The organism is Kocuria aegyptia (assembly GCF_039530085.1).
Taxonomy (GTDB): Bacteria; Actinomycetota; Actinomycetes; order Actinomycetales; family Micrococcaceae; genus Kocuria; species Kocuria aegyptia.
On record NZ_BAAAOA010000010.1, the window covers coordinates 55,323 to 111,633 of the forward strand.

Sequence of the window (56,311 nt, forward strand, 5' to 3'; positions counted from 1 at the left end):
GCCCTCGACGGTCTGGCGCAGCTTGTTGGCGTCCCGGTAGGCCAGCAGGCCGGCGAGGAAGCGGTGCCCCTTGGAGTCGGGATCGGTGCGGGTGAGCAGCTCCGCCACGGCGTCGGCGTCGGTGGTGAAGCCGGACTTGATCTTCTTGGTCTTCGGCAGCCCCAGCTCCTCGAACATCACCTGCTGCAGCTGCTTGGTGGAGCCGAGGTTCACGGGCGCCTCGATCTGGGCGTGCGCCTCCTGCTGCGCCTGCTCGATCACCCGGGCGAAGTCGTCGAGCAGGACCTGGACCCCCTCGGGGTCCACGGCGATCCCGGCGAGCTCCATCCGCCCCAGCACCACGGCCAGGGGCAGCTCGAGGTCCGTGAGCAGGGCGGTCTGGTGCGTCTCCGCCAGCTTCTCCAGCAGGTGCTCGGAGAGCTGGGCGGTCGCCACCGCCAGCTCCGCCTCCCGCCGCAGCACCGCGGGGGCGGGCCAGGGCCCGGAGTCGAGCGCGAGCTGCTGCTGCCCCTCGGCGCCGGATTCGTCCGCGACCGGCGCCACCGCCAGGCCCAGGCGGTCCTCGAGCAGGGCGGGGAGCTCGTAGCTGCGCCGCGCCGGCTGCAGCAGGTAGGCCGAGAGCTGGGGGTCGTCCACGACCCCGGCCAGCGGCAGGCCGCGCACCGCGAGGGACTTCCAGACCTCCTTGAGCCCGTCCACGATCTTGGGCCGGTCCGCGTCGGCCAGCCAGCGGGCGAGCGCGGACTCCAGCGCGGAGTCCGCGTCCGCGAGGTCCAGGAACAGCGCGGACGGCTGGTGGCCGCCCCGGGCGAGGACCGCCCCGGAGAGCTCGCGGGCGCCCGGGAGCACGGGGTCGTCGTCGCGGTGCAGCGCGTGCAGCACCACGGGGCCCTGTCCGCCGGCCAGCCACCGCTCGAGCTCCTCGGCGGTGCCGGGACGCTCGACGTCCCCCAGGCCGAGGTCTGCCGGTGGGGCGGCCTCCTCCGCGGGGCGCCCGAACGCATCGAAGAGCCGGTTGCGCAGGCCGTCGCCGAACTCGAGGTCGTCGAAGACCTCCTGCACCGCCTGGGCGTCGGGCACGGGCAGACCGGCGTCGGCCAGGTCGAGCTCGATCCCGAGGTCGGTGATCAGGCGGTTGAGCCGCCGGTTGCGCTCGACCGCCGCGCGGTGCTCGCGCAGCGCCTCGCCCTTCTTGCCCTTGACGCGGTCCGCGTGCGCCAGGATCGTGTCGACGTCCCCGTAGGCGAGGATCCACTTGGCCGCGAAGCCGGCGCCCACACCGGGGATCCCCGGGAGGTTGTCGGCCTGTTCGCCGGTCAGGGCCGCGAGGTCCGGGTAGTGCTGGGGCGGCACCTTGTACTTGTCCACCACGGCGGCGGCGTCCATGTGCTTGAGGTCGGAGGGGGTGCGCCCGGGGTAGACCACGGTGACGTGCTCGTCGATCATCTGGAAGGCGTCCCGGTCCCCGGAGAAGACGAGCACCTCGTAGTCCTGCTCGGCGCCGCGGCGGGCGAGGGTGGCCAGGACGTCGTCGGCCTCGTGGCCCTCGGCCGTGACCACGGGCACGCCCAGGGCGTCGAGGATCCGGCGGATCTGCGGGATCTGCCCGTGGAACTCCTCCGGCGTCTCGTCGCGCCCGCCCTTGTACTCCTCGTACTCCTGGGAGCGCAGGGTGGGGCCCTCGAGGTCGAAGGAGACCACCAGGTGCGTGGGCTTCTGCTCCCGCACCAGCTTCACGAGCGTGTTCACGAAGCCGTAGACGGCCTCGGTGTGCCGGCCGTCGGAGGTCACGAACGCCGGCCCGCCGCCGTACTCGGCGGCGCGGGACAGCGCGAAGAACGCGCGGAAGGCCAGGGAGTGGCCGTCGACCAGCAGCAGCTTGCGGTCGGGCCGGGAGACCGGATGGGGGATCTCGACGTCGACGGGGTGGTCGGTGTCGGTCCCGACGGTCACCGTGCGCACGGCGGTCGCGGGGCTCGTGTCGGTCTGCGTCTGCTGCGTCGTTTCACTCACGGACCCATCCTAGGGCCCGGGCGGGAACCGGGGCGGGCGCTCCGCCGGGCCCGGGCGGGTCAGCCGGCGCGGCCGGCGGGCGCGCTCAGGCGACCTGGTTGATGATGGCCTCGGCGACCTCCCGCATGGACAGTCGCCGGTCCATCGAGGTCTTCTGGATCCAGCGGAACGCCTCGGGCTCGGTCAGCCCCATCTTGGTGGTCAACAGCGACTTGGCGCGCTCCACGAGCTTGCGGGTGGCGAACTGCTCCTTCATGTCCGTGACCTCGCGCTCGAGCGCGGCGATCTCCTCGGCCCGGGAGATCGCGATCTCGATCGCGGGCACGAGGTCGTCCACCGTGAACGGCTTGACCACGTAGGCCATGGCCCCCGCCTCCCGGGCCCGCTCGACGAGCTCCCGCTGGCTGAAGGCCGTGAGCAGGACCACCGGGGCGATCCGGTCCGAGGCGATCTGCTCCGCCGCGGTGATCCCGTCCAGGACGGGCATCTTCACGTCCATGAGCACGAGGTCGGGGCGGAGCTCGCGGGCGAGCTCGACCGCGCGCTGGCCGTTGTCGGCCTCCGCGACGATGTCGTAGCCGGCGTCCCGGAGCATCTCCACGATGTCCAGGCGGATCAGGGTCTCGTCCTCGGCGACGACCACCCGGCGGGCCGGGCGCAGGTCGTTGTCCCCCGCGTCCGCGGGCAGGTCGTCCTGGGCCTCGGGGGCCTCCGCCGGGGAGGGTTTCGGCTGCTCCGTCACGCTGACTCCTTGGCTGCTGGTGCGTCGTTGCCCGCGCCGCGCGGGCGGTGGGGCCCGCGGCGCCCGGCTGCCCGGCGCCGCGCGTTCGGTCCGATCAGCCCCAGCCTATAACTGTTGTAGAGTGGGCGAGCGCAGGATCCGCCCTGCCGAGGCGGCGCGGACCGCGACCGCGGGCCCAAGTGGCGGAATTGGCAGACGCGCCGCACTCAAAATGCGGTTCCACTGGAGTGTGGGTTCGAGTCCCACCTTGGGCACCAGCACCCCGGACCGGTGGTCCGGGGTTTCTCGTCCCTCCCCCGCGCCGTCAGTGCCCGGTGCCCCGCTCCCGCACCAAATTCGTGACCCGCGCCGTGGACAGCCGCCGGCCCCGGTCGTCGGTCATCACGACCTCGTGGACGGTCAGCGTGGCTCCCAGGTGCAGCGCCGTGCACGTTCCGGTGACCGTGCCGGAGGCGACGCCGCGCTGGTGGGTGGCGTTGACGTCGACGCCCACCGCGTACCGCCCCGGCCCGGCGTGCACGCTCGCCGCGGTGGAGGCCAGGGTCTCGGCGAGGACGCAGTGCGCTCCCCCGTGCAGGATCCCGCCCGGCTGGGTGTTCGGCTCGACCGGCATCGTGGCGACCGAGCGCCCGGGCGTGAGCTCCGTGAACCGGATGCCCATCGCCCGGGCGAGCCCGCCCATCCCGTGCCCGGGAAAGTGGGCGTGCAGCTCCTCGGGGACGCCGTGCTCGCGCAGGTCCCGGGAGTGCTCCTCGGGGGTCATGCCCGCGGGGCCGGTCAGCCCTCCCGCCACGGTCCCACGCGCTCGCGCCGCTGTTCCCCGCCGAGCAGCTCCCCGGCGTCCGCGACGTCGCCCACACGGTGCACCTTGACGAGGTTGGTGGTGCCGGCGACCCCGGGGGGCGAGCCGGCGCAGATCACGACGAGGTCGTCCCGGCCCGCGAGGCCCTGCTGCTGCAGGTGGAGGTCCACCTGACGGGTCATCTCGTCCGTGTGGTCCACCTTGGCCACCTGGATGGGCTGCACGCCCCACAGCAGGGACATCAGGGCGGTGACGAGGGGCTCCGGGGTGAAGGCCAGGATCGGGTGGGCCGGGCGCAGCCGGGACAGCCGGCGGGCGGAGTCCCCGGACTGGGTGAAGGTGCAGAGGTAGCTGACGTCGAGCTGCCGGGCGATGGTCACCGCCGCGCGGGTCACCGCGCCGCCGCGGGTGCGCGGCTCCGTGCCCAGGGCCGGGACGCGCTCGAGCGCCTGGGACTCGGTGGCCTCGATGATGCGGGCCATGGTCTCGATGGTCTCGATCGGGTACTTGCCCACCGAGGTCTCCCCGGAGAGCATGACCGCGTCCGCACCGTCGAGCACGGCGTTGGCGCAGTCGGAGGCCTCGGCCCGGGTGGGACGCGGGTTGTCGATCATCGACTCGAGCACCTGGGTGGCCACGATCACGGGCTTGGCCCAGCGCCGGGCGAGCTCGATGGCGCGCTTCTGCACGATCGGGACCTGCTCCAGGGGCAGCTCCACGCCGAGGTCGCCGCGGGCCACCATGATGCCGTCGAACGCGTCGATGATCTCGTGCAGGGAGTCCACCGCCTGCGGCTTCTCGATCTTGGCGATCACCGGCAGCCGCCGGCCCTCCTCGTCCATGATCTCGTGCACCCGCACGATGTCCTTGGCGTCGCGCACGAAGGACAGCGCGACCAGGTCGACGCCGCGGTGCAGGGCCCAGCGCAGGTCGTCCTCGTCCTTGTCGGACAGGGCCGGGACGTTCACGGCCACGCCGGGCAGGTTGATGCCCTTGTTGTTGGACACCGGCCCGCCCACGACCACCTCGGTGGTGACGGTGGTGTCGGAGACGGCCGTGGCGCGCAGGGCCACCCGGCCGTCGTCGATGAGCAGCGGGTCGCCCACGTTGACGTCGCCGGGCAGGCCCTTGTGCGTGGTGGAGCACAGCCGCGCGGTGCCCTCGACGTCGTCGATCGTGATCGAGAACTCGTCGCCGGGGAGCAGCTCGTGCGGGCCGTCCGCGAAGCGGCCGAGCCGGATCTTCGGCCCCTGGAGGTCCGCGAGGATCGCGACCGTCCGCCCGGCGTCCGCCGAGGCCCGCCGCAGGTTCTCGTAGGACGCGTCGTGCACGGAGTGGTCGCCGTGGCTCATGTTGAGCCGGGCCACGTTCATCCCGGACCGGATCGCCTGGGAGAGGTTCTCGTACGAGGAGATGGCCGGGCCGATCGTGGCCACGATCTTCGCTCGTCGCATGTGTGCCGCCTTGGGTCGAGGGGTGCCACCGGGGAGGACGTGCACAGCACTGCGGCCGGGGGCTCCGTCGCGCAGGACGCGACGCAGCTCCCGGCCGCACTGCCTGGATGCTCCGCCCCGGGGCGGGAGGTCGTCCCCAGCCTATCAACGCCGTCGCCGGTGTCGAGGCGACCGGGTCGCCACCCCGCCCCGGACGTGCGACGGCGCGGGCCGCTCCCTTCGCGGAAGGGGGCCGCCCGCGCCGTGGCGCCGTCCTACAGGCTGAGGTCGATGGCCCGGTCGGTCGGGGCCACCGGCTCCGGCAGGCGGGTCGAGCCCATGAGGAACCGTTCGACGGCGGCCGCGCAGGCGCGGCCCTCGGCGATCGCCCAGACCACCAGGGACTGGCCGCGGCCGGCGTCACCGCACGCGAACACGCCGTCCACGTTGGTCATGTACCGGTCGTCGCGGGCGAGGTTGGTCCGGCCGTCCAGCTCGGCGCCGATCTGCTCGGTGATGTCCTCCGACTCGTTGCCGGTGAAGCCCAGCGCCAGGAAGACCAGGTCGGCCGGGATCACCCGCTCGGTGCCGGCCTTCGGGGCGCGCCGCCCGTCGGGCAGGTACTCGGTCTCGGCGACCTTCAGGCCGGTGAGCTTCCCGTCCTCCCCCACGAACTCCACGGTGGAGGCCAGGTACGTGCGGTCCCCGCCCTCCTCGTGGGAGGTCGAGATCTCGAAGACCTTGGGCATCATGGGCCACGGGTCGGCGTCGGAGCGGTCCGCGGCCGGCTTGCGGCCGATCGCCAGGGACGTGATCGACGCCGCGCCCTGGCGGTTGGCGGTGCCGATGCAGTCGGAACCGGTGTCGCCGCCCCCCAGGACGATGACGTGCTTGCCCGCGGCGGAGATCTGGTCCTCGACCTCGTCGCCGGCCACCACGCGGTTGCCCTGCACCAGGTAGTCCATCGCGAAGTGGACGCCGTCGAGGTCGCGGCCCGGGATCTGCAGGTCCCGCGGGCGCGTGGCGCCGGTGGCGACCACCACGGCGTCGTAGCGGCGCTTGAGCTGGTCCCAGGTGATGTCCTTGCCGATCTCCACCCCTGGACGGAAGCGGGTGCCCTCGGCGCGCATCACGTCGAGGCGCCGGTCGAGGACCTCCTTCTCCATCTTGAAGTCGGGGATCCCGTAGCGCAGCAGGCCGCCGATCCGGTCGTCGCGCTCGTAGACCGCCACCGTGAACCCGGCCTGGGTCAGCTGCTGGGCCACCGCGAGGCCCCCGGGCCCGGAGCCCACGACCGCCACGGTCTTGCCGACCAGGCGCTGCGGGACGAACGGCTTGACGACGCCCTCGTCGAAGCCCATCTCGCCGATCGAGTACTCGATCTGCTTGATGGTCACCGCGGGCTGGTTGATGCCGAGCACGCACGAGGACTCGCACGGCGCCGGGCAGACCCGCCCGGTGAACTCCGGGAAGTTGTTGGTGGCGTGCATCCGCTCGACCGCCTCGGCGTCGAGGCCCCGCCACACGAGGTCGTTCCACTCGGGGATCAGGTTGCCGAGAGGGCAGCCCTCGTGGCAGAAGGGGATCCCGCAGTCCATGCACCGGCCTGCCTGCTTCTGCAGGACGCCCCGGTCCTGGGCCTCCTGGACCTCCTTCCAGTCCATGATCCGGACGGGCACCGGCCGCTTGGGGCGGTCGACGCGCTCGGTCACCTTCAGAAAACCGCGCGGATCAGCCACGGGTCGTCACCTCCAGGATCTTGTGCCAGGCCGTGTCGCCGTCGGGGTCCTGCCCCCGGGTCCGGGCCTCTTCGCGGATGCCCTGCACGGCGGCGTACTCCCGCGGCAGGACCTTGGTGAAGCGCCCGAGCGTGGCGACGGGGTCGGCGAGGAGCCGGTCCGCGAGCTCGGAGCCGGTCTCCTCGGCGTGCTTCGTGATGAGCGCCAGCACGGTCTCGGCGTCGGCCTCGTCCAGCGGCAGCAGCTGCAGCTCGCCGCTGTCGCGGGCCTGCTTGTTGACCGAGGTCGCGGCGAGGTCGATGACGTAGGCGACGCCGCCGGACATGCCGGCGCCGAAGTTGCGCCCGGTGCGGCCGAGCACCAGGGCGGTGCCGCCGGTCATGTACTCGCAGCCGTGGTCGCCGATGCCCTCGACCACCGCGGTGGCGCCCGAGTTGCGCACCAGGAACCGCTCGCCCACGGTGCCGCGCAGGAAGATCTCCCCGCTCGTGGCGCCGTAGCCGATCACGTTGCCCGCGATGACGTTCTCGGAGGCCTCGAACACCGCGTCCCGCTCGGGGCGCACGATGATCCGCCCGCCGGAGAGGCCCTTGCCGCTGTAGTCGTTGGCGTCGCCCTCGAGCCGCAGGGTGATGCCCTGCGGGAGGAACGCGCCGAGGGACTGCCCGGCCTGGCCGATGAGCGTCACGTCGATGGTGTCGTGCGCGAGGACGTCGGTGCCGAACGTCCGCGTCACCACGTGGCCGAGCATCGTGCCGACCGCGCGGTCCGTGTTGATGATGGGCTGCTGGATCCGCACGGGCTCCCGCTTCTCCAGGGCGGCCTCGGAGAGCCGGATGAGCTCGTTGTCGAAGTGCTTCTCCAGCTCGTGGTCCTGGCCGCGCATGTTGCGCACCGCCGCGCCCCGGTGCTCGAGCACCGTGGAGTGCAGGATCGGCGAGAGGTCGAGCCCGTGCGCCTTCCAGTGGTCGATCGCGTCCTTGGTCTCGAGGACCTCGGCGTGCCCGACGGCCTCCTCGAGCGAGCGGAAGCCGAGCTGGGCCAGGTACTCCCGGACCTCCTCGGCGATGAACTCGAAGAAGTTCACCACGTGCTCGGCCTTGCCGGTGAAGCGCCGGCGCAGCTCCGGGTTCTGGGTGGCCACGCCCACGGGGCAGGTGTCCAGGTGGCACTTGCGCATCATGATGCAGCCCTCGACGATCAGCGGGGCCGTGGCGAAACCGAACTCCTCCGCGCCGAGCAGCGCCGCGATGATCACGTCGCGGCCGGTCTTCATCTGCCCGTCGGCCTGGACGACCACGCGGTCCCGCAGGCCGTTGAGCATGAGCGTCTGCTGGGTCTCGGCGAGGCCGAGCTCCCACGGGGCGCCGGCGTGCTTGAGCGAGTTCAGCGGGGCCGCGCCCGTGCCGCCGTCGTGCCCCGAGACGAGCACCACGTCGGCCTTGGCCTTGGTGACGCCGGAGGCGACGGTGCCGATCCCGATCTCGGAGACCAGCTTGACGTGCACGCGGGCCTGCGGGTTGGAGCGCTTGAGGTCGTAGATCAGCTGCGCCAGGTCCTCGATCGAGTAGATGTCGTGGTGCGGCGGCGGCGAGATCAGGGACACGCCCGGGGTGGAGTGGCGCGTGCGGGCGATCCACGGGTACAGCTTCTGGGCCATGAGCTGGCCGCCCTCGCCGGGCTTGGCGCCCTGGGCCATCTTGATCTGGATGTCCTCGGCGTTGGTGAGGTACAGGCTCGTGACGCCGAAGCGGCCGGAGGCGACCTGCTTGATCGCCGAGCGCCGCTGCGGGTCGAGCAGCCGGTCGACGTCCTCCCCGCCCTCACCGGTGTTGGACTTGCCGCCGAGCTTGTTCATGGCGATCGCGAGGGTCTCGTGCGCCTCCTGGGAGATGGAGCCGTAGCTCATCGCCCCGGTCTGGAAGCGCTTGAGGATCGAGCTCACGGGCTCGACCTCCTCGAGCGGCACCGGCTTGCGGCCCGCGGAGAAGCCGAGCAGCCCGCGCAGGGTCAGCAGCTTCTTCGTCTGGTCGTCCACGAGCTTCGTGTAGGACTTGAAGATGTCGTAGCGGCCGGAGCGGGTGGCGTGCTGCAGCCGGAAGACGGTCTGGGGGTTGAACAGGTGCGGCGGGCCGTCCCGGCGCCAGTCGTACTCGCCGCCCGTCTCGAGGTCCCGGTAGGGCTCGGTCACGCCGTCCTCGGGGTAGGCCCGGCGGTGGCGGGAGGCGGTCTCCTCGGCGATGACGTCGAGGCCGATGCCGCCGATCTGGGTGTGGGTGCCGGTGAAGTAGTCGTCCACGAGCTCCCGCGACAGGCCGAGCGCCTCGAAGACCTGGGCGCCGCAGTAGGAGGAGACCGTGGAGATGCCCATCTTGGACATGATCTTCTGCACGCCCTTGCCCAGGGCCTTGATCAGGTTGTGCACCGCGTGCTCGGTGGTGATCCCGGTGAGGTCGCCCGAGCGCACCAGCTCCTCCGCGGACTCCATCGCCAGGTACGGGTTCACGGCCGATGCGCCGTAGCCGATGAGCAGCGCCACGTGGTGGACCTCGCGCACGTCGCCCGCCTCCACGATCAGCCCCACCTTGGTGCGGGTCGCCGAGCGCAGGAGGTGGTGGTGCACCGCGGAGGTCAGCAGCAGCGACGGGATGGGTGCCCACGCGCCGTTGGAGTCGCGGTCCGAGACGATGACGTACTCCACGCCGCGGGCCACGGCCGCGGAGACCTTCTCGCAGATCTCGGCGATCCGGGCGCGCAGGGACTCCGCGCCGCCGTCGGGGCGGTAGAGGCCGCGGACCTTCAGCGCCGCGGGCATCCCGTCCTCGCCCTCGATGTGCAGGAACTGGTCGAGCTGGTCGTTGTCGATCACCGGGAAGTCCACGACGATCTGGCGGGTGCGTACCCGCTCGGTGGTCAGCAGGTTGCCGGTCGGCCCGACGGACCCGCGCAGGCTGGTGACCAGCTCCTCGCGGATGGCGTCCAGCGGCGGGTTGGTGACCTGCGCGAAGGACTGCACGAAGTAGTCGAACAGGGTGCGGGACTTCTCGGAGAGCACGGCGATCGGGGTGTCGGTGCCCATCGCGTAGATCGGCTCGGCGCCCTTGGCCGCCATGGGCCCCACGATCATCTTCAGCTCCTCCTGCGTGTAGCCGAAGGTCTTCTGGCGCAGGGTGATGGAGGAGCGCGGGTGGACCATGTGCTCGCGCTCGGGCAGCTCCCGGATGTCGACGATGTTGCTGTCGGCCCACTCCTCCCACGGGGCGGCGGAGGCGACCTGGGCCTTGATCTCGGCGTCCTCGACGATCCTGCCCTGGGCGGTGTCCACCAGGAACATCGTGCCCGGGGACACGCGGCCCTTGCGCACGATCTTGCGGTCCCCGACGTCGACGACGCCGACCTCGGAGGCGAAGACGACCAGGCCGTCGTCCGTGACCCAGAACCGGCCGGGGCGCAGGCCGTTGCGGTCCAGCAGCGACCCGACCTGCACGCCGTCGGTGAAGGCCACCGCGGCCGGGCCGTCCCACGGCTCCATGAAGGAGGCGTGGTAGCGGTAGAACGCCTTGCGGGCGGGGTCCATGGTCTCGTGGTTCTCCCAGGCCTCCGGGATCATCATCATCATGGCCTGGGTGACCGGCCGCCCCGAGAGCACGAGCAGCTCGGCGACCTCGTCCAGGGACTGCGAGTCGGACGCGCCCTCCGAGCAGATCGGGAACAGCTCCTCGGGGTTGCGGCCCAGCAGCGGGGACTTCAGCTGCGACTGGCGGGCGCGCATCCAGTTCCGGTTGCCCTTGACGGTGTTGATCTCACCGTTGTGGGCCAGCGTGCGCATGGGCTGGGCCAGCGGCCACGAGGGGAAGGTGTTGGTCGAGAACCGGGAGTGCACGATCGCGAGCTCGGTGGTGAACCGGTCGTCGGACAGGTCCGGGTAGAAGGGCTCGAGCTGCTGGGTGGTCAGCATGCCCTTGTACACGATCGTGCGCGAGGACAGCGAGGGGAAGTAGACGCCGGAGCGGTTCTGGGCCCGCTTGCGCAGCCGGAACGCCTTCTGGTCCAGGCGCCGCCGGGCCGCCTCGTCCTCGGGCGCCGGCGTGGGCTCGGCCACGAAGAGCTGCACGAAGTACGGCATGACCTCCAGCGCGGACCGGCCCACCACGGACTCGGCCACCGGCACCGGCCGCCAGCCGAGGACCTGCAGCTCCTCGGAGCGCGCGAGCTCCTCGAGGGCGGCCTGGACCTGCTCGGCGTTCGTTCCGCCGTGCGGGAGGAACGCGGTGCCCACGGCGTAGCCGCCCAGGGGCGGCAGCTCGAAGTCCAGCACGGCCCGGAAGAACGCGTCCGGCAGCTGCGTCAGCAGCCCGGCGCCGTCGCCGGTGCCCTCGTCGCCGCCGACGGCGCCGCGGTGCTCGAGGTTGCGCAGGGCCGTCAGCGCGGCGTCGACGATCTCGTGGCTCGGGGCGCCGTTGAGGGTCGCGACCACGGCGAGGCCGCAGGCGTCCTTCTCCTCGTCGGGGTGGTAGAGGCCCTGCTCCTGGGGCGCGCTGGAGAACTGCTCGAACGGGGACTCCACCTGCTCCTGCCCGGTCGGGGCGGGAGCGGCCGGACGCGGGTCCGTGCCGTCCTGGGCGGAATTGTCACCGGGGGTGCCGGCCGGGGTAGAGGTCATGGCAGACGTCTCCTCACCATGGGGATGCGGTCAACAGGAGCGGCCCCCCGGGGGCAGGGCTCCGGTCGGGAGGTGCCGCCGGATCGTGAGCTGCCGCCGGCGTCCTCGAGCAGTGTCCGAGGAGGTGCCGGGCGGCGGAAGGGCCCCGTTCCAGGAATGTCCGACGCTGGACGATCGTGGCGTGCGCCGGAGCGGTCGACGTGGTTCACCCGTCCGCCGGTCAGGCGCCAGTAAAAACTAGCACTCGCATGTTACAGCTCTGAAAACTCTGCGGCACCGGGCCTCGTTCCGGCCCCCCGGTGCGGTATCAGGCGTGCGAGGACTCCACGGCGGCGCCCCGGGCCCTGCGGCGACGGATCAGCACCGCCGCGAACAGGGCCACCCCCAGGAGCACGACCCCCAGGGCGGTCCACACGTGCACGCGCTGGCCCAGCACCATGAGCGACGGGTCGATCCGCAGGAACAGTTCGATGAGCATCCGCCCCAGGCCGTAGTGGATGAGGTAGAGCGCGAACAACCGGCCGCCGTCGAGGCGGAACCGCCGGTCAAGGGCCAGCAGCAGCACCACGCCGAGCAGGTTCCACAGGGACTCGTAGAGGAACGTGGGGTGGAAGAGGGTGTCCGCAGGCAGCCCGGCCGGGAAGTTGGCGCTGCCGGGGTCGATCTCGAGTCCCCACGGCAGGGTGGTGGGCCGCCCGAAGAGCTCCTGGTTGAACCAGTTGCCCCAGCGCCCGATCGCCTGCGCGAGCAGGAGCCCGGGCGCGGCGGCGTCGGCGAAGACGGTCAGGGAGACCCCGTGCCGGCGGCACACCCACCACGCGGCGAGGGCGCCGAACGCCACGGCCCCCATGATCCCGAGGCCGCCCTCCCAGATCCGCAGGGCGTCCACGGGGTCCGCGCCCGGGCCGAAGTAGCCGGCCGGGTCGGTGATCAGCACGTGGTAGACGCGGGCGCCCACGATCCCGGCGGGAACGGCCCACATCACGATGTCCCACACGATCTCCGGGTCCAGCCCCCGGGCCGCCCAGCGGCGCGTGGTCAGCCACAGCGCCGCCGCGATGCCCGCCAGGATGCACAGGGCGTAGGCGTGCACGGTCAGCGGGCCGATCGAGAGACCGGACCAGTCCGGGGAGGGCAGGCCCTGCCGGAGCGGGGCGCTCATCAGGGCGGGCACGGGAGGAACGGCGCTCAGCAGCATGCGGTGGGGCCTCGGCTCGTGGGTGGTCGTGACGGGGCGGCCACGCCCGCGGGGGGCGGGACCGCCCCGTCACGCTATCAGGCGCGTCCGGCCAGTTCCCGGGCCAGCGCGCCCACGGCCTCGGGGCCGCCGTCGGCCAGCACCTGCACGAGGGCGGTGCCCACGATGACGCCGTCGGCGTACGCCCCGATCTCCTCGACGTGCTCCCGGCGGGAGACGCCCAGGCCCACGCACACGTGCTGGGCCCCGGCCGCGCGGGTGTCCGCGACGAGCTGCTCGGCGACGTCGGAGACGGCGTCGCGGGTCCCGGTGACGCCCATCACGGAGACCGCGTAGACGAAGCCGCTCGAGGCCCTGACCACGAGGTCGAGCCGCTCCCGCGAGGAGGAGGGCGCCACCAGGAAGATCCGGTCCAGACCGTGGGCCTGGGACGCGGCGAACCACTCCCCGGCCTCGTCGGGGATCAGGTCGGGGGTGATGATCCCCGCTCCCCCCGCCTCGGCGAGGCGCCGGGCGAACGTGTCGACGCCCATCTGCAGGACGGGGTTCCAGTAGGTCATCACCACGGGCACCGCGTCGGTGCGCTCGGCCACGGCACGGACCACGCGGAACACGTCGGCCACCCGGAAGCCGTTGGCGAGCGCCGTCGTGGTCGCGTGCTGGATCACCGGGCCGTCCATGACGGGGTCCGAGTACGGGATGCCGATCTCGATGACGTCCGCGCCGTTGGCGCCCAGGGCCACGGCCGCCTCGATGGACTCGTCCACGGTCGGGAAGCCCGCGGGGAGGTAGCCGACCAGGGCCGGCCGGCCCTGCTCCCGGCACTCGGCGATGCGCGCGGCGAGCCGCGAGCCGGAGCCGGCGCTCAGTCCCGGCGGCAGGATGCGGGAGGCGAGGTCGGTCCCGGTGGTCTCGTGTCGGGTGGTGCTCACAGTCGCTCGCCCTTCTCGCCGAGCTCAGCCTCGGCGCTGTCGTCCGGGAGCATCCCGAACCATTCCGCGGCGGTCGCCACGTCCTTGTCCCCGCGCCCCGAGAGGGAGACCACGACGATCTTCTCGGCGGCCGCCTCCGGCCCGAGCTCCTCGGTCCAGCGGCGGCCGATCTTCAGCGCCCCGGCCAGGGCGTGGGAGGTCTCGATGGCGGGGATGATGCCCTCGGTGCGGCACAGCAGCCGGAAGGCCTGCATCGCCTCCGAGTCGGTGATCGCCTCGTAGCGCGCCCGCCCGATGTCGTGCAGGTAGGAGTGCTCGGGGCCCACGGCCGGGTAGTCCAGGCCCGCGGAGATCGAGTGGGACTCGAGCGTCTGCCCGTCCTCGTCCTGCATCAGGTAGGTGCGGGCCCCGTGCAGCACGCCGGGGCGGCCCAGCGAGATCGTGGCGGCGTGGCGCCCGGACTGCACGCCGTCCCCGCCCGCCTCGAGGCCGTAGAGCTCCACCGAGGGGTCGTCGAGGAAGCCGTGGAAGATGCCGATCGCGTTCGACCCGCCGCCCACGCAGGCGGCGACGGCGTCCGGGAGGCGCCCGGCCTGCGCCAGGACCTGCTCCCGCGTCTCCTCGCCGATCTGCTCGTGGAAGTAGCGGACCATCGCGGGGAACGGGTACGGGCCCGCGGCGGTGCCCAGCAGGTAGTGGGTGTGCTCGACGGAGGCGACCCAGTCCCGCAGGGCCTCGTTGATCGCGTCCTTGAGCGTGCGCGAGCCGTTGGTCACGGGCACCACGGTGGCGCCCAGCAGCTCCATCCGCGCGACGTTGAGGGCCTGCCGGCGGGTGTCCTCCTCGCCCATGTAGACCACGCACTCCATCCCGAACAGGGCGGCCGCGGTGGCCGAGGCCACGCCGTGCTGGCCGGCGCCGGTCTCGGCGATCAGCCGGGTCTTGCCCATCCGCCGCGCCAGCAGGGCCTGGCCGAGCACGTTGTTGATCTTGTGCGAGCCGGTGTGGTTGAGGTCCTCCCGCTTGAGGAACACCCGGCACCCGGCCTCGGCGGCGAAGCGCTGGGCCTCCGTCAGCAGGGAGGGCCGGTTCGAGTAGTCGCGGGAGAGCCGCTGGAACTCCGCGGTGAACTCAGGATCGGCCTTGGCCTTGTCGAACACGTCCGTGAGCTCGTCGAGGGCGGCGATGAGGGACTCGGGCATCCACCGGCCCCCGAAGTCCCCGAAGTACGGTCCGGGGGCTCCGCGCAGGGAGGACGCCTCCGCGGCCACGGCCTGCGCCTCCGGCTCGGGGACGCGCCGCCGGGCCCGGGCGGCCGCTCCGGCCGCCCGGAAGCCCGCGATGGTCGCGGCGGGCTCGGCGCTGCGCACGAGCGCCTCGCCGACCAGGACGGCCTTGGCCCCGTGCGAGGCGTAGAGCGCGACCTGCTCCTCGCCCTCGACCCCGGACTCGGCCACGATCACCGCGTCCTGGGGCAGGAGCCCGGCGAGCCGGCCGAAGGTCCCGACGTCGGTGTCGAGGGTCTTCAGGTTGCGGACGTTGACGCCCACGATGCGGGCGCCCACGGCGACCGCGCGTTCGATCTCCTCGGGCGTGTGCGTCTCCACCAGGGCGTGCATGCCCAGCTCGTGGGTCAGCTCGAGGAAGCGGCGCAGCTCGTCGTCGGAGAGGGCGGCGACGATCAGCAGGACGAGGTCGGCCCCGTGGGCCCGCGCCTCCCAGATCTGGTACTCGTCGACCGTGAAGTCCTTGCGCAGCACGGGCACTCCCACGGCCCCGCGCACGGCGTCGAGGTCGGCCAGGGAGCCGTTGAAGCGTCGCTGCTCGGTCAGCACGGAGATCACCGAGGCCCCGCCGTGCTCGTAGGCCGCGGCCAGCCGCGCCGGGTCGTCGATCGGGGCCAGCGCACCCTTGGACGGGCTGGCGCGCTTGACCTCGGCGATGACCTGCACGGCGTCCTCGCCGGGTCCCCGCAGGGCGGTCTCGGCGTCCAGGGCGGGCGGGCGCTGCGCGGCCGCCCGGCGGAGCTCGTCGAGGCCGATGCGCTCGCGGCGCTCCGCCAGGTCCGCCCGGACGCCCTCGATGATGGCGTCCAGGACCGTCCCGGTGCTCTGTTGCGACATGGTTTCCTGTCCTCTCGACGGCGCTGGCCGCCCTGGTGCGTTCGGGGGTGCGGGCCCGGCCCGGACGGGGCGGTGGCCGGTCCCCGCCGGGGACCGCCCGGTCCGCGCTCCCGGGGCCGGCCGGCGCCGGCCCGGTCTCAGCCCTGGTGGTTGCGGGCCTCGTGCTTGCGCTGCTCGGAGCCGCTGCCGTGGCCCATCCTGCCGAGCACCGCGCCGGCCACGAGTCCGACGACGACCAGCACGATGCCCGCGATCAGCACGGCGTTGCTGCCCACCGTGAAGCCCACCACGCCCACGATGACGCCCACCGACATGATGCCGACGGTCACCCACGCGGCCAGCGTGTTGCCGTGCCCCACGAAGCCGGTGTGGTCGAGGACGATCTCGTTTTCGTTTGCCATGTTGTTGCACTCCCGATTTCCCTGCCGGAGCCGGCCGGCCCCGCTCGCGCGGCCCCGGCGGGGCGCAGCGGTTGCTGACATCCTGTCCCGCCCCATTGTGCCACCCCTCGGGCCGGGCCCGCGCACGTCCCACGGGGCTCCGCGGCGTCCGGTTCCCCGCCGTGGCGGGAATCCGCCCGGCAGCCCCGCGGGGCGGGCGCGGCGCTCAGGCGGTGGGGTCGCGGCCCTCGGTGAGGGCGTCCCAAGAGTCGATCTCGTCGCCGGGGCGGGGCGCCCCGGCCGGGGGCCCGTCCGCTCCGGAGCGCTCGTAGCGCCGGGCCGCGGTCCAGGACCGGCCCACCACGAGGGCCCAGGCACCGCACAGCGCCACGAGCGCCGAGGCGGCCGCCGCGAGGGACGGCCAGACGGTGACGGCGAAGGCGCCGCCGGCGTTGATCATGCCGGTGGCCTCGCCCACGGCGGTCTGCGCCGCGCCGGCCGGATCGGCCAGCACCGCCACGGACGCCGCCAGGGCACCCAGACCGGCGAGCAGGACCACCACGGCCACCACGGCGCGCAGCACCCGCCCGGAGATCGCCGTGGTGAGCGCGCCGGCGGCCGCCACGAGTCCGAGCGCGGTGACGGCCGGCGCGGCGTCGGACCCGGCGACGTCCACGGTCACGGGCTCCAGGGTGGTCTGCACCGTGGCGGAGACCCACGTGGCGGCGGAGCAGGCGAACACGGCCAGGGCGGCGGCCAGCGTGGCGAGCACCACCGTGGGGCGCCGGGTCAGCGCCGCCCGCCGGGGGTTGCGGACCTCAGGCACGCCGGGCACCCGGCTCCGGCACGGCCACCCGGTCGAGGTCCAGGGCGCGCAGCCGCTCGGCGAGCAGCACCGCCCGCAGCGGGGCGGTGGCCTTGTTGAGGGACTCGAGGGCCTCGGTCTCGGGGTCCGAGTCCGCGACGATCCCGCCACCGGCCTGCACGTAGGCCTTGCCGTCGACGAGCAGCGCCGTGCGGATGGCGATGGCCATGTCCATGTCCCCCGCGAAGTCGAGGTAGCCGACCACGCCGCCGTAGACGGCGCGGCGCAGCGGCTCGTACTCGTCGAGCAGGCGCAGGGCCCTGGGCTTGGGCGCCCCCGAGAGAGTGCCGGCGGGGAACGTCGCGGCGAGCACGTCGTAGGCGGTGGCGTCCGGGCGCATCCGGCCGACGACGTTGGAGCACAGGTGCATGATGTGGCTGAAGCGCTCGACCTCCATGAACTCCGTGACCTCCACGGAGCCCGGGACGGCGATCTTGGAGATGTCGTTGCGGGCGAGGTCCACGAGCATGAGGTGCTCGGAGCGCTCCTTCTCGTCCTGGAGCAGGTCCCGCTCCAGCGCGAGGTCCTCCTCGACGGTGCGCCCGCGCGGTCGGGACCCCGCGATGGGGTGGGTCACGGCTTGCTCACCCGTGACGGTGACGAGCGCCTCCGGGGACGAGCCCACGATCGAGAAGGGGCGGCCGCCGGCGTCCTCGAAGCTGTACAGGTACATGTACGGGCTGGGGTTGATGGCGCGCAGCATGCGGTAGACGTCGAGGGAGTCCGCGGTGCACTCGGTCTCGAAACGCCGGGAGACGACCACCTGGAAGATGTCCCCGTCCACGATGGCCTTCTTGCCCTCCACGATGGAGTTCATGAACAGGGCCCGGTCCCAGCTCTGGTCCACCTTGGACTCCAGGTCCCCGCGGATCTCGTCGCTGCCGGTGAGCGTCGAGACCGTGGCGTGGGCGAGGGGCCGGGCGAGCTTCTCCAGCATCGCGTGCACCCGGTCCACGGCGTCGGCCCAGGCCTCGTCGACGCGCTCGTCGGTGTCGTCGAAGTTGATCGCGTTGGCCACGAGCATCACGGTGCCGTCCGTGTTGTCGTGGATCGCGACGTCCGAGACCAGGTTCATGGCGAGCTCGGGGATGCGCAGGTCGTCCTGGGGCGGGTGCGGGAGCTTCTCCCAGCGGCGCACGGCCTCCCAGCCCACGAAGCCCACGAGCCCCGAGGTCAGCGGGGGGACGTCCTCGAAGCGTTCCGTGTGCAGCAGCGCCATGGTGTCCCGCAGCGCCTCGACGGGGTCGCCGCCGGTGGGGGCGCCGGCCGGGGCCTGCCCGATCCAGTGCGCCTCGCCGTCCCGGGCGGTGAGCGTGGCCCGGGAGTTCGCCCCGATGAAGGAGTAGCGGGACCAGACCCCGCCCTCCGCGGCGGACTCGAGGAGGAACGTGCCCGCCCGCGCGGCCCCGTCCTCGAGGGCGAGCGCGCGGTAGAGCCCGATCGGGGTCATGGCGTCCGCGAGGATCTTGACGCGGACGGGGATGACGCGGCGCTCCGCCGCGAGCGCGCGGAACTCCTCGAGCGTGGGGCTGATGCTGCCCAGGTCCTGCATGGGTGTCGACCTGACTTCCTGGTGGCGGGCGGGAGGACGGAGGGGGTCGCGGGTCAGACGGCGGCGACGGCGCCGAGGTCGCGGCCGTCGAAGCAGCTGCGGGTGCCGGTGTGGCAGGCCGCGCCGGTCTGGTCGACCTGGACGAGCAGGGCGTCGCCGTCGCAGTCGAGGCTCACGCTGTGCACGGCCTGGACGTGCCCGGACGTGTCGCCCTTGCGCCAGTACTCCTGGCGGGAGCGGGACCAGAACGTGACGCGGCCCTCCGTGAGGGTGCGGCGCAGGGCCTCGTCGTCCATCCAGCCCAGCATCAGCACCTCCTTGGTGTCGTGCTGCTGCACCACGGCGGCCACGAGCCCCGCGGGGTCGCGCTTGAGCCGCCGGGCCACGGCGGGGTCCAGGACGTCGGTTCCGGTGTCGGGGGTCTGCTCGCTCATCGCCACCCATCCTATCGACCTGGCCGGGCGGCCCGGCGCCCCGGTCGTCGCCCGGGTCCACCGTCGCCGTCAGGCGTGCTCCGGCGGGTCGAACGCCTCGAACCCGTCCGTGTCCTCGTCCGTATCCCCGTCCCTGTCCCCGTCCGGGGCGTCGCCGGCGTCCGCGTGGCCGAGCAGCCGGCGGGTCAGCGCCTCGCGGCCGGACAGGAGCGCGTCGAGGGCGGCGGTCAGGTCCGCGTCCGTCGCGTCCTCGCCCCGCACGGCCGCGGCGAGCACGGCCCGGCGCACCAGCTCCTTCGGGAAGGACCCGGTGGTCCCCTCCGCGCGCGCCGCTGCGGCGTCGAGGACGGCGGCGGAGAACCTCTGCTCCCCCGCGTACCGGCGGAACAGCCGGGACCGGGCGTCCGCGTCCGGCAGCGGGATCTCGACGGCGAGGTCCACGCGCCCCGGTCGCTCGGCGAGCGCCCGCTCCAGCACGGCCACGCGGTTGGTCGTGAGCACGAACGCGACGTCGGCGTCGCCGTCGAGCCCGTCCAGGGCGTCGAGCACCTCGAAGAGCACCGGCGCGGGCCCCGTCCCGAGATCCCGGTCCATGGCCACAAGGTCCACGTCCTCGAGCACCACGATCGAGGGCTGAAAGGTGCGGGCCACCTCGGCGGCGGCCCCGATGAGGTGCAGGCTCGACCCGGTCAGCAGGATCGCCGTGGTCCCCGGGGTGACGGAGAGCAGGTGCCGGACCGTGAGGGTCTTGCCGGTGCCCGGCGGGCCGTGGAGCAGGATGCCGCGCTTGAGGTGCTGGCCCGCGGCCCGGAGCGCGTCGCGGTGCTCCCCGATGCCCACCACGTGCCCCACGACCTGCTCCAGCAGTCCCGCGGGCAGCACGATCGCGTCGGCGGGCACGTGCGGGCGCGGCAGGAACGTGGCCCCGGCCTCGCTGCCGTACTCGGTGGCGGCGAACGAGAGCACCTGGCCGCGCAGCACGCTGCGCCGGAGCATCAGCGACCGCAGCCGGGTGAGGAACGTGGCGCAGACCGCGGGCTCCGCCGCGAGCACCTCCAGCTGAACCCGGGGCCGGCCGTACTCGGGGCGGGGCATCCGCTGGAGCACCGCCACGGGCACCCCGTCCACGGTGAGGCAGCGGATGCCGAACGCGACGACCTGCCGTTCCGTGTCCGGGCCCGTGGCCCGGGTCGCATAGTCGACGGGGCCGACGTCGGCCCCGGAGTACTGGGCCGTCAGCAGCTCGGCGAGGCCGAGGTCCTGGCGGCTCTGGCCGCCGCTGACGCCGAGGAGGGTCCCGGGCCCGTCCCCCGCCAGCTCGGCGAGGGCGATGTCGACGTCGGCGAGGCGGTGCGGGGCGAAGTCCTCCGAGACCACCGGCAGGGTGCGCACGTCCGCGCCGAGCACGGCGGACAGGTGCCGACCGAGCGGCGTGGGCTCGTCGCCGCGCTCGGGAGGCAGGGCGGAGAGGCGGTCCACCAGGCGCCGGACCGAGCGCAGCAGCCGGGCGTCGTCCGGGTCAGGGGCGGTGCCGGCGGGGGCGGAGTCGTCCATGGGTCGACCCTACCGGGACGGCGGGCAGGCGGGTGGCGGCGACGGCCAGGAAGGACACCACGAGGATGAGCACGGACAGCCCCAGGGCGTAGGTGCCCACGGCCCGGTAGCCGCCCACCAGGGCGGGGTCGAGGAAGAAGTACGGGTACCAGCCCACCATCCGGCCCCTGACCAGGGTGTACACGGCCCACAGCGCCGGGAACAGGGTGGACGCCCAGGTGGAGGCCCAGCGCAGCCGCCGGCGGCCGGGGCCCAGCAGGAAGTCGGCCACGGCGTAGACCGGCAGCACGAAGTGCAGCACCTTCGAGGACAGCGGGACGAGGAAGAGGTGGCCGTACAGCTCCGCGTTGGCGAGCAGCACCCCGAACACCGTCCCGGACACCACCGAGTAGGTCGTGGCCATCGCCCGCAGCCCGGTCAGCCAGCCCGGCTCAGCGGCACGGGCCGCGGTGTGCAGCAGGGCCAGCAGCACGGCCAGGATGAGCAGGACCGCGCTGTGGACGGTGAAGTAGCTGAACAGGTTGGACCCCAGGCAGGTGCGGGTGACGAAGGCGCAGTCGGAGCGGGAGACCAGGGCCCAGACCGCGACCACCAGGGCGCAGACCCGGGCGGCGGCGACGACGAGTGGCACGCTCGACCTCCTCCCGGCGCTCCGGGCTCCAGGATAGGAGGCCCGGCGGACGCGGGGCGTCCCTCCTCGTCCCCGCACCTGCCGGTCCGGGACGGCCGGGCCTATGGTGGGAGCAGGACCAGTGCGGCGACGGCGGGCGGGACACCCAGACGATGCTTCCCAGGACAGCGACGGGGTGGCGGCGCGCGGTGCCCGGAACGGCGGCCGTGCTCGCCCTCGCGGTGCTGTGCGGGTGCGGGGGCCCGGGCACGCCGGGCGCACCGACCGGCTCCCCCGCCACGGCGTCCCCGGCGGCGACCGCGACCTCCTCCGCCGGGTCGCCCGCCCCGGCCGCGGGCGGCCCGTGGGGCGCCTACCCCGACCGGCGGGAGGCGTGCGCGGCGGTCGCGGACGACCTCCTGGTGCTCGCCCTGCTCCCGGCCGGGCTCTCGGCCGGCCCGACCGTGCCGGAGGTCCAGGACGTCGAGGACGAGGTCGAGGCCATGGGCGACACCGCGCCCCCGGCGCTGGCCGCGGACTTCGCGCGGGTGCAGCTGCTGGTCGACTCCTACGGCGAGGCGCTGGCGGAGGACCCCTCGGCGCGGTTCGACGGTCAGGCGCTCGACCAGGCCCTGGCCCCCGTGCGGGGCTGGCTGGACGGGACCTGCCGCGACGGGGTCTGAGCCGGCCGGCTCAGCGGTGCGGCGTGGTGCCGGGCGACTCCCCGGACCGTGCCCGGCAGGCGATCGCGCAGCGGCCGGGACGTGCGAGGCCCCAGCGGGCGGCGATGCCCCGGTCGGGGTCGTGCGTGGCGGACGACGTCCGGCGGACGGGTCCCACCGCGGGGCGGGAGTCGTCCGCCCGCCCGGACGTGGTCAACGGTGTCCTGGACGCGTGCAGGAGCAGCCCCGGGAAGGGGCCGCTCCTGCACGGTGCGCTATCGGCGGTTCAGGAAGCCGCGCAGCATGCCCCCGAGACCGCGGCCGCCGGACCTCCCCGCGCCCGCCTGGCCGGCGGCGTTGATCCCGCGGGTGCCCCGGCGGCCTCCGGCAGCACGACCGGCGGTCCCCCCGCCGGCACGACCGGTGACGCTCCTGATGATGCTGTTCAGTCCCACGGTGGACTCTCCTTCGGTCGGCCTGTCGAGCGACTGTCGTCAGCTCACTGTCGACTCTACGCCCGGTGGGCTCCCCGGGCCACGGGGCCGTTCAGCGGACCTCGTGGCCCGCTGCGCGCAGCGCGTCCTTGACCTCGGCGATCGCGTGGACGGGCCCGAAGTGGAAGATCGAGGCGGCGAGCACGGCGTCGGCGCCAGCGTCCACGGCCGGCGGGAAGTGCTCGGGGGCGCCCGCGCCGCCGGAGGCGATCAGGGGCACGTGCACGCGCGCGCGCACGGCCCGGATCATCTCCAGGTCGAAGCCCTGTTGCGTGCCGTCCGCGTCCATGGAGTTGAGCAGGATCTCCCCCACGCCGCGGTCCTCGGCCTCCCGCGCCCAGTCCAGGGCGTCGAGGCCGGTCAGCGCGCGGCCCCCGTGGGTCGTGACCTCGAATCCCGAGGGGGTGTTGCCCGTGCGCCGGGCGTCGAGGGACAGGACGAGCACCTGGCTGCCGAAGTGCCCGGTGATCTCGTCGATGACCTCGGGACGGGCGACCGCGGCGGTGTTGATGGACGCCTTGTCGGCGCCGCAGCGCAGCAGCCGGTCGACGTCGCCGACCGCGCGCACGCCGCCGCCCACGGTGAGCGGGATGAAGACCTGCCCGGCGGTGCGGGAGACCACGTCGAAGGTCGTGGCCCGGGCCGCCGAGGACGCCGTGACGTCGAGGAACGTCAGCTCGTCCGCGCCGGCCTCGTTGTAGCGCTTGGCGAGCTCCACCGGGTCACCGGCGTCGCGCAGGTTCTCGAAGTTCACGCCCTTGACGACTCGACCGGCGTCGACGTCCAGGCACGGGATGACACGTACGGCAACGCCCACGGGCGGCACCTCCTCGGCTGCGGGGTGGGAAGGGACGCTCAGATCCGGGCGGCCTGGATCGGGGAGACGAGGATGGCGCGGGCCCCGACGTCGTAGAGGGCGTCCATGACCTTGTTCGTCTCGGACTTGGGGACCATGGCGCGCACGGCCCAGGCGTTGCCGCGGCCGAGCCGGGAGATGGTGGGGCCCTCCATGCCGGGGGTGATCTGGGTGGCGGCCTCGACGTACTCCTCGGCCACGTCGTAGTCCATCATCACGTACTGCCGGGCCACGAGCACGCCCTGCAGGCGCCGCCGGAGCACGGCCAGTCCCTCGGGCTCCGTGGCCGCGCGGCTGCGGACGAGCAGCGCCTCGGAGGTCATGATGGGCTCTCCGAAGACCTGCAGGCCCGCGGCGCGCAGGGTGTTGCCGGTCTCCACGACGTCGGCGATCGCGTCGGCCACGCCCAGCCGGATGGAGGACTCCACCGCGCCGTCGAGACGGACCACGTCGGCCGCCACGCCCTGCTCGGCGAGGTAGTCGCGCAGCAGGCCGTCGTAGCTCGTGGCGATCCGCCGGCCCGCCAGCTCGGCGATCGAGGAGAACTCGCCCGCCGGGCCCGCGAAGCGGAACGTGGACCGGGCGAAGTCCAGCCCGAGGTCCTCGTCGGCGTGGGCGCCCGAGTCCAGGAGCAGGTCCCGGCCGGTGATCCCGACGTCGAGGATGCCCCCGCCCACGTACACCGCGATGTCGCGGGGGCGCAGGTAGAAGAACTCGACGTTGTTCTCGGGGTCGACCAGCACCAGCTCGCGGGAGTCCCGCCGCTGCCGGTAGCCGGCCTCCTTGAGCATGGTGACGGAGGACTCGGACAGGGCGCCCTTGTTGGGCACTGCGACACGCAGCATGGGGTTCCTTCTCGGCTCAGGGGCTTCGGTGGGGCGGGGACGCCGGTGCGGCGGGACGCTCACAGGTGGCGGTAGACGTCCTCGAGCCGCAGGCCCTTCGCGACCATCATCACCTGCAGGTGGTAGAGCAGCTGCGAGATCTCCTCCGCCGCCTGCTCCGGGGTCTCGTACTCGCAGGCCATCCAGACCTCCGCGGCCTCCTCGACGACCTTCTTGCCGATGCCGTGCACGCCGGTGTCGAGCTCCCGGACCGTGCCGGAGCCCTCCGGTCGGCTCACGGCTTTGTCGCTGATCTCGGCGAAGAGGGTCTCGAAGGTTTTCACGACTACCAGGGTAATGGGTCCGCGGCGACCTCCCGACCGGCCGGTGCCCGCACGGCGCGGGGAGCGGGGCTCAGACGCCGAGGGCGCGCAGCAGCAGCGCGGTCCGCACCGCGGCGGCCGTGGCCTCGTAGCCCTTGTCCTCCTGCGAGCCTTCGAGCCCGGCACGGTCCAGTCCCTGCTGCTCCGTGTCGCACGTGAGCACGCCGAAGCCCACGGGCACGCCGGTGCGCACCGACACGTCCGTGAGGCCCTGCGTGGCCGCCGAGCACACGTAGTCGAAGTGCGGGGTGCCGCCGCGCACGACCACGCCGAGGGCCACCACGGCGTCGAGGCCCGGGGCGAGGCGGGCCGCGGCGACTGGCAGCTCGAAGCTGCCGGGCACGCGCACCACCGCCGCGTCCCGCACGCCGGCGTCGGCGAGCGCCCGGCGGGCGCCGTCGAGCAGCCCGTCCATGATCTCCGTGTGCCAGCTCGAGGCGACGACGGCGACGCGCAGGCCGCTCGCGTCGGCGGTGCTGAGGTCGATGTCGGGGGCTCCGTGTCCGCTCATGGGGTGAGGTCTCCTGTGCTGTCGATGGGGCTGTCGATGGGGCTGTCGATGGGGCTGCCGGTCGTGCTGCGGGCGGGGCTGTCGGTCGTGCTGCCGGTCCGGTCGGCGGGGTCCGCCGCCGCGCCGCGTCGGGCGGTGGGCTCGTCGACGTGGCGCAGGCGGTGCCGCATGCGGTCCCGCTTGGTCACGAGGTAGTCGTGGTTCTCCGGTCGGGCCGGCACCTCGTTGGGCACCATCGCGACGACCTCGATGCCCAGGTCGGCCAGGCGCTCGGCCTTGGCGGGGTTGTTGCTCAGCAGCCGGATCCGGGTCAGCCCCAGCCGGTGCAGGATGGCCGCCGCCGCGGTGTAGTCCCGGGCGTCGGCGGGCAGGCCGAGCAGCTCGTTCGCCTCGACGGTGTCCGCGCCCCCGTCCTGGAGCTTGTAGGCACGCAGCTTGTTGACCAGCCCGATCCCCCGGCCCTCGTGGTTGCGCAGGTAGAGCAGGGTGCCGCCGTCGTCGGCGATCCGCCGCAGCGCCAGGTGCAGCTGGGGCCCGCAGTCGCACCGGTAGGAACCGAACACGTCCCCCGTGAGGCACTCGGAGTGCAGCCGCACGAGCGGCGGCCGGCCGACGGGCACGCGCGCCGAGGACGGCGCGGTGAGGCTGAGGTGCTCGGCGACCGGGTCCCCGGGGGCGCCGGGCAGCTGCCAGCCGATCACCTCGAAGCGGCCCTCGGGCGTGGGCACGACCACCGGTGCGGAGCTGACCAGGGGGGCGTCCGGCCTCATCGGCGGCCCTCCTGCAGCTGCGCCGCCAGGTCCTCGATGCTCACGAGCGGGATGCCGTGCCGGTCGGCGAAGGCGCGCAGGGCCGGCAGGCGCATCATCTCGCCCTCGTCGTGGACGAGCTCGGCGATCACCCCGACCGGTTCGAGGCCCGCCAGGGCGCACAGCTCGACGGCGGCCTCGGTGTGCCCGCGGCGGACGGCGATCCCGCCGTCGGCGGCGCGCAGGGGCAGCACGTGCCCGGGCCGGGTGATGTCCCCCGGTCCGGCCGCGGGGTCGGCGAGCACCCGGACGGTGAGCGCGCGGTCGGCGGCGCTGATGCCGGTGCTCACCCCGAGGCGGGCGTCGCACGTGACGGTGTAGGCGGTGCCCTTCGAGTCCTCGTTGACGTCCACCATCGGGGGCAGGCGCATCGCGTCGGCCCGGGCCCCGGTCAGGGGCACGCACACGACCCCGGAGGTGTGCCGGATGGTGAAGCCCATCAGCGCGGGCGTCGCGTGCTCGGCCGCGAAGACGATGTCGCCCTCGTTCTCCCGGTCGGCGTCGTCGACGACGACGACGGGCCGGCCCTGGGCGATGGCCTCGACGGCCGCGTCCACGGGATCGAGCCGGATCTCCCCGGCCCGCCCGTCCTCTTCGCGGCCCGTTTCCTCGTGGGTGCTGCTGGTCCGCATCATGCTCCTTCTCCTGCCGTGGTCGGGGCCGTCTCCGGCGCCGGGGTGCGGTCGGTCCGGGCGAAGGCCAGCAGGCGCTGGGCGTACTTCGCGAGGACGTCGACCTCGAGGTTGACGGACGCGCCGACGGGGCGGCGTCCGAGGGTGGTCTCGGCGAGGGTGGCCGGGATGAGCCCGACCTCGAACCAGTGCTCCGCGGCACCGGGGGCGCTGACCGCCGTCACGGTGAGGGACACCCCGTCCACGGCGATCGAGCCCTTCTCGGCGACGTACGGGGCCAGCTCGGCGGGCACGGCGACCCGGACCCGCTCCCACTCCCCCAGGTCCTCACGGACCGCGACGGTGCCCGTGCCGTCGACGTGGCCCTGGACCACGTGCCCGTCGAGCCGCCCGCCGGCGGGCACGCAGCGCTCCAGGTTCACGGTGTCCCCGGTGGCCAGGGATCCGAGGGTGGTGCGCACGAGCGTCTCGCCGATGACGTCGGCCAGGAACTGCCCCGGGCCGAGCTCCTCGGTGCGCGTGGCCGTGAGGCAGACCCCGTTGACGGCGAGGGAGCCCCCGTGCGGGAGGTCCGCCACGAGCGGCCCGGCCTCCACGAGGAGGCGGGCGCTCGTGCCGTCCGGGCGGGGGTCGACCGAGCGCACGGTGCCCTGGCCGGCGACGATTCCTGTGAACATGCGGTGCTTCCTCTGTCTCTCGGTCTCTCGGGTCGTTCGGGTCTGTCGGATCTCGCGGTGCCGGTGTGGTGCGGCGGCCCGGGTGCCGCTCAGTCCGGTGGGACGGGCCGCAGGTGGATCCACAGGTCGGGGCCGAGCTGCTGCACGGGTCCACCGCCGGTGGGGTCGAGCCGCCACCGGGAGGCGCCGGCGAGGGTGCCGATGCCCAGCTCCTCGAAGGCGGGCCGTCCCGCCCCGAGCACCAGGGGCGCCTGGTAGAGGCTGAGCTCGTCGACGAGCCCGGCGCGCAGGAAGCCCGCGGCCACGGTGGCCCCGCCCTCGATGAGCACGTGGCGCACCCCGGCGTCGTAGAGCTCGGCCAGGGCGGAGTGGGGGTCTCGGGTCGCGACGTGCCGGAACCGTCCGTCGGTCCCGCGGATCGCGGCGCCCGCCGGCACGGGGCGCAGGCCCATGGCCACGCGCAGGGGCTGTCGCGCGACGACGCCGCCGTCGCCGGTGCGGGCGGTGAGCCGGGGGTCGTCGGCCAGGACCGTGCCGCTGCCCACGAGCACGGCGTCGGCACGGGCGCGCAGGTCGTGCCCGTGCTCGCGGGCCGACGACGACGTGATCCACTGGCTGGTCCCGTCCGCGGCGGCGATCCGGGCATCGAGGCTCTGGGCGACCTTGAGGGTCACGAACGGGCGCTGGGCGCGCACGGTCTCGCCCCAGCGGTCGTTGAGGCGCTCCGCCTCCTCGGCCAGCACGCCCGAGCGGACCTCGAGGCCCGCGGCGCGCAGGGCGGCGGCCCCGCCGGCGGCGGCGGCCGTGCGGTCGGGGGCGCCGTAGACCACCCGGGGCACGCCCGCCTCCACGATCGCCTCCGCGCACGGACCGGTGCGGCCCCAGTGGTTGCACGGTTCGAGGGTGACGTACAGGGTGGTGCCGCGCAGGTCGGTGCCGGCGGACCCGGCGCGCCCCAGGACGTCGACCTCGGCGTGGACGGTGCCGGCTCCGCGGTGGTGGCCGACGTGCAGGATCCGGCCCTCGGCGTCGACGAGGACGGCTCCGACGAGGGGATTGGCCCCGCGCGGGCCGCGGGCCGCCGCGTGCAGGGCGGTCCGCATGACCGACCGCTCGGCGTCGTCGCCGCTCCGGTGCTGCGGGTCCATCGTGTCGTCCTTTCCCGGGTGGTTCCGGGGCGCAGGACAACGGTGCCGCCGTCGGGGCCCGCGGGACCGGACGGCGTCGTGGCCGGTGCCGTCGACGGCACGCCACGAGGGCCGTTGAACGTGTTGCCTTCCATCCAGACTGTGACTGTCGGTACCGGAGTTCCACCGGTTCGGCCGGGCGACCCGCCGGTGCAGGAGCTGGGCTCCCGCACGGACGCGGTCGTCCGGTTCGCGGACTGTGACCGCCGGTTCGGACTTCCACCGACCCCGGAACACGTTGTTCGTGCCCCGATTATGTCACAGGGCGCACCGGGGTCGGTCCGCGCCGGGCCGGCTCAGGTGCGGGCGGCGCGGGCCGCTCCGCGCAGGGCCGTGATCGCGGCCCCGGGGTCCTCCGCACCGTAGACGGCGGAGCCCGCCACGAACGTGTCGGCCCCCGCCTCCGCGGCTCGCACGATGGTCTCCTGCGTGATCCCGCCGTCCACCTGGAGGGCCACCCGTCCCCCGCCCGCCCGGACCGCCTCGGCGGCCCGCCGGATCTTCGGCAGCGTGACGTCGAGGAAGGCCTGGCCACCGAAGCCCGGCTCCACCGTCATGACCAGGAGCATGTCCAGCTCCGGCAGCAGGTCGAGGTACGGCTCCACGGGGGTCGCGGGGCGCAGCGCCATCCCGGCCCGGGCGCCGTGGGCGCGCAGCTCGCGGGCCAGCTTCAGCGGCGCGCGTGCGGCCTCGGCGTGGAAGGTGACGGACTCGCAGCCGAGCTCGGCGTAGCCGGCGGCCCAGCGGTCCGCGTCCTCGATCATCAGGTGCACGTCCAGCGGGAGGGGGCTGACGGCGAGGATCCGCTCCACGAGGGGCATGCCCAGCGTGAGGTTCGGCACGAAGTGGTTGTCCATGACGTCCACGTGCACGGCGTCGGCGGCGGCGATCCGGCCCAGCTCGGCCTCGAGGTTGACGAAGTCGGCGGAGAGGATCGAGGGGTGGATGCAGGTTCGGGACACGGGGACTCCTGGTGGGTGGTCGGTCGGGGGGTCAGCGCTTGCGCAGCAGGGCCAGGAACATGGCGTCCGTGCCGTGGACGTGCGGCCACAGCTGGACGGTCGCGGGTCCGGTGTCCCCCGCCCACGGGCGGGACGGGTCGCGGTCCCCGTCGAGGCTGCCGGGCAGGGCCGCGGCCCGGACCGGCTCCAGCGCGTCGACGAGCTCGACGTCACGGCGCCCGGCCAGCACGTCCTGGACCACGGTGAGGGTCTCGGCCGCGTGCGGGGAGCAGGTCGCGTAGGCGACCAGGCCGCCGGGGCGGGCCACGTCCAGGGCGGCGTGCAGCAGCTCCCGCTGCAGCGGCCCGAGCTCGGCCAGGTCCCGGGGGCTGCGCCGCCAGCGGGACTCCGGGCGGCGGCGCAGCGCCCCGAGGCCCGTGCAGGGGGCGTCGACGAGCACCCGGTCGAAGCCGGCCTCCTCCGCGGGGCGGCCTCCGAGCAGCTCGCCGGCGCTGCGGCCGTCCCCCGTGCGCACCGTCCAGGCGTGCTCCGGGACCGGCCGCAGGGCCCGGCGCACGAGCTCGGCCCGGTGCGGGGCGACCTCGTTGGCCGTCAGGTGGGCCTCTCGCCGGTCCGCGAGCGCCGCGAGCAGGGCCGCCTTCCCGCCCGGGCCGGCGCACAGGTCCAGCCAGCGTCCGCCCTCCGCCCCGCCGCCCGGCACCCCGGCGACCTGACCGGCGGCGACCAGGGCACGGGCCACGAGCTGGGAGCCGGCGTCCTGGACGCGGACCCCGCCCTCGCGCACGGACACCAGCCGGTGCAGGTCACCGCCGCTGCTCAGCGCGGAGCCGGGCACGAGGGTCCCCGGCTCCGCGCCCGCGGCGAGGGCCTCGTCGAGGTCGCCGAGACCGGGCAGGGCCACCAGGTTGACCACGGGGGCCTCGTTGTCCGCCTCGAGCAGGGCCTCGAGCTCGGCGGCGTCGCGCCCGTGGGCGGTGAGCGCCTGGCGCAGGGCCCGGACCACCCACGCCGGGTGGGCGTGGGCGAGGCCGAGGCGCGCGGTCTCGTCGGTGCTGCCGGCGGCCAGCTCCGCGACCCAGGCCGCCAGGTCCCGCGCCGCGACCTTGCGCAGCACCGCGTTGACGAGCCCGCCGGGGCCCTGCCCGACGACGGCCCGGACGAGGCCCACCGTCTGGTCGATGGCCGCGTGGTCGGGCACCCGCATGGCCAGCAGCTGGTGTGCGCCCAGTCGCAGGGCGTCGAGCACCGCGCCGTCGAGCTCGCCCAGGGGGCGGTCGACGCACCGGGCCAGCACGGCGTCCCAGGTGCCCTGCCAGCGCAGCGCCCCGTAGGCGAGCTCCGTGGCGAAGCCGGCGTCGCGCCGGTCCAGGCGGTGGGCCCGGAGGAGCTTCGGGAGCACGAGGTTGCCGTAGGCGCCCTCCTCGGACACCGCTCGCAGGGTCTCGTACGCCGCCAGCCGGGCCGGATCGGCCCGCCGCGTCCGCCCCGACGGTGCCGAGGAGGAGAAGGCCCGGTCGGACTGCGCCCGCCGGTTGCGCTCGTGCCCCCTCGCGTTGCGCCGCGCGCCTCCCGGCCGCCGGTCGCGGTCGCCCCGTCGGTCGCCGCGCTGGCCGCCCTCGCGCTCGCTCACTGGAACACCACCTCGTCCTCCGTGCTGCGGCCCCGCGCCCAGGCGGTGGCCTCCATGGTCTTCTTCCCCGCCGGCTGAACCCGGGTGAGCTGGACCGCGTACGAGCCCGTGCCCACGAGCACGGCGTCCCCGCGCAGGACGCACCGTCCCGGACCGAGGTCCCGGACGTCGGGCCGGGGCACCACGCGGTCTAGCTTGAGCCGGCGGTCGTCGAGCCGGGTCCAGGCCCCGGGCTCGGGGGTCGCCCCGCGCACCCGGTGGGCCACGGCCACGGCGGGATCCGTCCAGCGGACCCGCCCGTCCTCGGCGGTGAGCTTCGGGGCGTGGGTCACGTCGCCCCGCTGCGGGGCCGGACGGGCGGAGCCGTCGACCACGGCACGCAGGGAGTCCGCCAGCAGCGGGGCCGCGGTGCGGGACAGGCGCTCCAGGACCGTGCCGGCGGTGTCGTCGGGGCGGACCTGGTCGGTCATGGTGCCGAGGACGGGCCCGGTGTCCAGCCCGGCCTCCAGCAGGAAGGTGCTGGCCCCGACCAGCGTGTCCCCGGCCATGAGGGCGCGCTGGACGGGGGCGGCGCCGCGCCACTGCGGCAGCAGGGAGAAGTGCAGGTTGACCCAGCCGTGCGGCACGGCGTCCAGGGCGGCCTGCGGGACCAGGGCCCCGTAGGCGACCACGGCGGCGATGTCCGCGCCCAGCCCCCGGATCCGCTCGGTCAGCTCCGCGTCCACCCGGTTCGCCTGGAGCACCGGCAGGCCCCGCCGCGCGGCCTCCTCGGCCACGGGCGAGGGGGTGAGCACCTTCTTGCGGCCCACGGGGGCGTCGGTGCGGGTGAGGACGGCCACGATCTCGACGTCGGGCCGGTCGGCCAGCTGGGCCAGGGACGGCACGGCGACGGACGGCGTGCCGGCGTAGAGGATCTTCACGGATCTCCTGAGGTGTGGGGGCGGGACGGGGCTCGGGCCGGGCGGGGCCGGGCTCAGGCCGGGCGGAACGGGCCGGCGCCGAAGGAGGTGCCCACGTGCGCGGCGCGCTGCCCGGCCACGCCGCGCACCACCCCGTCGTAGTCGGCGGCGCGGATGGCCCGCATCGCCTCCTTCTTGGCGGCGCCGACCAGCCGGTCCACGTAGAGCCGCCCGTCCAGGTGGTCGGTCTCGTGCTGCAGGCAGCGCGCCAGCAACCCGGTGCCCTCGACGCGCACGGGCGCGCCGTGCTGGTCGAAGCCGGTGACCCGGGCCCAGTTCCGGCGCGGGGTGTCGTAGCCCAGGCCCGGAACGGAGAGGCAGCCCTCGCCGCCCTGCTGGGGCTCCTCGCCCACCTCCAGGACGGGGTTGACCACGTGCCCCTCGCTGCCCTCGACCGCCCACGTGAACAGCCGCACGCTGACGCCGACCTGGGGCGCGGCCAGGCCGACGCCGCCGACGTCCAGCATCGTCTCGTGCATGTCCGCGACGAGGCGGCGCAGGGCGTCGTCGAAGGCCGTGACCTCCTCCGCGCGGGTGCGCAGGACGGGATCACCGATGGTGCGGATGGGCAGGACGGACATGGCAGGACCTCGCTCTCGACCCGGCAAGTCTACGGGCCGCCCGTCCCCGCGAGCACGCGGGGCGATCAGGGCCTACGGCTGCTCGCGCAGCGGCGGCGGCGGCACGGGGCGCAGCGCCGGGCCGGCCGCGGCGAGGGCGGTCTCCTGGGTCCACAGCCGGTGCAGGGCGCAGAACTTGTACCAGTGCTGCTCGAGCACCGCCGGGACGGCCTGCACGGGCACGACCTCCGTCTCGCCGACCGCCACGCCCAGGAGCAGGTCCGCGCTGCCGTAGGCCCACGGCTCCCAGGTGCCGGTCTCCGCGTCCACGAGGGACTCCTCCGCCTTGAGCCCGGCCACGAGCTGGGTCACGACCTTGGGGTCGAGGGGCTTCACGCGCCCGTCCCGGTCCGTGCCCTTCGTCTTGTAGTCGATGAGGCACACCTTGCCCGCGATCCGGGCCACGAGGTCGAGGGTCCCGGCGTAGCCCACGGTGGAGTTCCACACCGTGACCTCCACCGCGAGCGGTTCGGGGGCGTAGAGGTCCCACCACTCGTCGAAGCGCGAGGCGAAGCGCTCCTCGCCGTGCTCGGCCAGGGCGGCCCGCGCGTCCGCCGCCCGGTGGGGCCGGCCGAGGGCCCGCAGGGCGATCTGCTCGGCATAGGTGTGCACGCGGTCCCCGCGCGCCGCGGCCTCGTCGCGGTGCCGCTCGGCGGCCTTGGCCGCGTCCCGCACCACGGCGCGCAGCTGGGCCGGTGAGCCCAGGGCCGTGCGCAGCCGGTCGTCCCGCACGGCGGCCTGCGCCGCGGAGTAGCCGTACCAGCCGTCCAGGTCCGTGGCGGCCCGGGAGAGGACCGTGGTGATGGAGGGGACGGTCGCCTGGTCCGCGACCGACCGCGCGTACATCCGTCCGTACTCGGTCTGTTCCGCCAGCCTGGGCTGTGTCACGCTGCTCGTCGCCTCTCCCTCGCCTCGCCCCGGCTCCCGGGGCGGTCCCGGTGCTCCGGGCCCTGGCCCGCAGGCTACCGACCGCCTCGGACACGCGGCGCGGCGGCGCCCGCCGTGCCCCGCCCCGGTGCGGGCCCTGGCCCGGCCCGGCCCGGCTCCGGGGCGGGGCCCGGGCACGACGAAGGCCCCGGCTCGTGGAGCCGGGGCCTTCCAGGTGGTGCGCGATACTGGGATCGAACCAGTGACCTCTTCCGTGTCAGGGAAGCGCGCTACCGCTGCGCCAATCGCGCTCGACCGGCGGTTCCCGAGGGGACCGTCGAGCGTGGTGGGTGTGCACCGAGGTGGAGACGGGATTCGAACCCGCGTAGACGGCTTTGCAGGCCGCTGCCTAACCACTCGGCCACCCCACCGGGACCTGGTCCTCGCGGACAGGGCCGTCGGTCACGGCATCGTTCATGCCGATCACTGCGAGCGGACGACGGGAGTCGAACCCGCGACATCCACCATGGCAAGGTGGTGCTCTACCAGCTGAGCTACGTCCGCATGTCGTGCTTCGGTCGATCTCTCGATCTTCCGATCAGGAACTCTAGCACAACCCGTTCCGGTGGTATTCGCACCGGGGCGGGCGTGCCGGGATCGACGGGGCCGGTGTCCCGGGCGGCTCTGCAGCCGCTCCGCTGGCCGGAACCCGTCGGTGTTCCTGACAGGTGGAGACTTTACGGGACCCGTTTCCGAAACGCCAAATCCCCGGCGGGGCCGCGCCGCGGCGGGGGCCCGCGGACCGTGCCCGCCCCCGAATTGGCCCGCGGCCGGGATGTGGGTTATGGTTTTCGAGCAGTGAGCGCGATTGGCGCAGTGGTAGCGCGCTTCGTTCACACCGAAGAGGTCACTGGTTCGAACCCAGTATCGCGCACGAGCACCGCAACGGAGGGCCCCGGCTGGAACACCAGCCGGGGCCCTCCGTCGTCGTCGGGCTCGTCCCGCGCCCGCCCCCGGGTGCCGCGGGCGCCCGGGGGCGGCGCTCAGACCGCGGTGACGTCCCCCCGGATGCCCTCGCGGGCCAGGGCCGTGAGGCGGGAGACGGCGCGGAAGTACTTCTTCTGGTAGCCGCCGGCCATCATCTCCGCGGTGAAGACCTCGTCGAAGGGCCTGCCGGAGGCGATGATCGGCAGGTTCCTGTCGTAGAGCCGGTCCGCCAGCACCACGAACCGCAGGGCCACGGCCTGCTGCTCGATGGTGTGCACGTCGCGCCAGACCACGGCGTCGATCCCCTCGAGGAGCTTGCGGTACCTGGAGGGGTGCACGCCCGCGAGGTGCTCCACGAGGTCGGCGAACCGGTCGGCGGCCACGACCCGGCCCGTGAAGTGCTCCTCCACGGCCCGGTCGAGCTCTCCGTCGGACAGCGGCGCCGGGGCCTGCGGCAGCCCCCGGTGGCGGAAGTCCTCGCCGTCGATGCGCAGCACCTCGAACTGGTCGGCCAGCACCTGGATCTCCCGCTGGAAGTCCTGCGCGGCGAAGCGGCCCTCGCCGAGCGAGCCGGGCAGCGTGTTGGACGTCGCGGCGATCCGCACGCCGGCGTCGGCGAGCTCGCGCATCAGCCGGGACATGAGGACCGTGTCGCCCGGGTCGTCGAGCTCGAACTCGTCGATGCACACCAGGGTGTAGGTGCTCAGGGCGTCCACGGCCTTGCGGAACGTCAGGGCCCCCACGAGGTTGGTGTACTCCACGAAGGTGCCGAACGCCTTGGGGCCGGGCACCGCGTGCCACAGCGACGCGAGCAGGTGGGTCTTGCCCACGCCGAAGCCGCCGTCCAGGTAGATCCCCGTCCGGACCTCGTCCCTGCGGGGCCCGCCGCCGAAGAGCTTGGTGAAGAACCCGCCGCCGGTCGAGCGGCCGACGGAGTCCGCGAACTTCCGCAGCTCCCGCACCGCCGCCTCCTGGGACGGCTGCTGCGGATCGGGACGGTAGGTGTCGAACGAGACCTCCCCGAAGCGCTCGGAGGGCCGGAACGCCGAGAGCAGTTCGTCCGCTGACACCTGGGGGCGCCGCTCGGTGAGGTGTTCGATCTGGATGCTCACGGGGAGACCTCTCTGTCCGCCGCGCCCGGCGGTTCGCTGGTTCGGCACGCCGAACGGCGCACGCGCGTGCTCCGGCGATTTTACCGGCTGCCCGCCGCCCGGGATGCGCCCGCCGCGAAATACGGGCGGTGACCGGGCCGCGTCCGCTCCCCGGCGGGACGGCCCGCCGCCGGGACCACTACCCTGGAGGGGAAGACGGTCCGCGAGGACCTGTGCCCCCGATCCGCACCCCGGAAGGAGTCCCCATGGGCGTTGCCGTGGAGAACAACGAAGAATTCGCGCAGTACGCGCACCCCGAACGGCTCGTGTCCACCCAGTGGGTCGCCGAGCACCTGGACGACCCGGGAGTGGTCGTGGTCGAGTCGGACGAGGACGTCCTGCTCTACGAGACCGGCCACGTGCCCGGTGCCGTGAAGATCGACTGGCACACGGACCTCAACCGCCCCGACACCCGCGACTACGTCGACGGGGCGGAGTTCGCGGAGCTCATGGCGCGCAAGGGCATCTCCCGCGACACCACGATCGTCGTCTACGGGGACAAGTCCAACTGGTGGGCCGCCTACGCGCTGTGGGTGTTCGAGCTGTTCGGCCACCCGGACGTGCGCCTCATGAACGGCGGACGGGACAAGTGGGTGGCCGAGGGGCGCGAGCTGTCCACGGAGAAGGTCGTGCCCGAGCGCGCCGACTACCCCGTGGTCGAGCGCGACGACGCCACGATCCGCGCCTACAAGGAGGACGTGCTGGCGCACCTGGGCGAGCAGCCGCTGATCGACGTCCGGTCCCTGCCGGAGTACACCGGCGAGCGCACCCACATGCCGGAGTACCCCCAGGAGGGCACGCTGCGCGGCGGGCACATCCCGACCGCGGCGTCGGTGCCGTGGGCGCGGGCCGCCGCCGAGGACGCCACGTTCCGCTCCCGGGAGGAGCTCGAGGCGATCTACCGCGACGAGGTCGGGCTCTCCGCCGACGACGACATCATCGCCTACTGCCGCATCGGCGAGCGCTCCAGCCACACGTGGTTCGTGCTGAAGCACCTGCTGGGCCACGAGAAGGTCCGCAACTACGACGGCTCCTGGACCGAGTGGGGCAACTCCGTGCGCGTGCCCATCGTCCTCGGCGAGGAGCCCGGCGAGGTCCCGGGGTCGGCCCGGTGAGCGGGGCCCTGCCCGCCCAGCTGGAGGACCTCGTCGCGGACTTCACGGCCGTGCCGCAGGAGGACAAGCTCGAGCTGCTGCTCGACTTCTCCCGCTCCCTGCCGGCGCTGCCGGAGCGCCTGGGCGAGCACCCGGAGGAGCTCGAGCAGGTCGTGGAGTGCCAGTCGCCGCTGTTCCTGACGGTCGAGTGGGAGGAGGGCGCCGTGCCCGGCCCCGGCGCCCCGGTGCGGCTGTTCTTCTCCGCCCCGGCGGAGGCCCCGACCACCCGGGGCTTCGCCTCGATCCTGCACGAGGGCCTCGACGGGCTCCCGGCCCAGGAGGTCCTGGACGTCCCCGACGACCTGCCGGAGCGCTTCGGGCTCACCCAGCTGGTGTCGCCCCTGCGGATGCGCGGGATGTCGGCGATGCTGGCCCGGATCAAGCGGCGCGTCCGCGAGCTCCAGGACGCCTGAGGACCCGGGGCACCGGCATGGTGAAGGCCTCCCGCGGCGCGGGCCCCACCGCCGCCGTCGCGCTGCTGGCGCGCGAGCGCGTGGCCTTCACCCTGCACGAGTACGCCCACGACCCGGCGGCGGCCTCCTTCGGCCTGGAGGCCGCCGCCGCGCTCGGGCGCGACCCGGAGCAGGTGTTCAAGACGCTGCTGGTCGTGCACGAGCGGGAGTGGGCGGTCACGGTGCTGCCCGTCTCCGCGCGGCTGTCGCTGCGCGCCGCAGCGGCCGCCCTGGGCTGGAAGCGGGCGGCCCTGGCCGAGCCACGGCTCGCGGAGCGGCGCACCGGCTACGTGGTGGGCGGGATCTCGCCCCTGGGCCAGAAGACGCCCTCCCCCACCCTGCTCGACGACTCCGCGCAGGCCTGGTCCACGGTGCTCGTCTCCGGCGGGCGGCGCGGGCTCGACGTCGAGCTGCCGCCGGCCGAGCTGCTGCGGCTCACGGGCGGGCGCACCGCCGCGCTGCGGTCCTGACCGGGCCTCAGCGCCGCCGCGCGTGCACGGGCCCGAGGGTCCGGGCGTCCTGGGCCAGCCGGGCCGGCAGCCAGCGCCGCACGGCGTCCTCCCACCGCTGCGGGTCCACGTTCCACTCCTTGGTGTGCCGGGCGCGGGCGAAGGGCACGAACTCCACGAGCCGGTTCAGCTCGGCGAGCCGGCGGGAGCTGGCGGCCGGGACGAACTCGTCGTCCACGGAGTGCAGCACCAGGGTGGGCGTGCGCAGATGCTCGGAGCGGGAGAGCCAGTCCAGGGCCTTGAGGTCCACCGGCGCGGCGAGGCCGGTCAGCATCCGCCCTGCCGGGTGCGAGATCAGGTTCGTGGCCAGCCGGCCGATCCCCGAGGGGATGCGGCGGGTGCGGGAGTGGTGGGCGATCAGCTCGAACCAGTCGACCACGGGGCCGGTGAGCACGAGGGCCGCGATGTCGTCCCGGTAGAAGGACAGGTCTGCCGTCTGCAGCGAGATCGCCCCGCCCATCGACCAGCCGAAGAGCACGATCTGGGTGGCGCCGCGGGACTTCGCGTAGCTGATCGCCGTCTGCACGTCCTTCCACTCCGTGAAGCCCAGCCCGTACCGGAAGTCGTGCGTGGGCGGCGCCTCCCGGTCGTTGCGGTAGGAGATCAGCAGGGAGGTCAGCCCGAGCTCCCGCGCCACCGGCACGGCGCGGACCGTCTCCATCCGGCTGGCGCCGCGCCCGTGCACCATGATCGCCCAGGGGCCCGGCAGCACCCGGGGCCGCTCGCCGTCGGGGGTCGGCCCGCCCTCCGCGGGGACCACCCAGCAGGGCGCGGGCCCGACCTCGATCGGGATCTCCACCTCCTCGAACGGCAGGCCCGCCGCCCCGGGGTCCGGGTAGACCGTCCCGGACCAGAAGCCGCGGGTCGCCCGGAGCAGGTCCCCCGAGTAGACCTCCTCGACCACCCGGGTCACGGTCCCCTCCTGCGGCGAGTAGGAGCGGATGGCGCCGATCCGGGCGTGCCCACGCCCCCCGTCGAAGCGCAGGCTGTACGTGCCCGCGACGGTCGTGTCCACCGTGGCCGGGAGCCGCACGAGCGTCGTCGCGGACGGGCCGCCGTCCTCCCCGGTGCGGGTGACGCCGAGGATCTGCAGGTCCTCGGAGCGGTACTTCGGCGGGACCACCACCTGCCGTGCGAAGTAGGCGGCCGCAGCGCTCGAGAGCCCGAAGGACAGGGACGCCGCCCCCACCGTGACGGCCGCGCCCACCACCGCTCCGCGCGCCCACTGCGTCGCTGACTGGGGCTCGGAGGCTGCGGGGACCGGCAGAGGGCGACGAAGCATGACCCCAGTCTTCCACGCGGCGCGGGCATAACCGGGAGGGACGCGTCGTTGTGCTGGCCGGGCGGTCCGCGCCCGTCCGGCGCCGAGCCGCCCCGTGCGGACCACCGGGCGGACCCGGCAGGGGCCCGCTCCCCGGAGCACCGACCACATCCCGGAGGACCACACCATGAGCGAGACCACCAGGCACGGCGACCGCCCCGGCACCACCGGACGGAGCGAGGAGGACTGGCGCTCGATCCTGTCCCCGGAGGAGTACCGCGTGCTGCGCGAGGCCGGCACGGAGCGGCCCTTCACGGGCGAGTACTGGGACACGAGGACCGAGGGCGTCTACGAGTGCCGCGCGTGCGGGGCGGAGCTGTTCCGCTCCGACACCAAGTTCGACGCGCACTGCGGCTGGCCCTCCTTCTACGCCCCGCTGGCCGAGGACCGGGTCCGCTACATCAAGGACACCGCCCTGGGCATGGAGCGGGTGGAGGTCCGGTGCGCCGCCTGCGACTCGCACATGGGCCACGTCTTCGGCGGTGAGGGCTTCCCCACCCCCACGGACCTGCGGTACTGCATCAACTCCGTCTCCGTCCGCCTCGTGCCTGCCGCCTCCTGAGCCGCCCCGTCCGGGCGGGACCGGGGTGACCCGCAGCACGCCGGTGGGGCGCTCGCGGCGTGGCACGGCCGCCCGGGGCGCCCCGACGGCCTACCCTTCCAGTGTGAGCGCGGTGAACGGCCTGTCCGAGGTGTACCAGCATTTCCAGGACGCCCTCGAGCAGCTGCGCCGCACCGGTCCCCGGGAGGGCGTCGAGCTCTCGCCGATCCCCGCCCCCACGCACCTCGCACCGTTCGCCGCCGCGGTGCGCGCCGAGGTGCGGCGACCGCCCGGGCCGTTGCGCGCCGCGGTTCTCGCGGCCGGTCCCGGCTCGCGGCCGGGGGCCGGTGCGGCCGACCCCGCCGCGGGGACCGGCGTCCCGGACGACGACCTGGCCACGGGGCGCTTCGTGCTCCTGCACGACCCGTCCGAGCCGGCCGCGTGGGGCGGGCCGTTCCGCATCGTCACCTGGGCGCGGGCGGCCGCCGGCCGTGAGATCGGCTGCGACGACACGGCGGGCGCCATCACGTGGACCTGGCTGCTCGAGGCCCTGGCACGCCACCGGGCCGGATATTCTCGGGAGGGCGGCACCGCGTCCCGGGTCCTCGCCGAGGGTTTCGGACTGCTCGGCGACCAGGCGGAGGGGGCCGACGTCGAGCTGCGGGCTTCCTGGACGCCCGACGGCTCCGACGTGGCCCCGCACCTCGCGGCCTGGGCGGACACGGTCTGCACCTTCGCGGGGCTGCCGCCGTACCCACGCGGCGTGACCGTGCTGCACCCGCGCCGCTGACCACCGAACCGACCGCGCCCCGCCGGGGCCGACACAGAATCGAAGACGCTCCTTGACCAGCCCAGCCGACCGCCGATCCGCGCCCGACGAGCCCCCGACCCCCGTGGTCGCCGGGTTCGAGGACTACGAGATCCCCGACAGCGTCCACCTCGCGGCGCCGTTCGACGGGATCCCCCCCGTCATCGACACCGTGGCGGGACTGGAGCGGGCCGCCGCCGCCGTCGCCGCCGGCACCGGCCCGGCGGCGATCGACACGGAGCGGGCGTCCGGCTTCCGCTACGGGCAGCGCGCCTTCCTCGTGCAGCTGCGGCGCGAGGGCGTGGGGACCGTGCTGATCGACCCGGAGGCGACCGGCTCGCTGGCCGTGCTGGGCGAGGCGCTCTCCGGCGTCGAGTGGGTGCTGCACGCCGCCACCCAGGACCTGCCCTCCCTGCGGGCGCTCGGCATGGAACCGGACCGGCTCTTCGACACCGAGCTGGGCGGGCGCATCGCGGGGCTCCGGCGCGTGGGCCTGGCCGCGGAGACGGAGGAGCTGCTGGGCTACACGCTGGCGAAGGAGCACTCGGCGGTGGACTGGTCGAAGCGGCCGCTGCCCAAGGACTGGCTGAACTACGCCGCGCTCGACGTGGAGATGCTCATCCAGCTGCGCTGGGCCATGGAGGAGCTGCTGCGCGAGAAGGGCAAGCTCGAGTGGGCGCTCCAGGAGTTCGAGGCCGTGCGCACGGCCGAGCCCGCTCCTCCGCGCCAGGACCCGTGGCGCCGGACGTCCGGGATCAACAAGGTCAAGGGCCGGCGCCAGCTCACCGCGCTGCGCGGCCTCTGGGAGGAGCGGGAACGCCTCGCCCAGCACAAGGACGTCGCCCCCGGCCGGCTGCTGCCCGACGCCGCCCTGGTCGCGGCCGCGACCGCCATGCCGCGCACCGTGCCCCAGCTCCTCGCGACCCCCGGCTTCCACGGCCGGCTCGCCGCGCGGGAGGCGCCCCGGTGGCTGCGGGCGATCTCCGAGGCCCGCACCGCGACGGAGCTCGTCCCCTTCACCGTGAAGTCCGACGCCCTGCCGCCCGTGAAGGCGTGGGAGGTCAAGCGCCCAGAGGCCGCCGCGCGGCTACGGGCCCTGAAGCCGCTCGTGGCCGAGATCGCCGAGGCGCACGAACTGCCCACCGAGAACCTGCTCACCCCCGAGCACCTGCGGCGCTTCTGCTGGCAGCCGCCGAAGAGCACCACCGACCAGGCCGTGGCGGACCGGTTGCGGGACCTCGGGGCGCGCCGGTGGCAGGTCGAGCTGACGGCGCCGGCCCTCGGCCCGGCGTGGCGGGAACTGCGGGCCCGCAAGCGGGCGGCGCGCCAGGTGGAGCGCGATCAGCCGCCGGCCGGCGACGAGGACGCGCCCGCCGCCTGAGTCCTGCCCCGCGGGGGCAGCCGACGGGCCCCGGCCGTCGGCCGGGGCCCGTGCGTGCGCAGACCGGCCCGGCGTGCCCCTGGAAGAGCCCCGGACGGGGGCGCTGCGAGGGGCACGCGGGTGCTGCGGTCAGCTCTGCGTGTCGCCGGGGGCGGGGTGCGGCTCGGCCGGGTCCATGGAGCTCTCCGGGGTGACCGGCGTCGCGTCCTGCAGGTCGGTGAAGCCGGTGGTCGAGGTCCCGGTGGATGCGGCGCCGGTGGACGCGGCCCCGCTCGAGGGGCCCGCGCCGCCCGAGGAGCCGGAGACCTTGTCCTTGACGGACGAGGAGGCGTCGGAGGCCTTGGTGCCCACGGTGTCGGCGGCCTTCTTGGCGCTGTCGGCCAGCTTGCCGCCGACCACCGGCACCTCGGACTTCACCCAGTCCGTGCCCTCGGAGACCTTCTCCTGCACCTTGGGGTCGTGCCACGTCTTCACGGCGTTCTGCTTCAGGGCCTCGTAGCTCTTGCGGCCCGAGGCCGAGCCGACCACGAAGCCGACGCCGAATCCGGTGACGAAGATGAGTCGCTTGATCATGGTGCTGTCCTTCCGTCCGTCCCGGCGCGGGGGCCGGGGCCGGGACGGAGCCGGTCGTGCACGGCCCGTCCCGCTGACTGATGTCTTCATCATCCTACTGATGAACCGGCGCGGCGGACACCGGGGCTGTGCGGCTCCGCTCACAGCGATCACCTCCGGGACGGCCGCGGGGGCCGGTCGGGCGCCCGGGGACGCTGCGCCTAGACTGACGGCGGACACCGCATCCCGCCGTCGAGAGGACCCCGATGCCCCAGCTCCCGAGCTCTCCGTCCGTTCCGTCCCGGCGGGCGCTCCTCGGCCTGGCCGGGGCCGGCTCGGCCGCGGCGCTCACCGCGTGCGCCGGCGACGGTGCGCCGGCCACCGGGGGCGGCGGCGCCCCCGGTGGCACCGCTCCGGTGGACGCGGGCCCCGTCGAGGACCTGCCGGTGGGCTCTGCCGTGAAGTTCGACCGGGACGGCGTGCAGGCCGTCGTGAGCCGCCCGGACCCGGAGACGGTGGTCGCGTTCTCCCCCGTGTGCCCGCACCAGGGATGCATGGTGGCCCCGCGCGAGGAGCTCTTCGTCTGCCCGTGCCACTCCTCGCAGTTCGACCTCGGGACCGGCGAGGTCCTGGCGGGACCCGCCGAGACCGGGCTGGAGCCGTACCCCGCGAGCGTGGCCGGCGGACGGATCCTGCTCGGCTGAGCCGGCTCAGCCCCGGTGGGACCGCGGCAGCGACGCCCCCCGGGCCCCTTCGGCCGTGTCGGGCACGTCCTCCTGACCGGTGGCCACCGGGCGGGCGTAGGGCACCCGGGTCCCGAGCACGGACGCCAGCGTGTCCTGGGCGACGCGCTGGGCGGTGAGCCCCACTCGCGCCAGGACCTGGGAGCGAGAGCCGTGCAGGAGGAACTCCGTGGGCAGGCCCACCTCGTTCAGGGCGGTGTCGACCCCCGCCGCCCGCATCTCCTGGCGGATCCGGGAGCCGATCCCGCCGGCGCGCACGCCGTCCTCGACGACCACCACGATCCGGTGCTGGGCGGCGAGCTCGATGACCGAGGCCGGCACGGGCAGCACCCAGCGGGGGTCGACCACGGTGGCGGACACGCCGTGGGCCTCCAGCCGGTCGGCCACGTCCAGCGCCAGCCCGCTCATGGCACCGACGGACACCAGCAGGACGTCCCGGCGCGCGCCCTCCGTCCCGCTCTCCCCGCCGCGGCGCACGAGCACGTCCACCCCGTCCGCCAGCCGCTCGACGGCCGGGACGGGGGCGCCCACCGCACCCTTGGGATAGCGGATGACGGTGGGGGCGTCGTCGACCGCCACCGCCTCGCGCAGCTCCTCGGTCAGGGTCGGCTCGTCGCGCGGGGCGGCGAGGTGGAGCCCGGGCACGATCTGGAGCAGCGCCAGGTCCCACATGCCGTGGTGGCTGGGTCCGTCCGGGCCGGTGACGCCGGCCCGGTCGAGGACCACCGTGACGCCCGCCCGGTGCAGTGCCACGTCCATGAGGAGCTGGTCGAAGCCGCGGTTCAGGAACGTTGCGTAGAGGGCCACCACGGGGTGCAGCCCGCCGTAGGCCATGCCGGCAGCCATCGCGATGGCGTGCTGCTCGGCGATGCCCACGTCCACGACCCGCTCCGGGTGGGCGGCCTGCATCTTCTGCAGCCCCACGGGGATGAGCATGGCGCCGGTGATGCCGACGACGTCCTTGCGCTCGTCGGCGATCCGGGCGATCTCGTCGCGGAACACCGCCGTCCAGCTGCGCTCGGAGCTCGTCACCGTGGAGCGGCCGGTGACGGGGTCGATGACGCCCACGGCGTGGAACTGGTCGTCCACGTTCGCGGTCGCGGGCCCGTAGCCGTGGCCCTTCTCGGTGATGGCGTGCACGATGACCGGCCCGCCGTAGTTCTTGGCGTTGTTCAGCGCCTGCTCGACGGCCTCGAGGTCGTGCCCGTCGACGGGACCGACGTACTTCATGCCGAGGTCCTCGAAGATGCCCTGGGGCACCACCACGTCCTTGATGCCCTGCTTCATCCCGTGCAGGCCCCGGTAGAACATCTCCCCGACCGGGCCGGAGTGCTTCAGCAGGTCCTTGACGGTCCCGAGGGTCTGCTCGTAGCGGCGGTCGGTGCGCACGGCGTCCACGCCCTGCTGCACGCTGGCCTGGAGCTCGGCGAGGTGGTTGGCGAAGCCGCCCACGGTCGGGGCGTAGGACCGGCCGTTGTCGTTGACCACGATGACGACCTTCCGGTCGCGGTCGGAGGCGATGTTGTTGACGGCCTCCCAGGCCATCCCGCCGGTGAGCGCCCCGTCCCCCACCAGCACGACCGTGTGCCGGTCGTGCTGACCGGTCATGGCGTAGCCGCGCGAGATGCCGTCGGCCCAGGACAGGGACGACGACGCGTGCGAGGACTCGACGATGTCGTGCTCGGACTCCCGGCGGTCCGGGTAGCCGGCGAGACCGCCCTCCTGGCGCAGCGTCTCGAAGTTCTTGCGTCCGGTGAGCAGCTTGTGCACGTAGGACTGGTGCCCGGTGTCGAAGACCACGGAGTCCTTGGGCGAGTCGAAGACCCGGTGCACCCCGAGCGTGAGCTCGACGACCCCCAGGTTGGGCCCCAGGTGACCGCCCGTCGCGGAGACGTGGGTGACGAGGAACTCGCGGATCTCCTCGGCCAGCCGGCCCAGCTCGGCCCGGCTCAGCCCCGCGAGGTCCTCGGGCCCGGACACCCGCTCCAGCACGCTCATGGTTTCTCCCGCAGTCCTCGGCGTCGTGGTCGCTCGCGCCGTCTCCCGGGAGGTCCGGGGCGGCGCGCTCCCCCGATCCTACTCGGTCGCCCCGACAGGGCCGTCAGCACGCAGGGGCCCGGTCCGTCCCCGGACCGGGCCCCTGCGTACGGTGAGCGCACCTGGATCAGGAGCCGGCGATGTTCCTGAGCACGTACTGCAGGATGCCGCCGTTGCGGTAGTAGTCGGCCTCGCCCGGCGTGTCGATGCGCAGGACCGCGTCGAACTCGACGGTGGTGCCGTCCTCCTTCGTGGCGGTGACCTTGAGCGTCTTCGGGGTGGTGCCCTCGTTGAGCCCGGTCACGCCCTGGACGTCGAAGGTCTCCGTGCCGTCCAGGCCGAGGGAGTCCGCGGACTCGCCGGCCGGGAACTGCAGCGGGAGCACGCCCATGCCGATGAGGTTCGAGCGGTGGATGCGCTCGTAGCTCTCGGCGATGACGGCCTTGACGCCCAGCAGGGAGGTGCCCTTCGCGGCCCAGTCGCGCGAGGACCCGGAGCCGTACTCCTTGCCGCCCAGCACGACCAGCGGGACGCCGGCCTCCTGGTAGTTGACCGAGGCGTCGTAGACGGCGGCCTGCGGGCCGCCCTCCTGCGTGAAGTCGCGGGTGTAGCCGCCCTCCACGCCGTCCAGGAGCTGGTTCTTGATCCGGATGTTGGCGAAGGTGCCGCGGATCATGACCTCGTGGTTGCCGCGGCGCGAGCCGTAGGAGTTGAAGTCCTTGCGCTGGACCCCGTTCTCGATCAGGTACTTGCCGGCCGGGGTGTCGGACTTGAACGAGCCCGCCGGGGAGATGTGGTCGGTCGTGACCGAGTCGCCCAGCTTCAGCAGCACGCGGGCGCCCGTGATGTCCTCGACCGGCGTCGTCTCCATCGTCATGCCCTCGAAGTACGGGGGCTTGCGGACGTAGGTGGACTCGGGGTTCCACTCGAACGTCTTGCCGGTGGGGGTGTCCAGGTTCTGCCAGCGCTCGTCGCCGTCGAAGATGGTGCCGTACTCGCGGGTGAACATCTCGGTGTCGATGGACGCGTCGATGATCTTCTGCACCTCGGCCGGGTCCGGCCAGATGTCCTTGAGGTACACCTCGTTGCCGTCGGCGTCCTGGCCCAGGGGCTCCTTCTCGAAGTCGAAGTCCATGTTGCCGGCCAGTGCGTAGGCGATGACCAGCGGCGGGGACGCCAGGTAGTTCATCTTCACGTCCGGGTTGATGCGGCCCTCGAAGTTGCGGTTGCCCGAGAGCACCGAGGTCACGGCCAGGTCGTTGTCCTGGATGGCCTGGGAGATCTCCTCCTCCAGCGGCCCCGAGTTGCCGATGCAGGTGGTGCAGCCGTAGCCCACGATGTAGAAGCCCAGCTCCTCCAGCGCGGGGACCAGCCCGGACTTCTCGTAGTAGTCGGTGACGACCTTGGAGCCGGGGGCGATCGAGGTCTTGACCCACGGCTTTGCCTTGAGGCCCTTCTCGACGGCGTTGCGCGCCAGCACCGCCGCGGCCATCATGACCGACGGGTTGGAGGTGTTGGTGCACGAGGTGATCGAGGCGATCGAGACCGCGCCGTGGTCGAGCTCGAACTCCCGGCCGTCGGGCATGGTCACGGGGACCCGCTTGGTCGGACGGGAGTCATCGGCGTAGGTGTGGTGCTCGCGCGGGCGGTCCTTCTCGGGCTGCGGGTGCTCCGGGGTGTAGGCCGGGGCGTCGGAGGCCGGGAAGGACTGCGCCGAGGCGTCGTCGACGGTGTTGCCCGCGGTGACGTCGTCGTCCACGTGCGTCGCGTAATTGCCCAGGTCCTCGTGGAACTGCGCCTTCGCGTCCGTGAGGGAGATGCGGTCCTGCGGCCGCTTCGGCCCGGAGATCGAGGGCACCACGGTGGACAGGTCCAGCTCCAGGTACTCGGAGAAGGCGATCTCCTCGGACGGGTCGTGCCACATCCCCTGTTCCTTGACGTACGCCTCGACGAGGTCGATCTGCTCGTCGGAGCGGCCCGTCAGGCGCAGGTACTCGAGGGTGACGTCGTCGATCGGGAAGATCGCGGCGGTGGAGCCGAACTCGGGGCTCATGTTGCCGATGGTGGCGCGGTTCGCCAGGGGCACGGCACCGACGCCCTCGCCGTAGAACTCGACGAACTTGCCGACCACGCCGTGCTCGCGGAGCATCTCGGTGATGGTGAGGACCACGTCGGTGGCGGTGGCGCCGGACGGGATCTGACCGGTCAGCTTGAAGCCGACCACCCGGGGGATGAGCATGGAGATGGGCTGGCCGAGCATCGCGGCCTCGGCCTCGATGCCGCCCACGCCCCAGCCGAGCACGCCGAGGCCGTTCTCCATGGTGGTGTGCGAGTCGGTGCCCACGCAGGTGTCCGGGTAGGCGCGCAGCACGCCGTCGACCTCGCGGGTCATCACGACGCGGGCCAGGTTCTCGATGTTGACCTGGTGGACGATGCCCATGCCCGGGGGGACGACCTTGAAGTCGTCGAACGCGGTCTGGCCCCAGCGCAGGAACTGGTAGCGCTCCCCGTTGCGCTGGTATTCGATGTCCATGTTGATCCCGATCGAGTCCGAGGTCCCGAAGGAGTCGATCTGCACGGAGTGGTCGATGACCAGCTCGGCCGGGGCCAGCGGGTTCACCCGGGCGGGGTCGCCGCCGAGGTCCGCGATGGCCTCGCGCATGGTGGCGAGGTCGACGATGCAGGGCACGCCCGTGAAGTCCTGCATGATCACGCGGCCCGGGGTGAACTGGATCTCGATGCTGGGCTCGGCCGTGGGGTCCCAGTCGGCCAGGGCCTCGATGTGCTCGGAGGTGATGTTGGCGCCGTCCTCGGTGCGCAACAGGTTCTCGAGCAGAACCTTCAGGCTGTACGGGAGCTTCTGCGCACCCTCCAGCGTGTTCAGTCGGAAAATCTCGTATTCGGTGCCTTTGACGTCGAGAACGCCCTTGGCCCCGAAGCTGTCCACCGTGCTCATATGCGTGGAACTCCTCTCGCCACCGTCTTGGAAACGCCCGCGGGAGGTCGGCGGCGAAGCGCCGGGGTTCTCCCGTGAACAGTCACCTGTCAGTGTAGCCCGTGCGAGCGCGGTGACTCCGAACCACCCCTCGCGGTCGCCGTCATGCGCACGGCGGTGCGCGTCAGGGCTCGAGGACCGCCAGCGTCTCCACGTGGTGGGTGTTCGGGTACATGTCGAAGGCGCGCACCGACCGCACGTGCCACCCGGCGCGGCGGAACCGGCCGAGGTCCCGCGCCAGCGTGGCCGGGTCGCAGGCCAGGTACGCGATCCGCCGCGGGGCGAGCGCCACGAGCTGGTCCACGACGGCCCGGCCGGCCCCCGCCCGGGGCGGATCCAGGACCACGACGTCGGGGCGGGCCGCGGCGCCGCCCCGGGCCGGGCGGCGGCGGCCCCGGGCGGGCGTCGACTGCGGCCAGGTCCGCGCCAGCACCTTCTCGACGCTCCCCCGCTCGACGCGGACCTGCGGCCGGCCGGCGAAGGCGCGCCGGGCGTCGGCGCTGGTGACCGGCGAGCCCTCGACGGCCACGACGGTGCCCGTCTCCCCCACGGCGTCCGCGAGCGCGGCCGTGAACAGGCCGGCACCGGCGTAGAGGTCGAGGGCGTGCTCCCCGGGGCGCGCCGCGGCGGCCGCGGGCACCTCCCGGTGCAGCCATGGCGGGGCGGCGCGGTGGATCTGCCAGAACCCCTCGGCGGAGACCTCCCACCGGTGCGGGCCGGCGTGCTCGACGACGGACGGCCGTCCCGCCCACGTCTCGGGCTCGCGCTGCCCCTCGCCGCGGGCGGTGACGGAGACGTCCCGCTGCGCGGTGAGGCGGGCGAGCTCGCGGCGCAGCCGGTGCCGGTCGGCTCCGGCGGCGAGGCTCAGGTGCACCAGCGGCGTCCCGCCGTCCGCGGGAGCGGCGACGTCGACCCGCTCGGCACCGCGCAGGTCGAGCCGCCCGAGCCGCAGGTCGTCGATGGCGGGGACCACGAGCGGGAAGGCGTCCACCGGCACGACGGCCTCGCTGCGGTGGGGGTGCATCCCGATCCGTCCCGCGGGGTCCACGGCGAAGTGCGCGCGGGTGCGCCAGCCGCGGCCCTGCGGATCCTCCCCCGGCATGGCCTCGACGGTGATCTCGGTCTCGAGCCCGGCCAGGTGGACGAGCTGCTCGGCGACCACGGCGGCCTTCAGGGCGCGCTGGGCCGTCAGCTCGGCGTGGCCGAACTCCGCGCCGCCGACGGGCGGCTCGCCGCGCCCCCACGTCAGCAGGGGGTCGGCCGGGGCCCACACGTGCTCGGTCCGCCGGTGCGGGTCCGCCTCCAGGACGGCCACGACGTCCCCGCGCCAGAACCGGGCCGCGGGGCCGCTGTCGGTGAGGCGCACCCGGACGAGCTCGCCGGGCAGGCCGTGGCGGACGAACACCACCCGGCCCTCGCCGGTGCGGGCCACGGTGTGGCCGCCGTGGGCGACGGGGCCCAGGCGCAGCTCGAGCTCGGCGGGTCCGGCGAACGCTGCGGGGGCGGGGGTGCGGGGCGGGGTCACGGGCGGGTCGCTCTCTGCTCGGGGGCGGACTCGGGGCCCGTGTCCTCGCCGGAGGCGGAGGACAGGTGCCAGGGCACGGAGGCCGTCATGACCCCGCGCTCCTCGTGCAGGCGGGCCCGCAGCGGCCGGATGGCCTGGTTGTGCAGCAGCCGCTCCCACCGGTGCCGCACCACGTACTCGGGCAGGTACACCACGACCAGGTCCCGGGGCGACTTGCGGCGCACTCCGCGCACGTGGTCGACGACCGGTCCGATGGTGTCCCGGTAGGGGGCGTGGAGCACGGTGACGGGCACCGGGATCTCCAGCCGCCGCCACTCGTCGAGGATCCGCCGGGTGGCGGCGGCGTTCGTGTCCACGACGACGGCCTCGAGGGTCGAGGGCCGGGACGCCCGGGCGTAGGCGAGGGCGCGCATGAGCGGCTTGCGGACGGAGGAGACGTAGATGATGGCGTGCACCCGGGAGGGCAGCGCCCGCACCGGGGAGTCCGGCCGGAGCGCGAGCTCCGCGTCCACCGCGTCGTAGTGCCGCCGGACCCCTGCCATGGCCGTGCTCAGGACCAGGATGGCCACGATGGTGATCCACGCGCCCTGGGTGAGCTTGGTGACGAGCACGACGACGAGCACCGCCGCGCACAGGACGAACGCGACCAGGGCCACGGCCCGGCGCACGAACAGCTCGCGGCGGACCCCCGGGTGCGGGCGCATCCGCCGCACGCGCGCCCAGTGCCGGAGCATGCCGGCCTGCGTGAGCGTGAAGGAGACGAACACGCCCACGATGTAGAGCTGGATGAGGCTGTTGACGTTGGCCCCGAACGCCACGGTGAGGAGCACGGCGACGAGCAGCAGCAGCAGGATGCCGTTGGTGAACGCGAAGCGGTCCCCGCGCGCCTGCAGCTGGCGGGGCAGGAAGGCGTCCCGCGCCAGCCGGGACGCCAGCGTGGGGAAGCCGGAGAAGGCGGTGTTCGCGGCGAGGATCAGCACGCCCACCGTCGCGGCGACCAGCACGAAGAACCACAGGGAGTCGGTGCCGAAGACGGTCTTGGCGAGCTGGCCCAGGACGGGGTCCTGGAAGAAGTCGGGGCCGGGGAGCCGGCCGTCGACGAGCAGCTGCGCCGCCGGATCGCCGACCACCACCACGTCCGCGCGGTCCGCGAGGTAGAGCACGCCGGCCAGCAGGGCCGCCGAGACGGCACCGAGCACGCCCAGCGTGGCGGCCGCGTTGGCGGCGCGGGGCTTGCGGAAGTAGGGCACCGAGTTGGTGATGGTCTCCACGCCGGTCAGGGCCACGGCCCCGGAGGAGAACGCGCGGAGCACCAGCAGGGCGCCGGCCAGACCCGCCAGCCCGGCGTCGAAGCCGGCGGCCGGCAGGACCTCCCGGCCGGCGCTGGGGGCGTCCCCCAGGGAACCGGTGAGGTCCTGGACCAGGCCCACGAGCAGCAGCGCGGCCAGCACGGCGAGGAAGAAGTAGGTGGGCACGGCGGCGGCCCGGCCCATGAACTTCAGGCCGCGGAGGTTGAGCAGGCCCACGAAGAGGATCCCGGCCACGGCGAGCTCCACCCGCCGGCCGGCGAGCGCGGGCAGCGCGGCGGTGACGTACTGCGCGGCGGTCGCCATGGACACCGCCACGACGAGGGCGTAGTCGGCCATCAGGGCCGCGCCCACGCCCACGCCCGCGGTCCGCCCGAGGTTCTTGGAGACGATCTCGTAGTCGCCGCCGCCGGAGGGGTAGGCGCGCACGTTCTGCCGGTAGGCGGTGATCACCACGGCGAGCACCACGAGCACGGCCAGGCCCACCCACGGGGAGACCGCCACGGCCGTGGTCCCGGCGAGCGCGAGGGTGAGGATGATCTCGTCGGGGGCGTAGGCGACCGAGGAGAGGGCGTCCGCCGAGAAGACCGGCAGCGCCGTGCGCTTGGGCAGCACGGCGTCGCTGAACCGCTCGTTGTGGATGGGCTTGCCGACGAGGGCACGCCTCAGCGCCCGGGGAATGCTCTGCACGGCTCCCCACGGTAGTCCGTCCCGCACCGATTGTCCGCCGCACCCGGTGCCGACCGCGTCCCCGGGGTGACCTAGGCTGAGAGGCATGGCGCATTTCGTGATCATGGGAGTGGGGCGCGTCGGCGTGATGGTCGCCCACGCCCTCGAGGACTCCGGGCACACCGTGGCGGTGATCGACCAGGACGACCGCGCCTTCCGGCGGCTGCGCAAGTCCTTCGAGGGCAAGAAGGTCACCGGCCTGGGCTTCGACCAGGAGGTGCTGCGCCGGGCCGGGATCGAGGAGGCCTACGCCTTCGCGGCCGTGTCGAGCGGGGACAACTCCAACATCATCGCGGCGCGCGTGGCGCGCGAGACGTTCCGGGTCCGCCACGTGGTGGCCCGCATCTACGACCCCTCCCGGGCGGAGTTCTACCAGCGGCTGGGGATCCCCACCGTCGCCGCCGTGCGCTGGAGCGCCGACCAGGCGCTGCGCCGGATCCTGCCCGAGCAGACGATCACCGCCGACTTCCGTGAGGCCTCGGGCCGGCTCCAGCTGGGCGAGCTGTCCCTGGACGACTCGTGGTCGGGGCTGCACCTGGACGCGATCGAGGAGGCCACGGGGGTGCGGATCGCGTTCGTGACGCGCTTCGGGGAGGGCGTGCTGCCGGGCCCCGACATGAGCTACCAACAGGGGGACGTGGTGCACGCCATGATGCGCACCGACGACGTCGAGGCGGTGTCCCGCGTCCTGTCCCGCCGGCCCGACCCGGACGTGCTCGACCTCGCCAACTCCCTGCGCCGGGAGTCCGAGGACGCGGCCGGCTCCGACGACACCTCCCGGGGAGGATCCTGATGCGCGTGGTCATCGTGGGCGCGGGCGCCGTGGGCGCCTCGATCGCCCGGGAGCTGCTCTCCCACCAGCACGAGGTGGTGATCTTCGACGAGAAGCCCGAGGTCATCGGCCGCTCGGACCTGCGCGGTGCGCAGTGGATCATCGGGGACGCCTGCGAGCTCTCCACGCTGCGGGAGGGCGGGCTGGAGGAGACCGACGTCGTCGTCGCCGCCACGGGCGACGACAAGGCGAACCTCGTGGTCTCCCTCCTGGCGCGCAGCGAGTTCGGCGTGCCGCGCACGGTGGGGCGGGTCAACAACCCCAAGAACGAGTGGCTCTTCGACGACGCGTGGGGCGTGGACGTGGCCGTGTCCACGCCGCGGCTGATGACCGCGCTCGTGGAGGAGGCCGTGGAGGTCGGCGACGTGGTGCGGCTGCTGACCCTGCAGACGGGCGGTGCGACCCTGTCCGCCTACACGGTGCCGCACGAGCACCCGATCATCGCCACGATGGTCTCCCAGGTGCCGTGGCCGCCGGACGTGGCGCTCGTGGCCATCCTGCGCGACGGGGTGCCCATCACCCCCTCGGGGGACGACGTGGTCGAGGGCGCCGACCAGCTGTTCTTCATCTCCACCACGGAGGGCGAGGCGCAGCTGCGGGCGATGTTCACGACCGCCGGCCGGCACGAGCCGCACCGGACCTGAGCCCGGCGCAGGGCCTCAGGGGGTGTCCTGCTCCTGGGCCGCGATCTGCTCGGGAGGCCGGGAGACGAGCCACGCGAGCCACAGGGTCAGCGCGTACAGGGGCACGCCCATGACCAGGCGGGCCACGCCCAGCCCGGTGAGGTTCTCCGCGAGGTACAGGGGCACCTGCACGACCAGACGGGCGGCGAACATCGCCATGAGCATCACCGTGGCCACCTGGTAGGCGCGGCGGCGCACCGGGACGTCGCGCCACTGGGCGCCCTCCCCGCGGATGTAGCCGTAGAAGACGCCGAGCAGCGGCCAGCCGGCGAGCAGGGACACGCCGAGGCCCCCGAGCCAGGCCGCGTTGATCCAGAAGCCGGGGACGTAGTAGTCCAGCGCCTCGCCGGTGGCCCGCGCGAACAGCGCGCAGACGCCCACCCCCACGAAGCCGGACGCGGCCTGCACGAGGCTCTGGCGCTGGACGAGGCGCAGCACGGTGAACAGCGCGGCCGTGCCCAGGGAGGCGACCAGCGCCACCCCGAGGACGTTGCCGACGAGCAGCACGGCGAGGAACACGAAGCCCGGCAGGATCGTCTCGGCCAGGCCGCGCCAGCCGCCGACGGCGTGGAGCACGTCGAGCTGTCCGTTGTCCTTGCGGCGCATGCCCGAGCGCGCGGCGTAGGCGGCCATCGAGCGCTCCACGTCGGGGCGGCGCCCGGGCTCGCCCGCGGTGCTCCCGGGCTCCTGCGGCTCCGTCATCGGCTGACCTGCTTCGCGATGATCTCGTAGCGGGGGTTGAACATCGAGGGGCGCCCGTCCCGGAAGCTCACCACGCCCACGCAGCGCAGCCGCGTCCCCGCGGTGACGCCCGGCACGGTGCGCTGGCCGTGCCACACGAGGCGCAGCGGTCGGGGCGCCACCAGCGCCTCGTCCCCCGGTGCCTGCGGGGAGTCCGGGACGAGCAGGGCGGTGTAGTTCTGCGGGCCGCCCGCCGGGGGCACGGTCACCTCCACCACGAGACCGGTCGCCATCACCCGGCGCCGGCCCCCGGCGGCGGTCGAGGGGTCGAGGTCGCCGGCGCACACCGGCGCCTCGGCGACCACGTCGATGGCCCCCGTCCCCGGCGTGGGCCGGGCGTCCCCGCTGCCTGTTCTCGTCATGGCTCAGCCGATCTCCGTGATCTCGGGGCCGCGCCGCGGCGGCCGCACGGGCTCCGGTTCCGGTTCCGGTTCCGGGGTGGGACCGCGGACGGCGCCCTCGGGCACGACCAGCTCGAGCAGCTCCCGGGGAGGCATGGGCCGGTCGCCGCGCACCACGACGAGCTCCCGCACGACCTCGTCGAGGGCCGCGGCCGACTCCGCCGTCACCGCGGCGGTGCCGGTGAACACGGCCCGCACGAACCAGCGCGGCCCGTCGACGCCCACGAAGCGGGCGAGGCGGAAGCCGCGGGTCCCGTCGGAGGCCGTGGCCGGGAAGCGGGTGACGACCTGGAGACCGAAGGGCCCCTCCTCGACGGTCGGCTCGCCGTTGCTCGTGCGCAGCGACTGCACCAGCTCGCGGCGGACCTCGTCCCACAGGCCCTCGGAGCGGGGTGCGGCGAACGCCTGGATCTGGACCGAGCCCCCGCCGAGGTCGAGGGCGACGGCGCGGGGGCGCTGCGCGCGCTCGTCCATCTCGAGCCGCACCCCCAGCCCCGGACGGGGACGCACGAGCACGGCGCCGAGATCGAGGTAGCCGTCGCGGTCGTCGACCTGGGAGACGTCGAGCGGGCCCTGCGGCTCCCGGCGCCGCGCCGCCGCGGCGTCCTCCGCGCTCGGCGCGGTCTCCGGCTGCTGCGGGGCGGCGTCCTGCGCCACCGGCTTCTTCTTCTTGCGACCGAACATGTTGTCGTTCTCCTCCGCCGGCACGCAGTACCGGCTCGTGGCGTGAGCTCGTGGGGGGTCGGCTCGTGGTTTCAGGCGGTGCCGCTGGAGCCGAAGCCCGTACCGCCGCGCGCCGAGCCGGGGAGCACCTCGACGACCTCGAAGACGGCCTGCTCGACGCGCTGGACGACGAGCTGGGCGATGCGGTCGCCGCGGCGGACCGTGAAGGACTCGGCGCCGTCCGTGTTGAGCAGCGTGACCATGATCTCGCCCCGGTAGCCGGAGTCCACCGTGCCCGGGGCGTTGACCACCGTGATGCCGTGCCGGGCGGCCAGCCCCGACCGGGGGTGCACGAACCCCGCGAACCCCTCGGGCAGCGCGATCGCCACCCCCGTGGGCACCAGGGCCCGCTCCCCGGGGCCGAGGACCACGTCCTCGCGCGAGCGCAGGTCCGCGCCCGCGTCCCCGGGCTTCGCGTACACGGGCAGGGGCAGGTCCGGGTCCAGGGCCTGCAGCGCGATGCTGAGCGGGCGCCCGTTGCCCGACGGCGGCCGGTGGCCTGTCGACTGGTCGTTCACAGTGCCCCACTCTAACGCGCCGGACCCCGGGCGCAGTCGTGAGACGCTAGAGCCATGTCCCATCCTGCGTCCTCCAGTGCGTCCCCGGCCGACGACCCCCGCGAGCCCCGCCGTTCCTCCTCCGAGCGGCCCGGTGCCCGGATCCTCTACGAGGAGAAGCTCACCCCCGCGTGGTGGATGTGGCTGCTCGTGCTCTTCGCGGGCGTCGTCGCCCTGGTCTCCCTCGCCCCCATCGACCCGTGGGTGGCCGCAGCCGCGGCCGTGGTGGTCGGTGGCGGCGCCGCCGTGGCCCTCGTGGCCTCCAGCACCACGATCGTCGTGACCGACGAGTCCCTGCAGGTCGGCCGGGCCCGCATCGAGCGACGCTTCGTGGGCGAGGCCGAGGCCTTCCGCGGCGACGACGTCCGGCGCGTCCGCGGCCCCGAGCTGGACGGACGGGCCTTCATGAACTTCCGGGCGTCCGTGGGCCCCGTGGTGCGGATCCGGATCACCGACCCCGTCGACCCCACGCCCTACTGGCTGACCTCCACCCGGCACCCGGAGCGGATCGTCGAGGTGCTGTCCGCCCGCCCGTGAGCGCGGGCGGTCCCACTGCACGGAAGAACCCCGCCGCGACGACCGTCACGACGGGGTTCTCCCGGTCCCCGGGCGAGCTCGACCCTGCGGGGCTCAGCCCACGCACTCGATGCAGTACTTGACCCCGCCCCGCTCCTCGGCGATCTGGGAGCGGTGGCGCACCAGGAAGCACGAACCGCAGGTGAACTCGTCCTCCTGGGCCGGCAGCACGACGACGGACAGCTCCTCGTTGGAGAGGTCCGCGCCCGGCAGCTCGAAGCTCTCGGCCGCGGCCGCCTCGTCCTCGTCCACACTGCCGGACTGCGGATCGGTGCGGCGCGTCTGCAGCTCCTCGATCGAGTCCTCCTTGAGCTCGTCGTCCTGCTTGCGCGGCGCGTCGTAATCAGTGGCCATGTCCGGTCTTCGCTCCAATGAGGGGTCCGAGGGCGGGCGCCGGCACGGCTCTGCGCCGCCCACCGGGCTCTGTGTCGCGTAGATTGTTCACCATCCGAGGGCAAAAATCCAACCCTGCCCGGGGCCTGTGAACACGCGG

At 74.0% G+C, this 56,311-nt stretch carries 51 protein-coding genes, 5 tRNA genes and 1 riboswitch (1 of these 57 running past the window's edge); of the genes, 13 read left to right on the forward strand and 43 right to left on the reverse strand.

Annotated features, from left to right (window positions below; translation table 11 throughout):
- Positions 1-2,013: the 5' portion of a DNA polymerase I gene (gene polA, locus ABD220_RS04145; RefSeq protein ID WP_344120090.1), read on the reverse strand. It extends 876 nt beyond the left edge of the window; only the first 2,013 of its 2,889 coding nucleotides appear in the window; its start codon is at positions 2,011-2,013; its stop codon lies beyond the left edge, outside the window.
- 85 nt (positions 2,014-2,098) lie between these two features.
- Positions 2,099-2,701, reverse strand: a complete 603-nt coding sequence (locus ABD220_RS04150; RefSeq protein WP_344120325.1) for an ANTAR domain-containing response regulator — start codon at positions 2,699-2,701, stop codon at positions 2,099-2,101.
- Between the two features lie 227 nt (positions 2,702-2,928).
- Between ABD220_RS04150 and ABD220_RS04155 the strand changes: the two genes are divergently transcribed.
- Positions 2,929-3,012: transfer RNA gene (locus ABD220_RS04155), tRNA-Leu, on the forward strand.
- Between the two features lie 47 nt (positions 3,013-3,059).
- On the opposite strand, the gene ABD220_RS04160 is transcribed toward ABD220_RS04155, so the two are convergent.
- From ABD220_RS04160 to ABD220_RS04220, 13 genes are all read right to left on the reverse strand, one after another.
- Complete coding sequence (locus ABD220_RS04160; RefSeq protein WP_344120326.1) at positions 3,060-3,518, reverse strand: PaaI family thioesterase; 459 nt, start codon at positions 3,516-3,518, stop codon at positions 3,060-3,062.
- 14 nt (positions 3,519-3,532) lie between these two features.
- Complete coding sequence (gene pyk / locus ABD220_RS04165; RefSeq protein WP_344120091.1) at positions 3,533-5,011, reverse strand: pyruvate kinase; 1,479 nt, start codon at positions 5,009-5,011, stop codon at positions 3,533-3,535.
- Between the two features lie 254 nt (positions 5,012-5,265).
- Entirely contained in the window at positions 5,266-6,729 is a 1,464-nt protein-coding gene (locus ABD220_RS04170) for a glutamate synthase subunit beta (protein WP_344120093.1), read from the reverse strand.
- Positions 6,722-11,392: a glutamate synthase large subunit gene (gene gltB / locus ABD220_RS04175; RefSeq protein WP_344120094.1), complete on the reverse strand. Its 4,671-nt coding sequence runs from the start codon at positions 11,390-11,392 to the stop codon at positions 6,722-6,724. The genes ABD220_RS04170 and gltB overlap by 8 nt, the downstream gene beginning before the upstream one ends.
- Positions 11,393-11,699: 307 nt before the next feature.
- Positions 11,700-12,590, reverse strand: a complete 891-nt coding sequence (gene lgt / locus ABD220_RS04180; protein ID WP_344120096.1) for a prolipoprotein diacylglyceryl transferase — start codon at positions 12,588-12,590, stop codon at positions 11,700-11,702.
- Between the two features lie 77 nt (positions 12,591-12,667).
- Positions 12,668-13,459 (reverse strand): tryptophan synthase subunit alpha, encoded by a 792-nt coding sequence (trpA, locus tag ABD220_RS04185; RefSeq protein WP_344120328.1) that lies wholly within the window; start codon positions 13,457-13,459, stop codon positions 12,668-12,670.
- Positions 13,460-13,518: 59 nt separating this feature from the next.
- Positions 13,519-15,645, reverse strand: a complete 2,127-nt coding sequence (trpB, locus tag ABD220_RS04190) for a tryptophan synthase subunit beta (RefSeq protein ID WP_344120098.1) — start codon at positions 15,643-15,645, stop codon at positions 13,519-13,521.
- Between the two features lie 137 nt (positions 15,646-15,782).
- A complete protein-coding gene (locus ABD220_RS04195) occupies positions 15,783-16,046 on the reverse strand; it encodes an HGxxPAAW family protein (protein WP_344120100.1) in 264 nt (87 codons plus the stop codon).
- A gap of 205 nt (positions 16,047-16,251) precedes the next feature.
- Positions 16,252-16,851: a Trp biosynthesis-associated membrane protein gene (locus ABD220_RS04200; protein WP_344120102.1), complete on the reverse strand. Its 600-nt coding sequence runs from the start codon at positions 16,849-16,851 to the stop codon at positions 16,252-16,254.
- Positions 16,844-18,442, reverse strand: coding sequence for an anthranilate synthase component I (locus ABD220_RS04205; protein ID WP_344120104.1), 1,599 nt, complete (start codon positions 18,440-18,442; stop codon positions 16,844-16,846). The genes ABD220_RS04200 and ABD220_RS04205 overlap by 8 nt, the downstream gene beginning before the upstream one ends.
- A 53-nt stretch (positions 18,443-18,495) precedes the next feature.
- On the reverse strand, positions 18,496-18,876 hold the full coding sequence (gene hisI / locus ABD220_RS04210) for a phosphoribosyl-AMP cyclohydrolase (RefSeq protein ID WP_344120105.1): 381 nt from the start codon (positions 18,874-18,876) through the stop codon (positions 18,496-18,498).
- Positions 18,877-18,945: 69 nt separating this feature from the next.
- A complete protein-coding gene (locus tag ABD220_RS04215; protein ID WP_344120107.1) occupies positions 18,946-20,430 on the reverse strand; it encodes an AAA family ATPase in 1,485 nt (494 codons plus the stop codon).
- Entirely contained in the window at positions 20,396-21,061 is a 666-nt protein-coding gene (locus ABD220_RS04220) for a Pr6Pr family membrane protein (protein ID WP_344120109.1), read from the reverse strand. The genes ABD220_RS04215 and ABD220_RS04220 overlap by 35 nt, the downstream gene beginning before the upstream one ends.
- 188 nt (positions 21,062-21,249) lie before the next feature.
- Between ABD220_RS04220 and ABD220_RS04225 the strand changes: the two genes are divergently transcribed.
- Positions 21,250-21,723 (forward strand): hypothetical protein, encoded by a 474-nt coding sequence (locus ABD220_RS04225; protein ID WP_344120111.1) that lies wholly within the window; start codon positions 21,250-21,252, stop codon positions 21,721-21,723.
- Positions 21,724-22,248: 525 nt separating this feature from the next.
- On the opposite strand, the gene hisF is transcribed toward ABD220_RS04225, so the two are convergent.
- From hisF to ABD220_RS04305, 16 genes are all read right to left on the reverse strand, one after another.
- Positions 22,249-23,013 carry an imidazole glycerol phosphate synthase subunit HisF gene (gene hisF / locus ABD220_RS04230; RefSeq protein WP_344120113.1) on the reverse strand — a complete coding sequence of 255 codons (765 nt, stop codon included), beginning with the start codon at positions 23,011-23,013 and terminating at the stop codon, positions 22,249-22,251.
- A gap of 38 nt (positions 23,014-23,051) precedes the next feature.
- Complete coding sequence (gene hisG, locus ABD220_RS04235; protein ID WP_344120115.1) at positions 23,052-23,897, reverse strand: ATP phosphoribosyltransferase; 846 nt, start codon at positions 23,895-23,897, stop codon at positions 23,052-23,054.
- A gap of 59 nt (positions 23,898-23,956) precedes the next feature.
- Positions 23,957-24,220: a phosphoribosyl-ATP diphosphatase gene (locus ABD220_RS04240; RefSeq protein ID WP_344120116.1), complete on the reverse strand. Its 264-nt coding sequence runs from the start codon at positions 24,218-24,220 to the stop codon at positions 23,957-23,959.
- A 70-nt stretch (positions 24,221-24,290) separates the two neighbouring features.
- The gene (gene ribH, locus ABD220_RS04245; RefSeq protein ID WP_344120118.1) at positions 24,291-24,770 is read right to left on the reverse strand and encodes a 6,7-dimethyl-8-ribityllumazine synthase; all 480 of its coding nucleotides are present in this window, start codon (positions 24,768-24,770) and stop codon (positions 24,291-24,293) included.
- A complete protein-coding gene (locus ABD220_RS04250) occupies positions 24,767-25,540 on the reverse strand; it encodes a GTP cyclohydrolase II (RefSeq protein WP_344120120.1) in 774 nt (257 codons plus the stop codon). Before ABD220_RS04250 ends, ribH begins: the two co-directional genes overlap by 4 nt.
- Entirely contained in the window at positions 25,537-26,211 is a 675-nt protein-coding gene (gene ribB, locus ABD220_RS04255) for a 3,4-dihydroxy-2-butanone-4-phosphate synthase (protein ID WP_344120330.1), read from the reverse strand. The genes ABD220_RS04250 and ribB overlap by 4 nt, the downstream gene beginning before the upstream one ends.
- Positions 26,211-26,888: a riboflavin synthase gene (locus ABD220_RS04260; protein WP_344120122.1), complete on the reverse strand. Its 678-nt coding sequence runs from the start codon at positions 26,886-26,888 to the stop codon at positions 26,211-26,213. The genes ribB and ABD220_RS04260 overlap by 1 nt, the downstream gene beginning before the upstream one ends.
- Before the next feature lie 89 nt (positions 26,889-26,977).
- Positions 26,978-28,036 carry a bifunctional diaminohydroxyphosphoribosylaminopyrimidine deaminase/5-amino-6-(5-phosphoribosylamino)uracil reductase RibD gene (gene ribD, locus ABD220_RS04265; RefSeq protein WP_344120123.1) on the reverse strand — a complete coding sequence of 353 codons (1,059 nt, stop codon included), beginning with the start codon at positions 28,034-28,036 and terminating at the stop codon, positions 26,978-26,980.
- A 116-nt stretch (positions 28,037-28,152) separates the two neighbouring features.
- Positions 28,153-28,316: riboswitch (FMN riboswitch) on the reverse strand.
- 55 nt (positions 28,317-28,371) lie between these two features.
- On the reverse strand, positions 28,372-29,037 hold the full coding sequence (rpe, locus tag ABD220_RS04270) for a ribulose-phosphate 3-epimerase (protein ID WP_344120125.1): 666 nt from the start codon (positions 29,035-29,037) through the stop codon (positions 28,372-28,374).
- Positions 29,038-29,068: 31 nt separating this feature from the next.
- A complete protein-coding gene (locus ABD220_RS04275; RefSeq protein ID WP_344120126.1) occupies positions 29,069-30,667 on the reverse strand; it encodes an RsmB/NOP family class I SAM-dependent RNA methyltransferase in 1,599 nt (532 codons plus the stop codon).
- On the reverse strand, positions 30,664-31,587 hold the full coding sequence (gene fmt, locus ABD220_RS04280; protein ID WP_344120128.1) for a methionyl-tRNA formyltransferase: 924 nt from the start codon (positions 31,585-31,587) through the stop codon (positions 30,664-30,666). Before fmt ends, ABD220_RS04275 begins: the two co-directional genes overlap by 4 nt.
- A 53-nt stretch (positions 31,588-31,640) precedes the next feature.
- Positions 31,641-32,207 (reverse strand): peptide deformylase, encoded by a 567-nt coding sequence (gene def, locus ABD220_RS04285; protein ID WP_344120130.1) that lies wholly within the window; start codon positions 32,205-32,207, stop codon positions 31,641-31,643.
- 72 nt (positions 32,208-32,279) lie between these two features.
- Positions 32,280-33,134: a cytochrome gene (locus tag ABD220_RS04290; RefSeq protein ID WP_344120132.1), complete on the reverse strand. Its 855-nt coding sequence runs from the start codon at positions 33,132-33,134 to the stop codon at positions 32,280-32,282.
- A 215-nt stretch (positions 33,135-33,349) separates the two neighbouring features.
- Positions 33,350-33,424: transfer RNA gene (locus ABD220_RS04295), tRNA-Val, on the reverse strand.
- A 49-nt stretch (positions 33,425-33,473) separates the two neighbouring features.
- Positions 33,474-33,544, reverse strand: a tRNA-Cys gene (locus ABD220_RS04300).
- Positions 33,545-33,604: 60 nt separating this feature from the next.
- A tRNA-Gly gene (locus ABD220_RS04305) sits at positions 33,605-33,677 on the reverse strand.
- A gap of 298 nt (positions 33,678-33,975) precedes the next feature.
- Between ABD220_RS04305 and ABD220_RS04310 the strand changes: the two genes are divergently transcribed.
- Positions 33,976-34,047: transfer RNA gene (locus tag ABD220_RS04310), tRNA-Val, on the forward strand.
- A 109-nt stretch (positions 34,048-34,156) separates the two neighbouring features.
- Here ABD220_RS04310 and zapE read toward each other — a convergent pair.
- Positions 34,157-35,212 (reverse strand): cell division protein ZapE, encoded by a 1,056-nt coding sequence (gene zapE / locus ABD220_RS04315; protein ID WP_344120134.1) that lies wholly within the window; start codon positions 35,210-35,212, stop codon positions 34,157-34,159.
- 245 nt (positions 35,213-35,457) lie between these two features.
- Here zapE and ABD220_RS04320 point away from each other — a divergent pair, with 245 nt between their 5' ends.
- Genes ABD220_RS04320 through ybaK form a run of 3 tightly spaced genes read left to right on the forward strand, consistent with a single transcriptional unit; the run spans position 35,458 to position 37,327 of the window.
- The gene (locus tag ABD220_RS04320; RefSeq protein WP_344120136.1) at positions 35,458-36,366 is read left to right on the forward strand and encodes a sulfurtransferase; all 909 of its coding nucleotides are present in this window, start codon (positions 35,458-35,460) and stop codon (positions 36,364-36,366) included.
- Positions 36,363-36,818 carry a SufE family protein gene (locus tag ABD220_RS04325; protein ID WP_344120138.1) on the forward strand — a complete coding sequence of 152 codons (456 nt, stop codon included), beginning with the start codon at positions 36,363-36,365 and terminating at the stop codon, positions 36,816-36,818. Before ABD220_RS04320 ends, ABD220_RS04325 begins: the two co-directional genes overlap by 4 nt.
- Positions 36,819-36,835: 17 nt before the next feature.
- Complete coding sequence (ybaK, locus tag ABD220_RS04330; RefSeq protein WP_344120140.1) at positions 36,836-37,327, forward strand: Cys-tRNA(Pro) deacylase; 492 nt, start codon at positions 36,836-36,838, stop codon at positions 37,325-37,327.
- A gap of 7 nt (positions 37,328-37,334) precedes the next feature.
- Here ybaK and ABD220_RS04335 read toward each other — a convergent pair whose 3' ends face one another.
- Positions 37,335-38,648: an alpha/beta hydrolase family protein gene (locus tag ABD220_RS04335; RefSeq protein WP_344120141.1), complete on the reverse strand. Its 1,314-nt coding sequence runs from the start codon at positions 38,646-38,648 to the stop codon at positions 37,335-37,337.
- 166 nt (positions 38,649-38,814) lie between these two features.
- Between ABD220_RS04335 and msrB the strand changes: the two genes are divergently transcribed.
- From msrB to ABD220_RS04350, 3 genes are all read left to right on the forward strand, one after another.
- Entirely contained in the window at positions 38,815-39,249 is a 435-nt protein-coding gene (gene msrB, locus ABD220_RS04340) for a peptide-methionine (R)-S-oxide reductase MsrB (RefSeq protein ID WP_344120142.1), read from the forward strand.
- 112 nt (positions 39,250-39,361) lie between these two features.
- On the forward strand, positions 39,362-40,018 hold the full coding sequence (locus tag ABD220_RS04345; RefSeq protein WP_344120143.1) for a DUF3000 family protein: 657 nt from the start codon (positions 39,362-39,364) through the stop codon (positions 40,016-40,018).
- 52 nt (positions 40,019-40,070) lie between these two features.
- A complete protein-coding gene (locus tag ABD220_RS04350; protein WP_425552506.1) occupies positions 40,071-41,417 on the forward strand; it encodes an HRDC domain-containing protein in 1,347 nt (448 codons plus the stop codon).
- A gap of 129 nt (positions 41,418-41,546) precedes the next feature.
- Here ABD220_RS04350 and ABD220_RS04355 read toward each other — a convergent pair whose 3' ends face one another.
- Entirely contained in the window at positions 41,547-41,990 is a 444-nt protein-coding gene (locus ABD220_RS04355) for a hypothetical protein (protein WP_344120144.1), read from the reverse strand.
- 245 nt (positions 41,991-42,235) lie between these two features.
- On the opposite strand from ABD220_RS04355, the gene ABD220_RS04360 reads away from it, so the two are divergent.
- On the forward strand, positions 42,236-42,673 hold the full coding sequence (locus ABD220_RS04360) for a Rieske (2Fe-2S) protein (RefSeq protein ID WP_344120145.1): 438 nt from the start codon (positions 42,236-42,238) through the stop codon (positions 42,671-42,673).
- A 6-nt stretch (positions 42,674-42,679) separates the two neighbouring features.
- Here ABD220_RS04360 and dxs read toward each other — a convergent pair whose 3' ends face one another.
- The 4 genes from dxs to ABD220_RS04380 all read right to left on the reverse strand — a co-directional run bounded on the left by dxs (position 42,680) and on the right by ABD220_RS04380 (position 51,266).
- Positions 42,680-44,710, reverse strand: a complete 2,031-nt coding sequence (gene dxs, locus ABD220_RS04365) for a 1-deoxy-D-xylulose-5-phosphate synthase (protein WP_344120146.1) — start codon at positions 44,708-44,710, stop codon at positions 42,680-42,682.
- 166 nt (positions 44,711-44,876) lie between these two features.
- The gene (locus tag ABD220_RS04370; RefSeq protein ID WP_344120148.1) at positions 44,877-47,705 is read right to left on the reverse strand and encodes an aconitate hydratase; all 2,829 of its coding nucleotides are present in this window, start codon (positions 47,703-47,705) and stop codon (positions 44,877-44,879) included.
- 163 nt (positions 47,706-47,868) lie between these two features.
- Positions 47,869-49,269 carry a class I SAM-dependent RNA methyltransferase gene (locus ABD220_RS04375; RefSeq protein WP_344120150.1) on the reverse strand — a complete coding sequence of 467 codons (1,401 nt, stop codon included), beginning with the start codon at positions 49,267-49,269 and terminating at the stop codon, positions 47,869-47,871.
- Entirely contained in the window at positions 49,266-51,266 is a 2,001-nt protein-coding gene (locus tag ABD220_RS04380; protein WP_344120152.1) for an APC family permease, read from the reverse strand. Before ABD220_RS04380 ends, ABD220_RS04375 begins: the two co-directional genes overlap by 4 nt.
- An 85-nt stretch (positions 51,267-51,351) precedes the next feature.
- On the opposite strand from ABD220_RS04380, the gene ABD220_RS04385 reads away from it, so the two are divergent.
- Entirely contained in the window at positions 51,352-52,098 is a 747-nt protein-coding gene (locus ABD220_RS04385; protein ID WP_344120154.1) for a potassium channel family protein, read from the forward strand.
- Complete coding sequence (locus ABD220_RS04390; protein WP_344120156.1) at positions 52,098-52,781, forward strand: potassium channel family protein; 684 nt, start codon at positions 52,098-52,100, stop codon at positions 52,779-52,781. The genes ABD220_RS04385 and ABD220_RS04390 overlap by 1 nt, the downstream gene beginning before the upstream one ends.
- Before the next feature lie 15 nt (positions 52,782-52,796).
- Here ABD220_RS04390 and ABD220_RS04395 read toward each other — a convergent pair whose 3' ends face one another.
- From ABD220_RS04395 to dut, 4 genes are all read right to left on the reverse strand, one after another.
- On the reverse strand, positions 52,797-53,522 hold the full coding sequence (locus ABD220_RS04395; RefSeq protein ID WP_344120158.1) for a DUF3159 domain-containing protein: 726 nt from the start codon (positions 53,520-53,522) through the stop codon (positions 52,797-52,799).
- A complete protein-coding gene (locus tag ABD220_RS04400) occupies positions 53,519-53,923 on the reverse strand; it encodes a single stranded DNA-binding domain-containing protein (RefSeq protein WP_344120159.1) in 405 nt (134 codons plus the stop codon). Before ABD220_RS04400 ends, ABD220_RS04395 begins: the two co-directional genes overlap by 4 nt.
- Positions 53,924-53,926: 3 nt before the next feature.
- Positions 53,927-54,646, reverse strand: a complete 720-nt coding sequence (locus ABD220_RS04405) for a DUF3710 domain-containing protein (protein ID WP_344120160.1) — start codon at positions 54,644-54,646, stop codon at positions 53,927-53,929.
- A 71-nt stretch (positions 54,647-54,717) separates the two neighbouring features.
- A complete protein-coding gene (dut, locus tag ABD220_RS04410; protein WP_425552509.1) occupies positions 54,718-55,146 on the reverse strand; it encodes a dUTP diphosphatase in 429 nt (142 codons plus the stop codon).
- Between the two features lie 111 nt (positions 55,147-55,257).
- Between dut and ABD220_RS04415 the strand changes: the two genes are divergently transcribed.
- On the forward strand, positions 55,258-55,779 hold the full coding sequence (locus ABD220_RS04415; RefSeq protein ID WP_344120162.1) for a DUF3093 domain-containing protein: 522 nt from the start codon (positions 55,258-55,260) through the stop codon (positions 55,777-55,779).
- Between the two features lie 93 nt (positions 55,780-55,872).
- Here the strand turns inward: ABD220_RS04415 and ABD220_RS04420 are convergent, their stop codons facing one another.
- Positions 55,873-56,172, reverse strand: coding sequence for a DUF4193 domain-containing protein (locus tag ABD220_RS04420; RefSeq protein ID WP_344120163.1), 300 nt, complete (start codon positions 56,170-56,172; stop codon positions 55,873-55,875).
- Positions 56,173-56,311: the final 139 nt, after the last annotated feature.

Excerpts from the sequence above, each read along its gene's own strand:
- ABD220_RS04205 (WP_344120104.1), bottom strand. The coding sequence starts at position 18,442 with ATGCAGGACCTGGGCAGCATCAGCCCCACGCTCGAGGAGTTCCGCGCG.
- ABD220_RS04195 (WP_344120100.1), bottom strand. The coding sequence starts at position 16,046 with ATGGCAAACGAAAACGAGATCGTCCTCGACCACACCGGCTTCGTGGGG.
- ABD220_RS04335 (WP_344120141.1), bottom strand. The coding sequence starts at position 38,648 with ATGCTTCGTCGCCCTCTGCCGGTCCCCGCAGCCTCCGAGCCCCAGTCA.
- def (WP_344120130.1), bottom strand. The coding sequence starts at position 32,207 with ATGTCCGTCCTGCCCATCCGCACCATCGGTGATCCCGTCCTGCGCACC.
- ABD220_RS04360 (WP_344120145.1), top strand. The coding sequence starts at position 42,236 with ATGCCCCAGCTCCCGAGCTCTCCGTCCGTTCCGTCCCGGCGGGCGCTC.
- ABD220_RS04370 (WP_344120148.1), bottom strand. The coding sequence starts at position 47,705 with ATGAGCACGGTGGACAGCTTCGGGGCCAAGGGCGTTCTCGACGTCAAA.
- ribD (WP_344120123.1), bottom strand. The coding sequence starts at position 28,036 with ATGGACCCGCAGCACCGGAGCGGCGACGACGCCGAGCGGTCGGTCATG.
- pyk (WP_344120091.1), bottom strand. The coding sequence starts at position 5,011 with ATGCGACGAGCGAAGATCGTGGCCACGATCGGCCCGGCCATCTCCTCG.
- ABD220_RS04250 (WP_344120120.1), bottom strand. The coding sequence starts at position 25,540 with ATGAGGCCGGACGCCCCCCTGGTCAGCTCCGCACCGGTGGTCGTGCCC.
- ABD220_RS04395 (WP_344120158.1), bottom strand. The coding sequence starts at position 53,522 with ATGACGGAGCCGCAGGAGCCCGGGAGCACCGCGGGCGAGCCCGGGCGC.
- ABD220_RS04420 (WP_344120163.1), bottom strand. The coding sequence starts at position 56,172 with ATGGCCACTGATTACGACGCGCCGCGCAAGCAGGACGACGAGCTCAAG.
- msrB (WP_344120142.1), top strand. The coding sequence starts at position 38,815 with ATGAGCGAGACCACCAGGCACGGCGACCGCCCCGGCACCACCGGACGG.
- ABD220_RS04385 (WP_344120154.1), top strand. The coding sequence starts at position 51,352 with ATGGCGCATTTCGTGATCATGGGAGTGGGGCGCGTCGGCGTGATGGTC.
- ribH (WP_344120118.1), bottom strand. The coding sequence starts at position 24,770 with ATGAGCGGACACGGAGCCCCCGACATCGACCTCAGCACCGCCGACGCG.
- ABD220_RS04415 (WP_344120162.1), top strand. The coding sequence starts at position 55,258 with ATGTCCCATCCTGCGTCCTCCAGTGCGTCCCCGGCCGACGACCCCCGC.
- ABD220_RS04215 (WP_344120107.1), bottom strand. The coding sequence starts at position 20,430 with ATGGACGACTCCGCCCCCGCCGGCACCGCCCCTGACCCGGACGACGCC.
- ABD220_RS04160 (WP_344120326.1), bottom strand. The coding sequence starts at position 3,518 with ATGACCCCCGAGGAGCACTCCCGGGACCTGCGCGAGCACGGCGTCCCC.
- ABD220_RS04355 (WP_344120144.1), bottom strand. The coding sequence starts at position 41,990 with ATGATCAAGCGACTCATCTTCGTCACCGGATTCGGCGTCGGCTTCGTG.
- lgt (WP_344120096.1), bottom strand. The coding sequence starts at position 12,590 with ATGCTGCTGAGCGCCGTTCCTCCCGTGCCCGCCCTGATGAGCGCCCCG.
- gltB (WP_344120094.1), bottom strand. The coding sequence starts at position 11,392 with ATGACCTCTACCCCGGCCGGCACCCCCGGTGACAATTCCGCCCAGGAC.
- ABD220_RS04405 (WP_344120160.1), bottom strand. The coding sequence starts at position 54,646 with ATGTTCGGTCGCAAGAAGAAGAAGCCGGTGGCGCAGGACGCCGCCCCG.
- dxs (WP_344120146.1), bottom strand. The coding sequence starts at position 44,710 with ATGAGCGTGCTGGAGCGGGTGTCCGGGCCCGAGGACCTCGCGGGGCTG.
- ybaK (WP_344120140.1), top strand. The coding sequence starts at position 36,836 with ATGGTGAAGGCCTCCCGCGGCGCGGGCCCCACCGCCGCCGTCGCGCTG.
- ribB (WP_344120330.1), bottom strand. The coding sequence starts at position 26,211 with ATGCGGACCAGCAGCACCCACGAGGAAACGGGCCGCGAAGAGGACGGG.
- hisG (WP_344120115.1), bottom strand. The coding sequence starts at position 23,897 with ATGCTGCGTGTCGCAGTGCCCAACAAGGGCGCCCTGTCCGAGTCCTCC.
- hisI (WP_344120105.1), bottom strand. The coding sequence starts at position 18,876 with ATGAGCGAGCAGACCCCCGACACCGGAACCGACGTCCTGGACCCCGCC.
- ABD220_RS04320 (WP_344120136.1), top strand. The coding sequence starts at position 35,458 with ATGGGCGTTGCCGTGGAGAACAACGAAGAATTCGCGCAGTACGCGCAC.
- ABD220_RS04400 (WP_344120159.1), bottom strand. The coding sequence starts at position 53,923 with ATGACGAGAACAGGCAGCGGGGACGCCCGGCCCACGCCGGGGACGGGG.
- trpB (WP_344120098.1), bottom strand. The coding sequence starts at position 15,645 with ATGTCGCAACAGAGCACCGGGACGGTCCTGGACGCCATCATCGAGGGC.
- ABD220_RS04390 (WP_344120156.1), top strand. The coding sequence starts at position 52,098 with ATGCGCGTGGTCATCGTGGGCGCGGGCGCCGTGGGCGCCTCGATCGCC.
- ABD220_RS04260 (WP_344120122.1), bottom strand. The coding sequence starts at position 26,888 with ATGTTCACAGGAATCGTCGCCGGCCAGGGCACCGTGCGCTCGGTCGAC.